Annotated in this window: 52 protein-coding genes, 3 tRNA genes and 1 other RNA gene (2 of these 56 only partly in view); 21 read left to right on the top strand and 35 right to left on the bottom strand. The window is 68.3% G+C overall.

Annotation, left to right across the window (positions count from 1 at the left end; all coding sequences use genetic code 11):
- The 6 genes from QMA07_RS01375 to pstB form a co-directional block, all read left to right on the top strand.
- Positions 1-1,568, top strand: the 3' portion of a protein-coding gene (locus QMA07_RS01375) for an RNA degradosome polyphosphate kinase (protein ID WP_290159392.1). The gene continues 598 nt to the left of window position 1, outside the view; only the last 1,568 of its 2,166 coding nucleotides appear in the window; its start codon lies off the left edge, out of view; the stop codon is at positions 1,566-1,568.
- Positions 1,565-2,542, top strand: coding sequence for an NUDIX domain-containing protein (locus QMA07_RS01370; RefSeq protein ID WP_290159391.1), 978 nt, complete (start codon positions 1,565-1,567; stop codon positions 2,540-2,542). Before QMA07_RS01375 ends, QMA07_RS01370 begins: the two co-directional genes overlap by 4 nt.
- Before the next feature lie 183 nt (positions 2,543-2,725).
- Complete coding sequence (gene pstS, locus QMA07_RS01365) at positions 2,726-3,829, top strand: phosphate ABC transporter substrate-binding protein PstS (protein WP_290159390.1); 1,104 nt, start codon at positions 2,726-2,728, stop codon at positions 3,827-3,829.
- Between the two features lie 129 nt (positions 3,830-3,958).
- Complete coding sequence (pstC, locus tag QMA07_RS01360) at positions 3,959-4,927, top strand: phosphate ABC transporter permease subunit PstC (RefSeq protein WP_290159388.1); 969 nt, start codon at positions 3,959-3,961, stop codon at positions 4,925-4,927.
- 1 nt (position 4,928) lies between these two features.
- Positions 4,929-6,038, top strand: coding sequence for a phosphate ABC transporter permease PstA (pstA, locus tag QMA07_RS01355; RefSeq protein ID WP_290159386.1), 1,110 nt, complete (start codon positions 4,929-4,931; stop codon positions 6,036-6,038).
- Positions 6,039-6,072: 34 nt separating this feature from the next.
- Positions 6,073-6,852: a phosphate ABC transporter ATP-binding protein PstB gene (gene pstB, locus QMA07_RS01350; RefSeq protein ID WP_140037722.1), complete on the top strand. Its 780-nt coding sequence runs from the start codon at positions 6,073-6,075 to the stop codon at positions 6,850-6,852.
- 109 nt (positions 6,853-6,961) lie between these two features.
- Here pstB and QMA07_RS01345 read toward each other — a convergent pair whose 3' ends face one another.
- The 4 genes from QMA07_RS01345 to sigK all read right to left on the bottom strand — a co-directional run bounded on the left by QMA07_RS01345 (position 6,962) and on the right by sigK (position 10,083).
- Positions 6,962-7,846 carry an aminodeoxychorismate lyase gene (locus QMA07_RS01345; RefSeq protein ID WP_290159385.1) on the bottom strand — a complete coding sequence of 295 codons (885 nt, stop codon included), beginning with the start codon at positions 7,844-7,846 and terminating at the stop codon, positions 6,962-6,964.
- A 173-nt stretch (positions 7,847-8,019) separates the two neighbouring features.
- Positions 8,020-8,649 carry a DNA-directed RNA polymerase subunit beta gene (locus QMA07_RS01340; RefSeq protein ID WP_290159383.1) on the bottom strand — a complete coding sequence of 210 codons (630 nt, stop codon included), beginning with the start codon at positions 8,647-8,649 and terminating at the stop codon, positions 8,020-8,022.
- Positions 8,650-8,677: 28 nt separating this feature from the next.
- Positions 8,678-9,487 (bottom strand): anti-sigma factor, encoded by an 810-nt coding sequence (locus QMA07_RS01335; RefSeq protein ID WP_290159381.1) that lies wholly within the window; start codon positions 9,485-9,487, stop codon positions 8,678-8,680.
- Positions 9,484-10,083 (bottom strand): ECF RNA polymerase sigma factor SigK, encoded by a 600-nt coding sequence (gene sigK, locus QMA07_RS01330; protein WP_290159378.1) that lies wholly within the window; start codon positions 10,081-10,083, stop codon positions 9,484-9,486. Before sigK ends, QMA07_RS01335 begins: the two co-directional genes overlap by 4 nt.
- Positions 10,084-10,307: 224 nt before the next feature.
- Between sigK and QMA07_RS01325 the strand changes: the two genes are divergently transcribed.
- The 3 genes from QMA07_RS01325 to QMA07_RS01315 all read left to right on the top strand — a co-directional run bounded on the left by QMA07_RS01325 (position 10,308) and on the right by QMA07_RS01315 (position 11,831).
- Positions 10,308-10,970: a fasciclin domain-containing protein gene (locus QMA07_RS01325; RefSeq protein WP_290159475.1), complete on the top strand. Its 663-nt coding sequence runs from the start codon at positions 10,308-10,310 to the stop codon at positions 10,968-10,970.
- 130 nt (positions 10,971-11,100) lie between these two features.
- Positions 11,101-11,173, top strand: a tRNA-Lys gene (locus tag QMA07_RS01320).
- Between the two features lie 109 nt (positions 11,174-11,282).
- Complete coding sequence (locus QMA07_RS01315; RefSeq protein ID WP_290159376.1) at positions 11,283-11,831, top strand: type 1 glutamine amidotransferase domain-containing protein; 549 nt, start codon at positions 11,283-11,285, stop codon at positions 11,829-11,831.
- A gap of 29 nt (positions 11,832-11,860) precedes the next feature.
- Here QMA07_RS01315 and QMA07_RS01310 read toward each other — a convergent pair whose 3' ends face one another.
- The gene (locus QMA07_RS01310) at positions 11,861-12,382 is read right to left on the bottom strand and encodes a CGNR zinc finger domain-containing protein (protein WP_290159375.1); all 522 of its coding nucleotides are present in this window, start codon (positions 12,380-12,382) and stop codon (positions 11,861-11,863) included.
- 25 nt (positions 12,383-12,407) lie between these two features.
- On the opposite strand from QMA07_RS01310, the gene QMA07_RS01305 reads away from it, so the two are divergent.
- On the top strand, positions 12,408-12,608 hold the full coding sequence (locus QMA07_RS01305; RefSeq protein ID WP_290159373.1) for a hypothetical protein: 201 nt from the start codon (positions 12,408-12,410) through the stop codon (positions 12,606-12,608).
- An 18-nt stretch (positions 12,609-12,626) separates the two neighbouring features.
- On the opposite strand, the gene QMA07_RS01300 is transcribed toward QMA07_RS01305, so the two are convergent.
- From QMA07_RS01300 to QMA07_RS01245, 12 genes are all read right to left on the bottom strand, one after another.
- Complete coding sequence (locus QMA07_RS01300) at positions 12,627-13,154, bottom strand: DUF1697 domain-containing protein (RefSeq protein ID WP_290159371.1); 528 nt, start codon at positions 13,152-13,154, stop codon at positions 12,627-12,629.
- Entirely contained in the window at positions 13,151-13,732 is a 582-nt protein-coding gene (locus QMA07_RS01295) for an isochorismatase family protein (protein WP_290159370.1), read from the bottom strand. The genes QMA07_RS01300 and QMA07_RS01295 overlap by 4 nt, the downstream gene beginning before the upstream one ends.
- 84 nt (positions 13,733-13,816) lie before the next feature.
- A tRNA-Thr gene (locus QMA07_RS01290) sits at positions 13,817-13,892 on the bottom strand.
- Positions 13,893-13,943: 51 nt separating this feature from the next.
- The gene (locus QMA07_RS01285) at positions 13,944-15,500 is read right to left on the bottom strand and encodes an alpha/beta hydrolase (RefSeq protein WP_290159369.1); all 1,557 of its coding nucleotides are present in this window, start codon (positions 15,498-15,500) and stop codon (positions 13,944-13,946) included.
- Positions 15,497-16,654, bottom strand: a complete 1,158-nt coding sequence (locus tag QMA07_RS01280; protein ID WP_290159367.1) for a DNA polymerase III subunit delta' — start codon at positions 16,652-16,654, stop codon at positions 15,497-15,499. The genes QMA07_RS01285 and QMA07_RS01280 overlap by 4 nt, the downstream gene beginning before the upstream one ends.
- A 92-nt stretch (positions 16,655-16,746) precedes the next feature.
- The gene (gene tmk / locus QMA07_RS01275; protein WP_290159365.1) at positions 16,747-17,376 is read right to left on the bottom strand and encodes a dTMP kinase; all 630 of its coding nucleotides are present in this window, start codon (positions 17,374-17,376) and stop codon (positions 16,747-16,749) included.
- Positions 17,373-20,231 (bottom strand): type I DNA topoisomerase, encoded by a 2,859-nt coding sequence (topA, locus tag QMA07_RS01270; protein ID WP_290159364.1) that lies wholly within the window; start codon positions 20,229-20,231, stop codon positions 17,373-17,375. The genes tmk and topA overlap by 4 nt, the downstream gene beginning before the upstream one ends.
- 97 nt (positions 20,232-20,328) lie before the next feature.
- Entirely contained in the window at positions 20,329-20,658 is a 330-nt protein-coding gene (locus QMA07_RS01265; RefSeq protein WP_290159363.1) for a helicase, read from the bottom strand.
- 28 nt (positions 20,659-20,686) lie between these two features.
- A complete protein-coding gene (locus tag QMA07_RS01260; RefSeq protein WP_290159361.1) occupies positions 20,687-21,031 on the bottom strand; it encodes a TadE family type IV pilus minor pilin in 345 nt (114 codons plus the stop codon).
- Positions 21,031-21,228, bottom strand: a complete 198-nt coding sequence (locus QMA07_RS01255; protein ID WP_290159360.1) for a DUF4244 domain-containing protein — start codon at positions 21,226-21,228, stop codon at positions 21,031-21,033. Before QMA07_RS01255 ends, QMA07_RS01260 begins: the two co-directional genes overlap by 1 nt.
- A gap of 52 nt (positions 21,229-21,280) precedes the next feature.
- Positions 21,281-22,174 carry a type II secretion system F family protein gene (locus QMA07_RS01250; RefSeq protein WP_290159359.1) on the bottom strand — a complete coding sequence of 298 codons (894 nt, stop codon included), beginning with the start codon at positions 22,172-22,174 and terminating at the stop codon, positions 21,281-21,283.
- Positions 22,171-23,184: a TadA family conjugal transfer-associated ATPase gene (locus QMA07_RS01245; protein ID WP_290159358.1), complete on the bottom strand. Its 1,014-nt coding sequence runs from the start codon at positions 23,182-23,184 to the stop codon at positions 22,171-22,173. The genes QMA07_RS01250 and QMA07_RS01245 overlap by 4 nt, the downstream gene beginning before the upstream one ends.
- Before the next feature lie 412 nt (positions 23,185-23,596).
- Here QMA07_RS01245 and acs point away from each other — a divergent pair, with 412 nt between their 5' ends.
- Complete coding sequence (gene acs, locus QMA07_RS01240; RefSeq protein WP_290159356.1) at positions 23,597-25,564, top strand: acetate--CoA ligase; 1,968 nt, start codon at positions 23,597-23,599, stop codon at positions 25,562-25,564.
- 61 nt (positions 25,565-25,625) lie between these two features.
- Here acs and QMA07_RS01235 read toward each other — a convergent pair whose 3' ends face one another.
- Together QMA07_RS01235 and QMA07_RS01230 are read right to left on the bottom strand one after the other, a co-directional pair.
- Entirely contained in the window at positions 25,626-26,084 is a 459-nt protein-coding gene (locus QMA07_RS01235; RefSeq protein ID WP_290159353.1) for a RidA family protein, read from the bottom strand.
- Positions 26,081-26,305, bottom strand: coding sequence for a hypothetical protein (locus QMA07_RS01230; RefSeq protein ID WP_290159351.1), 225 nt, complete (start codon positions 26,303-26,305; stop codon positions 26,081-26,083). Before QMA07_RS01230 ends, QMA07_RS01235 begins: the two co-directional genes overlap by 4 nt.
- Before the next feature lie 78 nt (positions 26,306-26,383).
- Here QMA07_RS01230 and QMA07_RS01225 point away from each other — a divergent pair, with 78 nt between their 5' ends.
- The 6 genes from QMA07_RS01225 to QMA07_RS01200 all read left to right on the top strand — a co-directional run bounded on the left by QMA07_RS01225 (position 26,384) and on the right by QMA07_RS01200 (position 32,229).
- Positions 26,384-28,972: a transglycosylase domain-containing protein gene (locus tag QMA07_RS01225; RefSeq protein WP_290159350.1), complete on the top strand. Its 2,589-nt coding sequence runs from the start codon at positions 26,384-26,386 to the stop codon at positions 28,970-28,972.
- Positions 28,969-29,904: a metallophosphoesterase gene (locus tag QMA07_RS01220; protein WP_290159348.1), complete on the top strand. Its 936-nt coding sequence runs from the start codon at positions 28,969-28,971 to the stop codon at positions 29,902-29,904. Before QMA07_RS01225 ends, QMA07_RS01220 begins: the two co-directional genes overlap by 4 nt.
- Positions 29,905-29,957: 53 nt before the next feature.
- Positions 29,958-30,034 (top strand) — tRNA-Pro (locus QMA07_RS01215).
- Positions 30,035-30,100: 66 nt separating this feature from the next.
- A complete protein-coding gene (locus QMA07_RS01210; RefSeq protein WP_290159347.1) occupies positions 30,101-30,577 on the top strand; it encodes a VanZ family protein in 477 nt (158 codons plus the stop codon).
- Positions 30,574-31,329, top strand: coding sequence for an HAD-IIB family hydrolase (locus QMA07_RS01205; RefSeq protein WP_290159346.1), 756 nt, complete (start codon positions 30,574-30,576; stop codon positions 31,327-31,329). The genes QMA07_RS01210 and QMA07_RS01205 overlap by 4 nt, the downstream gene beginning before the upstream one ends.
- 54 nt (positions 31,330-31,383) lie before the next feature.
- Positions 31,384-32,229, top strand: coding sequence for a DUF1295 domain-containing protein (locus QMA07_RS01200; RefSeq protein ID WP_290159344.1), 846 nt, complete (start codon positions 31,384-31,386; stop codon positions 32,227-32,229).
- A gap of 12 nt (positions 32,230-32,241) precedes the next feature.
- Here QMA07_RS01200 and QMA07_RS01195 read toward each other — a convergent pair whose 3' ends face one another.
- The 16 genes from QMA07_RS01195 to ffs all read right to left on the bottom strand — a co-directional run bounded on the left by QMA07_RS01195 (position 32,242) and on the right by ffs (position 51,753).
- On the bottom strand, positions 32,242-33,501 hold the full coding sequence (locus QMA07_RS01195; RefSeq protein ID WP_290159342.1) for an alpha-hydroxy acid oxidase: 1,260 nt from the start codon (positions 33,499-33,501) through the stop codon (positions 32,242-32,244).
- Positions 33,502-33,512: 11 nt separating this feature from the next.
- Complete coding sequence (locus QMA07_RS01190) at positions 33,513-34,235, bottom strand: FCD domain-containing protein (protein WP_290159473.1); 723 nt, start codon at positions 34,233-34,235, stop codon at positions 33,513-33,515.
- A gap of 145 nt (positions 34,236-34,380) precedes the next feature.
- Positions 34,381-35,034, bottom strand: coding sequence for a thymidine kinase (locus tag QMA07_RS01185; protein ID WP_290159341.1), 654 nt, complete (start codon positions 35,032-35,034; stop codon positions 34,381-34,383).
- Between the two features lie 7 nt (positions 35,035-35,041).
- Positions 35,042-36,514, bottom strand: a complete 1,473-nt coding sequence (locus QMA07_RS01180) for a malate:quinone oxidoreductase (RefSeq protein ID WP_290159339.1) — start codon at positions 36,512-36,514, stop codon at positions 35,042-35,044.
- A gap of 83 nt (positions 36,515-36,597) precedes the next feature.
- A complete protein-coding gene (locus QMA07_RS01175; RefSeq protein WP_290159338.1) occupies positions 36,598-37,668 on the bottom strand; it encodes an aspartate-semialdehyde dehydrogenase in 1,071 nt (356 codons plus the stop codon).
- Positions 37,669-37,933: 265 nt separating this feature from the next.
- Positions 37,934-39,217, bottom strand: a complete 1,284-nt coding sequence (locus QMA07_RS01170; RefSeq protein WP_290159337.1) for an aspartate kinase — start codon at positions 39,215-39,217, stop codon at positions 37,934-37,936.
- Positions 39,218-39,310: 93 nt separating this feature from the next.
- Positions 39,311-40,249 carry a DMT family transporter gene (locus tag QMA07_RS01165; RefSeq protein WP_290159335.1) on the bottom strand — a complete coding sequence of 313 codons (939 nt, stop codon included), beginning with the start codon at positions 40,247-40,249 and terminating at the stop codon, positions 39,311-39,313.
- Entirely contained in the window at positions 40,246-40,839 is a 594-nt protein-coding gene (gene recR / locus QMA07_RS01160) for a recombination mediator RecR (RefSeq protein ID WP_290159333.1), read from the bottom strand. The genes QMA07_RS01165 and recR overlap by 4 nt, the downstream gene beginning before the upstream one ends.
- Positions 40,839-43,229, bottom strand: a complete 2,391-nt coding sequence (locus QMA07_RS01155; RefSeq protein WP_290159332.1) for a DNA polymerase III subunit gamma and tau — start codon at positions 43,227-43,229, stop codon at positions 40,839-40,841. Before QMA07_RS01155 ends, recR begins: the two co-directional genes overlap by 1 nt.
- A 214-nt stretch (positions 43,230-43,443) precedes the next feature.
- Entirely contained in the window at positions 43,444-45,945 is a 2,502-nt protein-coding gene (locus tag QMA07_RS01150) for a glycosyl hydrolase family 65 protein (protein ID WP_290159331.1), read from the bottom strand.
- Positions 45,942-46,748 carry an HAD-IA family hydrolase gene (locus QMA07_RS01145; protein ID WP_290159330.1) on the bottom strand — a complete coding sequence of 269 codons (807 nt, stop codon included), beginning with the start codon at positions 46,746-46,748 and terminating at the stop codon, positions 45,942-45,944. The genes QMA07_RS01150 and QMA07_RS01145 overlap by 4 nt, the downstream gene beginning before the upstream one ends.
- Positions 46,749-46,854: 106 nt before the next feature.
- Complete coding sequence (locus QMA07_RS01140) at positions 46,855-48,075, bottom strand: acetate kinase (RefSeq protein ID WP_290159329.1); 1,221 nt, start codon at positions 48,073-48,075, stop codon at positions 46,855-46,857.
- On the bottom strand, positions 48,072-50,195 hold the full coding sequence (gene pta / locus QMA07_RS01135; protein ID WP_290159327.1) for a phosphate acetyltransferase: 2,124 nt from the start codon (positions 50,193-50,195) through the stop codon (positions 48,072-48,074). Before pta ends, QMA07_RS01140 begins: the two co-directional genes overlap by 4 nt.
- Before the next feature lie 60 nt (positions 50,196-50,255).
- Positions 50,256-50,999 (bottom strand): hypothetical protein, encoded by a 744-nt coding sequence (locus tag QMA07_RS01130; RefSeq protein ID WP_290159325.1) that lies wholly within the window; start codon positions 50,997-50,999, stop codon positions 50,256-50,258.
- A complete protein-coding gene (locus tag QMA07_RS01125) occupies positions 50,996-51,613 on the bottom strand; it encodes a rhomboid family intramembrane serine protease (protein ID WP_290159324.1) in 618 nt (205 codons plus the stop codon). Before QMA07_RS01125 ends, QMA07_RS01130 begins: the two co-directional genes overlap by 4 nt.
- Before the next feature lie 43 nt (positions 51,614-51,656).
- Positions 51,657-51,753: signal recognition particle sRNA small type (gene ffs, locus QMA07_RS01120), an RNA gene on the bottom strand.
- Between the two features lie 50 nt (positions 51,754-51,803).
- On the opposite strand from ffs, the gene QMA07_RS01115 reads away from it, so the two are divergent.
- From QMA07_RS01115 to QMA07_RS01100, 4 genes are all read left to right on the top strand, one after another.
- Complete coding sequence (locus QMA07_RS01115) at positions 51,804-54,707, top strand: DEAD/DEAH box helicase family protein (RefSeq protein ID WP_290159323.1); 2,904 nt, start codon at positions 51,804-51,806, stop codon at positions 54,705-54,707.
- A gap of 118 nt (positions 54,708-54,825) precedes the next feature.
- Positions 54,826-55,815, top strand: a complete 990-nt coding sequence (locus QMA07_RS01110) for a MoxR family ATPase (protein ID WP_140037799.1) — start codon at positions 54,826-54,828, stop codon at positions 55,813-55,815.
- 13 nt (positions 55,816-55,828) lie between these two features.
- Positions 55,829-57,040 (top strand): DUF58 domain-containing protein, encoded by a 1,212-nt coding sequence (locus tag QMA07_RS01105; protein ID WP_290159320.1) that lies wholly within the window; start codon positions 55,829-55,831, stop codon positions 57,038-57,040.
- On the top strand, positions 57,027-57,671 hold the 5' portion of the coding sequence (locus QMA07_RS01100) for a DUF3488 and transglutaminase-like domain-containing protein (RefSeq protein ID WP_290159319.1). 1,614 nt of this gene lie beyond the right edge of the window; only the first 645 of its 2,259 coding nucleotides appear in the window; it begins with the start codon at positions 57,027-57,029; its stop codon lies beyond the right edge, outside the window. Before QMA07_RS01105 ends, QMA07_RS01100 begins: the two co-directional genes overlap by 14 nt.

Here is a 57,671-nt window from a genome sequence, read left to right as displayed (position 1 = left end):
TCGCCCGACTGAAGGTGCCGCCCATGCTGCCCCGCTTCGTCGAGGTCCCTGGGTCCGGCGAGATCAAGCGCTTCCTCACCCTCGAAGAGCTCATCGCGAACCACCTCGGCGACCTCTTCCCCGGCATGGAGGTCCTCGACCACCACGCGTTCCGCCTCACTCGCAACGAAGACGTCGAGATCGAGGAGGACGAGAGCGAGAACCTCATCCAGGCGCTCGAGGCCGAGCTGCTGCGTCGCCGTTTCGGCCCGCCGATCCGTCTCGAGATCACCGACGACATGGACGAGGTCACGATGGACCTCCTCGTGCGCGAGCTCGAGATCACCGACCAGGAGATCTACCGGCTCCCCGGGCCGCTCGACCTCCGAGGTCTCTTCGACCTGTCGCGCATCGATCGACCCGATCTGCGCTACCCGCCGCACCTCCCGACCACGGCGGTCGCATTCCAGCCGACCGGCAGCAACACCCGAGCCGACATCTTCAAGGCGATCCGCAAGTCGGACGTGCTCGTGCACCACCCGTACGAGTCGTTCACCACCAGCGTCGTGTCGTTCCTCGAGCAGGCTGCGCGCGACCCGCACGTGCTCGCGATCAAGCAGACGCTCTACCGCACCTCGGGCGACAGCCCGATCGTCGAGGCGCTGATCAACGCCGCCGAGGCGGGCAAGCAGGTGCTGGCGCTGGTCGAGGTCAAGGCCCGCTTCGACGAGGCGAACAACATCGTCTGGGCGCGCAAGCTCGAGAAGGCAGGCGTCCACGTGGTCTACGGCCTCGTCGGGCTCAAGACCCACTGCAAGCTCGCGCTCGTAATCCGTGAGGAAGACGGAGTGCTCCGCCACTACTCGCACATCGGCACGGGCAACTACAACCCGAAGACCAGCCGCATCTACGAGGACTTCGGACTGTTCACGACCGACGCTCAGGTCGGCAAGGACCTCACCCGTCTGTTCAACGAGCTCAGCGGCTATGCGATCGAGAAGAAGTTCAAGCGCCTTCTCGTGGCTCCCCTCCACCTGCGCAAGGGCCTCGTGAGACAGATCGACCACGAACGCCGCAATGCCGAGAACGGCAAGCCGGCGAGCATCCGCATCAAGGTGAACTCGATGGTCGACGAAGAGGTCATCGACGCCCTCTACCGCGCCAGCGCCGCCGGTGTGAAGGTCGACGTGTGGGTGCGCGGCATCTGCAGCCTGCGCACCGACCTCGAGGGCATCAGCGACAACATCACGGTCCGCAGCATCCTCGGCAGGTACCTCGAGCACTCGCGCATCTTCGCGTTCCACAACGACGGCGATGCCCAGGTGTACATCGGCAGCGCCGACATGATGCATCGCAACCTCGACCGACGGGTCGAGGCGCTCGTGCGCGTCACCGACCCCGGTCACATGAAGGACCTGCTCGACTTCTTCGACCTCGCCATGGACCCGGGCACCACGTCGTGGCACCTCGGCGCCGACGGCGTCTGGACCAGACACGCCACCGATGCTGCCGGCAAGCCGCTGGTCGACCTGCAGGACAAGACCATGGGGTTGGTCCAGCGACGTCGTCGCGCACGGGCGGTTCGATGAGCGACGACTCGAGCACCAGGGCCACACGGTCGAAGTGGACGGACAAGGCCGTCTACGCGGCCGGGGCCGTCGTCTGGCGACTCATCGACGGCAAGCTGCGGATCCTTCTGATCCATCGCACCAAGTACCGCGACGTCACGCTTCCCAAAGGGAAGGTCGATCCCGGTGAGATGCTCGCCGAGACGGCGGTGCGGGAGGTGCACGAGGAGACCGGCATCCGCGTCTCCCTCGGAGTTCCCGTCGGCGTGAGCCGCTACCACCTGCCCTCCAGCAAGCAGAAGGTCGTGCACTACTGGGCGGCGGAGGCCACGTCCGACGCGATCCGCGCCTCGACGTTCGTGCCGAATCGCGAGATCGCCGCCCTCGAATGGGTCAGCCTCAAGAAGGCGCGCGCTCGCCTGAGCTACCCGGTAGACGTCGAGATCCTCGACTTCTTCGCTCAGCTCGTCGACGACGGTGTGCTGCGCACGTTCCCGATCATCGCGCTGCGCCACGCGAAAGCGCTCTCGCGCGGCGACTGGGACGGCCCGGATGCCGAACGACCTCTGACCGATCGAGGCCTGCAGCAGGCGAAGTCGATCGTCGGCCCGCTGCGGGCGTTCGGCGTGCGCAAGATCATCACGAGCGATGCCGCGCGCTGCATGCAGACCGTGACACCGCTCGCGAAGGCCCTCGATCGCAAGACCGTCACCACCCCGAAGATCAGCCAGGACGCGTGGGAGGACGGCGAAGACGATCTGCGCTCCGTCGTCGGTCGCCGCGTGCGCTCGGGAAAGCCGGCCGTGCTGTGCAGTCACGGCCCGGTGCTGCCGGGGATCCTGACCGAGATCGCCCTGGCCACCGGGACGGTCCGCGGCTCGTATGTCAGCAGCGCCGCCGACCTCGAACCGGCGGCCTTCTCGGTCGTGCACCTCTCGGCATCCAATCCGGGTTCGGGGATCATCGCGATCGAGACGCACATCCCCAAGGCCTAGCGCGTTGCCGGCAGTCGTGAAGGGCCGCATCCGGCAACGGATGCGGCCCTTCGCACGCCCCAGAGAGACGCGTTCCGTTCACCTCCCGTTCACCTGAGCGGGAGAGTCTCGTTAACCGCCGCACATAGCGTCACTGTGTGCCCTGCACCGGGCCCCACCACATCAAAGATCGAAGGATCCACAGTGAAGATCTCCCGAATCGCACGAATCGGCGCCATCGGCGCCGTGGCCGCTCTCGCCCTCGCCGGCTGTGCCGCGAACGAAGGCGGAGCCGGCGGCTCCAGCGACGCGCCCAGCACGTCCACCCTCTCCGGCACCATCGAGGCCACAGGAGCCTCCTCGCAGGAGGCCGCCCAGCAGTCCTGGGTCGCCGCATTCCAGACCGCCAACCCCGACACCACCGTGAACTACACCGCGACGGGTTCTGGCACCGGCCGCGAGAACTTCATCGCCGGCTCGTCCAACTTCATCGGCTCCGACCGCGCGTTCGACGCGGACGAGCTGGCCGCGGGCGGCTTCGGATCCTGCGCCTCCGACGACATCGTCGAGATCCCCGTGTACATCTCGCCCGTCGCCGTCGCCTTCAACCTCGAGGGCATCGATGAGCTGAACCTGGACGGCGAGACGATCGCGAAGATCTTCTCGGGCGCCATCACCAACTGGAACGACGCAGCCATCGCGTCGCAGAACGAGGGCGTCGAGCTGCCCGACCAGGCGATCGTCCCCGTGCACCGCGCAGACGCGTCGGGCACGCAGGAGACGTTCACCAAGTACCTCAGCGCCGTCGCTCCCGACGTCTGGACCTACGAGGCCGGCGACGAGTGGCCGCTTCAGACCGGTGAGGCCGGCGACGGCACCTCGGGCGTCGTCGACGCCATCACCAACGGCGTCGGCTACATCGGCTTCGCGGATGCATCGCGCACCGCAGACCTGGGCCAGGTCGCCGTCGAGGTCGAGGGCGAGTACGTCGCGTACTCCGCCGAGGCTGCCGCAGCGCTCGTCGAGGCATCGCCGCTCGAAGAGGGCCGCTCCGACCACGACCTCGCCTACGCCGTCGACCCGGCCGCAGCACCCGCCGGTTCGTACCCGATCGCACTCGTGTCCTACCTCATCGGCTGCGTCGAGTACGACGACGCCGAGGCCGCGACTCTGGTGAAGGCGTACTTCCAGTACGTCGCATCGGCCGAGGGCCAGGACGCCGCCGCAGAGGCTGCCGGCAGCGCGCCGATCTCGGACGCCCTGCGCGACCAGATCAACACGGCGATCGACGCGATCGTCACGGAGTGACGGAGGGCTCAGCACACCGCTGAGCTCCGCTCCCGACGCCCCCGTGGTGTCGGTCGTAGGACTCGACCGACACCGCGGGGGCACCCGCATGAAAACCCCGAAAGTCCCTCAGAGCCTGGAGTCGCTCCGATGACCACAACCTCAACGGGTCCCGATACCACCCGTTCCCCCGGGACGCGCACCGCCCCACGCCGACGGGGTGACCTCATCTTCTCCGGCACCGCACTGGCGGCGGGAATCATCATCCTCGTCACCCTCGCGGCGGTCGCGGTCTTCCTCATCGTGCAGGCGCTCCCCGCTCTGTCGTCCGACACCTCGAACAACCACATCCTCGAGGGACAGTCGTTCCTCTCCTGGGTGTGGCCCTTCGTCTTCGGAACGCTGTGGTCGAGCTTCATCGCTCTCGTGATCGCCGCTCCGATCGCGATCGGCATCGCGCTGTTCATCTCGCACTACGCCCCTCGTCGGCTCGCCGGCTTCCTCGGCTACATCATCGACCTGCTGGCCGCCGTGCCCTCCGTCGTCTTCGGCCTCTGGGGTGCACTCACCTTCGCGCCGATGCTCGTGCCCTTCTACAAGTGGCTCAATGAGAACCTCGGATTCATCCCGCTCTTCGGCGGAACGCCCTCCGGCACAGGAAAGACGATCCTCACCGCGTCCCTCGTGCTCGCGGTCATGATCCTGCCGATCATGACGGCCATCTGCCGCGAGGTGTTCCTGCAGACGCCGAAGCTGCACGAGGAGGCGGCACTCGCGCTCGGCGCGACCCGCTGGGAGATGGTGCGGATGGCCGTTCTCCCCTTCGCTCGCAGCGGCATGGTCTCTGGGGCGATGCTCGGCCTCGGCCGCGCTCTCGGCGAGACCATGGCCGTCACGCTGGTGCTCTCGCCACTCGGCATCGTCACGTTCAACCTGATCAACCCGGAGAACCCCACGACGATCCCTGCGATCATCGCCCTGCGGTTCCCCGAGGCCCACGACGAGGGCGTCAACACGCTCATCGCGGCGGGTCTGATCCTCTTCATCGTCACCTTCGCGGTCAACTTCGTGGCCCGCTGGATCGTCTCGCGCCGCGCCGAGTTCTCGGGAGCCAACTGACATGACCGCCACCCTCACTCCCTCGCCGTCTCCCTCGTCCGTCGTCGCTCCGGTGCACACCACGTCGGCAGGCCACCTGCCGAAGTGGGCCCCGTGGGCGCTTCTGCTAGTCGCGTTCGTGGTGTCTGCGACGATCTTCGCCTTCGTCAACGCCGGCGGCGACCCCGCAGACTTCAACATCGCGCTCACGCTCGTCGTCGGCCTCGTGTTCTACATGGCGCTGATCATGGTCATCTCCTCGGTGGTCGAGAGCCGCCGCCACGCGATCGACCGCCTCATGACCGCGCTGGTCTCCGGTGCTTTCGTGGTCGCGCTCCTCCCCCTCATCTCCCTGCTCTACACCGTGGTCATCAACGGCCTCATGCGCTTCGACGGGGAGTTCTTCAGCTTCTCGATGCGCAACATCGTGGGCGAGGGCGGTGGCGCGATCCATGCCATCTACGGCACACTGCTGATCACGCTCGGCGCGACGATCATCTCGGTGCCGATCGGCCTGATGACCTCGATCTACCTCGTCGAGTATGGCGAAGGACGCAAGCTCGCGCGTGGCATCACCTTCCTCGTCGACGTCATGACCGGCATCCCGTCGATCGTCGCCGGTCTCTTCATCTACTCCGTGTTCGCGCTCATCGTCGGACCGGGCACCCGAATGGGGATCATGGGCTCGCTCGCGCTCTCGGTGCTGATGATCCCGGTCGTCGTCCGCGGCTCGGAAGAGCTGCTGCGCATCGTCCCGAACGAGCTCCGCGAGGCCGCCTACGCGCTCGGCGTCCCCAAATGGCTGACGATCATCAAGGTCGTCCTGCCGACGGCCATCGCCGGGATCCTGACCAGCATCATGCTCGCGATCTCACGCGTGATCGGCGAGACCGCGCCACTGCTTCTCACCGTCGGCATCGTGCAGGGCATGAACCTGAACATGTTCAGCGGGCAGATGGCGACGCTACCCGTGTTCTCGTACATGCAGGCCAAGTACCCCGGCATCCCCGTCGATGCCTACCTCGACCGGGCCTGGGCCGCTGCCCTCACCCTGATCGTCATCGTGATGGTGCTGAACCTGCTGGCCAGGATCATCGCCAAGGTGTTCGCCCCCAAGATCAACGGCCGCTGAGCCGTCTTTCCCGACTGAAGAAGAAGGATCACACGTGTCCAAGAGCATCGAAGTCAACGACCTCAACGTCTACTACAGCGACTTCCTCGCCGTCGAAGGCGTCAGCATCGACATCAAGCCCAACACCGTAACGGCGTTCATCGGCCCGTCCGGCTGCGGAAAGTCCACCTTCCTGCGCACCCTCAACCGCATGCACGAGGTCATCCCCGGCGCACGCGTCGAGGGAGAGGTGCTGATCGACGGCAAGAACCTCTACGGCGCCGGCGTCGACCCCGTGCTGGTGCGTCGTCAGGTCGGCATGGTGTTCCAGCGTCCGAACCCGTTCCCCACCATGTCCATCAAGGAGAACGTGCTCGCGGGCGTCAAGCTCAACAACACGCGCATGGCGAAGAGCGACCAGGACGCGCTCGTCGAGAAGTCGCTGCGCGGCGCCAACCTCTGGAACGAGGTCAAGGACCGTCTCGACCGCCCCGGCTCCGGACTCTCGGGCGGCCAGCAGCAGCGTCTGTGCATCGCCCGCGCGATCGCCGTCTCCCCCGATGTCATCCTGATGGACGAGCCCTGCTCAGCCCTCGACCCGATCTCGACCTTCGCCATCGAGGAGCTCATCGCCGAGATCAAGTCCGAGTACACCGTCGTCATCGTGACGCACAACATGCAGCAGGCGAGCCGCGTGTCCGACCGGACCGCGTTCTTCAACATCGCCGGCACCGGCAAGCCCGGCAAGCTCATCGAGTACGACGACACCCGCACGATGTTCACCACCCCGTCCGTACAGGCCACCGAGGACTACGTCTCGGGTCGCTTCGGATAGGCATCCGTTCCTCCCCTCCTCCGTTCTCTGCTGCTCTTGGCGGGCACGGTTTCGGAGCTGAGGGTGCGAAACGCCGTGAGACCCTCTGGTCCCACGGCGTTTCGTCGTCTCAGTCGCGGGGCGAGAGGAGGTACTCGTTGAGTTCGGCCGTGAGAGTGTGGTCGACGGGCAGCTCGACGCCGTCGATGGCGGTGATCGCGGCGGCGAGGCGGACGCTCGAGACGAGCCACGCAGCATCGGCACGCGGCAGGTCGGATGCCGGCACCTGGGCGTACTCCGCGAGGAGTCCACGCGCGGTGAGGTGTTCGTAGACGCTGAGCTGGGTCGTGCCGTGCAGGATGCCGCCGTTCGGCGCCGGGGTCACGAATCGGTCGCCGAAGCGCAGGATCAGCGACGCGGTCGGCGCCTCGAGCACGAAGCCGTCGCGCGACAGGAAGATCGCGTCGTCCGCTCCGCGTCGGTGCGCCTCGCGAAGCGCCGCCATGTTGACCGCATACGAGAGGGTCTTCGCCCCGAGCAGCAGCCACGGCGCCTTCTCGGCGACGTCGAGGTCGTACCCGCGGTCTAGGGTGACGACGCGGATTCCCCGCGCACGCACCCCGGAGAAGTCCGATGCCGGCGCAGCCGTGACCCAGGCGGTCGGCGTCGGTCCGTGTTCGACACCACGACTGAGGATGAGCTTGATGACGTACTCGCCCTTCTCGCAGTGGGCGGCGGCACGATCGATGGCCTGATGCCACTGCGTCTGATTCGGGATGGGCAGGTCGCACAGCTGCGCCGAGTGCACGAGCCGCTCGAGGTGCGGTACGACCTCCTGCGCGTGCCCGTCGATCACGCCGATCGACTCGAAGACCCCGTCGCCGCGCTGAGTGCTCAGCTCCCCCACGCTCAGTGCCGGGGCCGCCGCATCGACGAGAGTGAACGAGTCTGCGAAGTCGGAGCGGTCGACGTCAGCCGCCGCAGGATCGATCATCAGAGCAAAGCGCCGTGTCATGATCCGAGCCTAGAGCCCGGGAATAGCCTCCGCGTGATCTTGTTACACTGGAGTGGCCGGGCCGCATAACCCCGGGCTCCAATTTTTGCCGCTGCGAGCGGCCTTCCGCCGAGAGGCGTTTTTGCGGCCCGGTCTTCTCATACCCGGGCGCGAACCCCGACCGCCGCGTCGAATCAGGCCAGGGCGCCGGTGCGCCAGAGCGCTGCAGAGGCCGACAGATCCTGCGCGTAGCTGCTCAGCCGGAGCGCCCGCGTCGTGAGCTCGCTCGCTCGCGACGGCTCGGTCGGCTCGTAATCGTCGGCGGTGTGCGTCGCCCCCGATGCCTGCACGCGACAGAACGCGGCCGCCCTGTCGAGCGCCACAGCGAAGTCGCCCCGGAATGCACCGCGCAGAATCGTGTCGATGAGGGCGACCAGTTCATCCGGATTCGCCGGCACAGGCGCTCCGGCGATCACGGCATCCACAGAAGAGAGCTCCACTCTGCCCCGCTCGTACAGCAGAGCGGCGGTCTGCGGATCGCCGTGGATGGACAGCTGCAGGATGTACAGGCGCCACAACGCACCCGGCAGGGTGCGAGACGGCGCCTTGGACCAGAGCTCGGCGATCTCGTCGATGCCGTGCTCGTCGGTGAAGGCGACGAGTCGATCGGCGCTCACGCCGCTCTCGTCGGCGCGCACCCGGGTCAGCAGAGCGGATGCGGTCGCATGCGCGACACGTGTCTCCTCGGCGGGATCGTGACTGCCGACGATGTTGTCGAAGGCGGTGGTGGGCCGGCGCACCGGACGGGAGAACTGCTCAGGCATCAGTCCAGGGTACGCGCGATCCGAGAGATCAGGCCGTCGGGATCACGACGACGGGATCGGAGGTCGGCAGACCCGAGGGCGAGCCTCCGTCCTGCTCGACCGTGACCGCGATCACATCGCCCGCGTGCATCTCCCCGGCGAGCACGGCTGTCGCTTCCCCGCCGTCTGCCGCGAACACACCTGCCGACACCGGAGTATCGCCGCGCACGTACCAGAGCTCGTACGTCTCGCCCTCGGCGAGGGACGGGATGCCGTCGGTCACGAGCACGGACTTGCCGAGCGACGCCGACCAGTGCGCGGTCGCAGTGCCACCGCTCTCGAGTGACACGCTGGCCTGCTGGGCGTCGTCGGCCGCCTGGATGTCCTCGAGCGCGACGACACTCGCCGGTCGGTTGATGTACGTGTTGATCGCGACTGCGCCCGCCCCCACGCCCACGAGCAGCGCGAGGCATGCGGCGAGCGTGAAGAGGAACCGGAGCCGGTGCGCCGGAGCCTTCGGAGCATCCTCTCCACCGAGTGCGGCGAGCGCTGAGTCGGTCACCGGTGCGGCATCCGTCGTCTCGTCAGGTGTGGCATCAGGCATCGAGTCCGCGAGCACGATATCGCCGTGCTGCGGCGTGACGGCGATGCGTGCGAGCAGAGCGGCGCGGATGTCAGGCGACGGAGCGGCGCGCGTCACACCCTCGGCCAGGAAGCCAGCGCTGTCGGCGTCGGCATCCACGATGCGCTGCCATTCCGGGTGTGCTGCGAGCGCAGCGTGATACCGCTGCTGATCATCGGGCGACAGCGCGTCGATCGCTGCTCCTGCTGCCAGTTCTGCGAATTCCTGCTCGTTCATGCTGTCACCCCCATAGCTGTCCTCAGTCGCGAGAGCCCATCTCGCATCCGTGTCTTGATCGTCCCCAGCGGCGCTCCCACGAGCACCGCCACTTCGTTCTGACTGTAACCGCCGTAGTAGGCCAGAACGAGAGCTTCGCGCTGCGCCTCAGGAAGACCCGAGAGCGCGTGAACGACCTTCTCGCCCTCGATGCCCAGTTCCACCGTCTCCGCGACACTGTCGTGCGCGACTCCGATATCTCTGAACCCGGCTCGCACGTCCCGGTCCGCGCTGGACTGGGACGCCCGAACCCGGTCGACCGCACGACGGTGCGCGATCGTCATCACCCAGGTTCTTCCCTGCCCCTTGTTCGGAGCGAACTTCGAAGCGGATTGCCAGATCTCCAAGAAGACCTCCTGCAGGACCTCTTCGCTCTGGGAGCGATTCACGAGAACCCTGAGGATGAGGCCGAAGACGCGGGAGGACAGAGTGTCGTAGAGCTCCGCGAACGCGCGCTGATCACCGTCGCCGATGCGAATGAGCAGGTCAGCGACAGCATCCCGAGCCGTACCGTCTTCGGGTACGTCCATTCCATCGATGACCATCTCTAACAGCATGCCGCATTCACCCCGCTTTCCCGCGCAGCGACCGCCCGAAAGTGACGGAAACGAGTCCTCTTAAGTGTTCTTCGTCGAAACCTGTTCGCTGCGGACCCCCGAACCGGATTGGATTCGGTCGCGTGGAAAATTCTTTGCGATTTCTCCCATCCGATCCCGGAGGGGCTCCGAACGACTGTCAACGCCACGGAGAGGCCGTGGCTGAGATTCTCAAGGAGCTCGAGATGTTCAGCACCAAGAAGAAGGTCACCGCAGCCATCACCCTCGGTCTTGCGAGCGCATTCGTGCTCGCCGGATGTTCCATGGGCGGCACCACTGAAGAGCCGGCCGAGTCGACGGCTCCCGAGTCGTCCGAGACGATGGCTCCCGAGACCGAGACGATGGACCCGGCCGCGAACCTGGTCGGCTCCGGCTGCGCCGCATACGCAGAGGCTGTTCCGGACGGCGCAGGATCCGTCGAGGGCATGGCTCTCGACCCGGTCGCCACCGCAGCATCCAACAACCCGCTGCTCACCACGCTGGTGGCTGCGGTCAGCGGACAGCTGAACCCGGATGTCGACCTCGTCGACACCCTGAACGGCGACGAGTTCACCGTCTTCGCTCCGGTCGACGACGCCTTCGCGAAGATCGACCCGGCCACCATCGAGGCTCTCAAGACCGACAGCGCCACGCTGAGCTCGATCCTGACGTACCACGTGGTCCCCGGCCAGATCACTCCTGACGAGATCCCCGGCATGCACGCCACGGTCCAGGGTGCCGACCTCGAGGTCACCGGCAGCGGCGACGACCTGATGGTCAACGACGCCTCCGTCATCTGCGGTGGAGTTCAGACCGCCAACGCGACCGTGTACCTCATCGACACGGTCCTGATGCCCCCGGCCGAGTAAGGCCCGGGAACGCCGAGGCTTGACACTCGGTAAGCCGTCTCACCTCTCGGGGGAGGTCGGTGGGATGGAGAAGGAGCCGCTGGCGACACGTCGTCAGCGGCTCCTTCTTTGCGCCCTAGACTGGAGGGGCGGGCCTCTAGCTCAGTTGGCAGAGCATCGGACTTTTAATCCGCGGGTCGTGGGTTCGAGCCCCACGGGGCCCACCGTTTATCACCGTCGGCCGGATCCGGCCACCCCCTTCAGCACATCAGCACCCTGCGAGAGAGTCGTGGCGTCCCCATCCGGGACACTCACCCCACGAAAGGACGCATCATGGCGACTCTCACCGACAGCCGAGTGGCATTCCTCGCGACAGACGGATTCGAGGACAGCGAGCTGACCAGCCCGTGGGAAGCGGTGCAGGGCGAGGGCGCGAGCGCCACGCTCATCGCACCGGACGGACAGCAGATCACCGGGAAGAACGGCCACGTGCAGCACGTCGACCTCACCTCCGAGACCGCGAAGGCCGACGAGTTCGACGCTCTCGTGCTTCCGGGTGGCGTCGTGAACGCCGACCACCTGCGGCTCGACAAGGCGTCGATCGACCTCGCCCGCTCGTTCTTCGAGCAGCACAAGCCGGTCGCGGTCATCTGCCACGGAGCGTGGATCCTGATCGAAGCCGGCGTGGTCGACGGACGCACGCTCACCAGCTACCCGAGCCTCGCGACCGACCTCCGCAACGCCGGAGCCACCTGGGTCGACGAGGAAGTGGTGGTCGACGAGGGCCTCGTATCCAGCCGCACTCCCGACGATCTCCCCGCTTTCAACGCGAAGCTGATCGAAGAGGTCGCCGAAGGCCGGCACGCAGGGCAGACCGCGTGATCTGAATCCGAACACCCGGCGGTCCGGTGTCAGGCGCCGGTGCGCGCCCTGTGACGCCGGACCGCCGCTCTGTTCGCACAGCGCACCGAACAGAACCGCTGCCGCCCGTTGCGGGTCACGTCGACGACCACGTTCATGCAGGGCGAGGCAGCGCAGCGGCCCAGTCGATCCATGCCACGGGTGACGAGGTGCAGCGACGTGCCCACGGCGAAGACGGCGCGCAGCACGTACGGCAGAGATCTCACGTCGTCGCGGTAGTGCAGGTGCCAGCCTTCGCCGTCGTGGTTCGTCAGGCGCGGGTATGCCGCAGCGTCGACCATCTGCGCATTGAGGATCTCGGCGCGAGCATCCGGATCCGTCGCGTCGACGACCCGCAGCCAGTCGTCGACGACTTCGCGCACCCGTTCGTGGTCGTCGGGGGCGGGCGGGAACGTCATCGTCATGCCCATCTCGAGGGTGCGCTCCTCGATGCCCGCACGATCGACGGGGAAGTCATCGGCGAGGGATGCGGCCAGGAGAACCGCATACTCACCGTAAGGGTTGAGATGCATAAGGCCATTACATCACGCTGGATGCATGACCACGTTGCACACCCTGCCGATCCCCCGCCAGATCACTCCCGCACATGAACATGCCTGGGTCGCGGACTCGCGGCATCCGACCAGTGAGGGCGTCGTCGTGTATGTCCGGTGCGCCGGCTGCGGTACGCATCGCGTCGACCTGCAGGAGCACCCGCTGACACCTCCCGCCGCGATCAGCCGCGAGACTTCGGGCTGAGTCCGAGCCTGGAGGGGTTCATGCGGTCAGCTCAGCGAGCTTCCGGACGGTGCGGAGGTTTCGCGCCGTGCCGGCGACACCGAGCGCGCGGTCGAGAACAGCCTTGGTGAGCTTCGTGCTGTGCACCCCGCCGTCGGCGTAGTCGATCCAGAGATCGTCGCCGACCAGGGCGATCCGCTCCCCCGGCACGAGCCGCTCCTGGAGCGCCTCGACGGCGCCTGGCGCTGCCGGCCCCTCGAGGAACATCGCGTGGAGGAGCTTCTCCGACGCGCCGCCGAACGGGTGTGCGTCCAGAGCGTGGGCGAGGGCGTCGTGCGTCCGCAGGATCACCGGTGTGTCGACGTCGAACTCGCCCGCGATCAGCGCGCGGACCCGCGCACATGCCGACGGCGGATCCTCCGGGTGCTCGCACACGATGTTGCCGCTCGCGATGTAGGTCGACACTTCGCCCAGCACGGGAGCGAGCACCTCGCGCAGCTGAGCCATCGGCACCCGGTTACGACCCGAGACGTTGACCGCTCGCAGCAGCAGGACGCTGCGGGTCATGCAGTGTCGCTCTCGATGAGCTCGGCGCCCGTGTGAGCGAGTTCTGCGAGAGCCGCCGCACTCGGCTCAGATGCGACACCCGCGATGAGATCGGTGAAGACCCGCACCCGAACCCCGTGCGCCACCGCGTCGAGCGCAGAGGCCCGCACGCAGTGGTCTGTGGCGATGCCGACGACATCGGCGGTCAGGACACCCGCAGCTGTGAGGATCGCGCCGACGGTCTCGCCCGATTCGGTCGCGCCCTCGAACATCGAATATGCGGGGCGCCCCTGCCCTTTGTACACGTGATGCGTGACCGCATCGGTCACCAGCAGCGGATCGTATTCGGCGCCGGGCGTGCCCGCGACGCAGTGGACGGGCCACGTGTCGACGAAGTCCGGCGCCTCTCCGAAGTGGCCGCCGTTGTCGCCCTCGGCGTCATGCCAGTCGCGCGACGCGACGATGACGTCGTACTCCGCCGCGTGCGCGGCCAGGAAGGCGGAGACAGCGGATGCCACGGCATCACCGCCGTCGACGGGCAATGCACCGCCCTCAGTGAAGTCGTTCTGCACGTCGACGATCAGAAGTGCTCTGCTCATGATCTGAGAGTACGCCGCCCCGCCGGCGACCCCAAGGCAGGAAACCAAAAGGCCCCGGGATGTTGTTCACATCACGGGGCCTGCTGGAGCCGCTTGTCAGAATCGAACTGACGACCTTTTCATTACGAGTGAAATGCTCTGCCGACTGAGCTAAAGCGGCGCGATCATCGATATTACCCGTTCCGGAGCCGCACCGCGAATCGAGCCAGGATCACTCGCAGCGCACGTCGCTCTCGGGCACGACATCATCGAGGAGGAACGCCTCGACAGCGCCGTCGACGCACGCGTTGCCCTTGTTGTATCCGGTGTGACCTTCGCCCACTCGGGTGATCAGAACACCCTCCTCCAGCTGCCCGGCGAGCGACTCCGACCACTCGTACGGCGTCGCCGGGTCATTGGTCGTGCCGACCACGAGGATCGGGCCCGCCCCCTCGGCGTTGATCTCGCCACGCGTGCCGGTGGGCGGGTAGGGCCACACCGAGCAGGAATCCGGGCCGCTCCAGTACGGAGCGATGGTCGGCGCTCCGTCGGCGATCTTCTTCTCGGTCGCCGCCTCCGCCGCGGGGTCGTCTTCGACCGGATAGTCCATGCAGTTGTAGGCGCGGAACGCTTCGCTCGAGTTGTCGAGATAGGTGCCGTTCTCGCGTCCGTTGTAGAAATCGGCGAGGAAGAATGCCGTCGTCGGGTCACCCTGCAGGGCCTCGTCGAGCGCCTGCGTCAGGTACTGCCAGCTGTCTGCCGAGTACAGGGCCGCGATGATGCCGGTCATCAGCGCATCCGCGCCCAGCATGCGTCCGTCACCGTTCTCGAGCGGCGCCGCGTCGACGCTCGCGAGGAGCGCCCCGAGGTCGGCCATGGCCTCATCGACCGTGCCGTTGAAGGGGCACTCGCCCGAGTCGAGGCAGTTCTGCATGTACGCGCGGAGGGCCGATTCGAATCCGAGCGCCTGCGTCGCTCCGACATCGAGCCCCGAGACGGCCGGGTCGATCGCTCCGTCGAGCACGAGCCGCCCCGCTTTGTCGGGGTAGAGGTCGGCGTAGGTCGCGCCGAGGAACGTGCCGTACGAGTAGCCGATGTAGTTCAGCTGCTTGTCGCCGAGGACAGCGCGGATCAGATCCATGTCCCGTGCCGCGTTGATCGTGGTGACATAGGGCAGGATGCCGCCGCTGTTGGCCTCGCACGCTTCCGCGAACTCCTTGTGTGCCTCGAGCAGCTCGGCCTCCCATTCCGCGCTCCCCCGCTTGCCTGCGGGGATCGTGTAGAGATAGTCGTCCATGCCTGCAGCATCGAAGCAGGTCACGGCGGTCGATTCTCCGACGCCGCGGGGATCGAACCCGATCACGTCGTAGTTGTCGATGAGATCGGCGCCGACGGCGAAGTCGAGGCTGTCGCGGATGAGCTCGACACCGCTGGCGCCGGGGCCACCGGGGTTCGTGAGCAATGAGCCCTGGGAAGTCCCCGTCGCCTGATGGCGCACGACGGAGAGGGTGATCTCGCCGTCGCTCGGGTTCTCCCAATCGAGCGGAGCGGTCACGTCTGTGCAGTCGAATCCGGGACCGCACTCGCTCCAGGTGAGCGTCTGCCCGTAGAACGGCAGCAGGTCTTCTGCCACGCCTTCGGTGTCTGGAGCGTTCGTGGTGGAGGGCTTCGGTGCGGCCTGCTCGGGGATCATCGAATACAGGCATCCGGAGAGCACGACCGAGGCTGCGGCGAGGCCTGCGATCACGGCGACGGTACGTCGGAAGCGGGAAGTCGGTCGGTTGTTCACGGTGTCCTCCCGCTCGTGACAGTCACGAGCAAGCTCTCGAGGGCGAGCAGCGGTGCGACGTTGCGCTCCAGCGACTGGCGCGTGTCGGCAAGGTGGTCGAGTACGACAAGAGTACGGGTCTCGGGCCAGGCCGCTGCCAGCGCGGCCAGATCTTCGCGAAGCTCGCGATTGATCAGCTCGTCATCTCTGCCGAACTGCAGCATGACGACGTCACGGAACAGCGACTGCAGATCGGTGAGCACTCTGTCGATGCCGTCACGCAGACTTCGGGTCGCACGCTTCTTCTGGTCGTCCTCCAGCGCGGAGATCTGCGTCCGCAGAGCGGGGGGAACGGCCTGCCCCTCGGCGATGCCGACCATCCGGAGCAGAGATGCGCGCTCGGCTGCGTCGCGCTCGGCGGTGAGCGCCTTGGCGTCGTCGGTGGCGGCCTGGATGATGCGACCGGCGACCTCGACGGCGTCATTGACGCCGCGAACCCCCAGCACCGACCGCAGGGTCTCGTCGCGGCGGCGACGGGCAGCCTCATCGGTGGCGAGACGCTGGGCCATGCCGATGTGCCGTTGCGCATGACGAGCGGCCTGCTCGGCGATGTCCTCGTCGACCCCCGTGCGAAGGGTGATCAGGCGTGCGACGTCTGCGACATCGGGCTCGCGCAGTCGCAGCGAGCGCACGCGTGAGCGGATCGTCGGCAGCAGGTCGGCTTCGCTCGGGGCGCAGAGGATCCAGACCGTCTGCTCGGGGGGCTCTTCGAGAGCTTTCAGCAGCACGTTGGAGGTGCGCTCGACCATGCGGTCGGCATCTTCGACCACGATCACGCGATAGCGGCCGGCCGACGGCGCGAAGTACGAGCGCTCGACGAGCGCACGCGCCTCCGCGATCGTGATGATGACCTTGTCGGTGCGCAAGGCGGTGACATCGGGATGCGTTCCCGCGAGCACCTGACGCATCGCCGCCTCGTCATCGGGGTGATCCGCTACGAGTGCGGCGGCGAAGGCGTGCGCGAGCGTGGATCGGCCTGACCCGGGAGGGCCGGTGATGAGCCACGCGTGCGACAGCGCGGAGGGATCGGATGCGGCGTTGCGCAGAGTGTCGACAGCAGCATCCTGCCCCCACACATCGGCCCACGGGAAAGGGGCGGCGACAGTCTGGGGCATGTCCTCAGCCTAATCGGGAGCACCGACGTGCGCGGCAACCGCCGTCGAGAGCGCGGGCTCGTCGGCTGCACGCGCAGTACCGCGCGTCCGGCTCAGCCGATCAGCGTCGCGACCCGCTCGCGGATCTGCGCAGCGATGACCTCGGGTGCCGCTGCGGCGTCGATGACCAGGAACCGCTCCGGTTCGGCTCGCGCCAGAGCGAGGTACGCGTCGCGGACCCGCGCGTGGAACTCGGTCTTCTCTGCCTCGAGCCGGTCGAAGGGCTTGTCGGCCGAATCGAGTCGCAGGCGCGCAGACTCGGGCGCGAGGTCGAGCAGCACGGTGAGATCGGGCAGCGCGCCCTCTGCGGCCCACAGCGACAGGTTGCGGATCTCGTCGCCGTCGAGCACACGCCCTGCGCCCTGGTAGGCGACGGATGAGTCGAGATAGCGATCCTGCAGCACGACCTCGCCGCGGGCGAGAGCGGGCCGGACGACCGTCGCCACATGGTGCGCGCGGTCGGCGGCGTAGAGAAGAGCCTCGGCGCGCGGCGCGATGTCGCCTCGGTGGTGCAGCACGATGTCGCGGATCAGCTGACCGACCTCGGACCCACCCGGCTCGCGGGTGCGCACGACTGTCAGCCCTTCATCCGTCATCCACTGGGAGAGGAGGTTCGACTGCGTGGTCTTGCCCGATCCGTCTCCGCCCTCGAGGGTGATCCAGATTCCCGGGCCTGACGTCACGAACCGGCCTTCTTCGCGGCGTTCGCGGCGCGAGTCGCCGCCGCCTTCTTGGCTGCCGCGGACCGTGCGGCTGCTTTCTCGGCATCCGTCGCCGTCGTCTTGGCCGGGGCCTTCTTCGCCGCAGGCTTCTTGGCCGGCGCCTTCTTGGCTGCAGGCTTCTTGGCTGCGGGCTTCTTGGCCGGCGCCTTCTTCGCGGCTGCGCCGCGCTTGGGAGCCGGACCCTTCGCGCGCTTGTCGGCGAGCATCTGCACGGCGATCTCGAAGGTGATGTCCTCGACCTTCTGCCCGCGGGGGATCGTCACATTCGTCTCGCTGTCGGTGACATAGGCGCCGAAGCGCCCGTCGCGGATGCGGATCGGCTTGTTGCTGACCGGGTCAGCTTCGAACTCGGCCAGCGCACTCGACGCACGGCGGGATCCGGCGCCGTATTTCGGCTGCGCGTAGATCTCGAGTGCCTTCTCGAGCGTCACGTCGAAGATCTCCGACTCGCTCTCGAGCGAGCGGGAGTCCGTGCCCTTCTTCAGGTACGGACCGAATCGACCGTTCTGAGCGGTGATCTCCTCACCGCTCTCGGGGTCGGCTCCGACGATGCGCGGCAGGCTGAGCAGCTGCAGAGCGGTGTCGAGGTCGATCGTGTCGACGGACATCGAGCGGAACAGCGAGGCGGTGCGCTGCTTGGGCGCCGTGGCCTTCTTCGCCCCCCGCTTGGGCTTAGGAGCATCGACGACCTCGCCGGTCGCCTCGTCGACCGCGGCGTCCTCGGACACCGGGTCGTTCTCCTGCACGTAGGGTCCGAAGCGTCCGTCCTTGACGACGACGATCTTGCCATTGTCCGGGTTGGTGCCCAGCACGCGGTCGCCGGCGACCGGCGCATCGATGAGCTCCTGCGCCTTGGCCGCCGTCAGCTCATCGGGCGCCAGATCTTCGGGCACGTTCACGATGCGCGGCTTCTCATCGGGAGCCTCGGGGTTCGCGACCTCGAGGTAGGGGCCGTACTTGCCGAAACGCAGCGTGGCTGTGTCGGTGATGGGCGTGGAGTTGAGCGCCCGCGCATCGATCTCGCCGAGGTTGTCGACGGTCTGGCGGAGGCCGACGTGCGAATCAGAGCCGTAGTAGAAGGAACGCAGCCACTCGACCCGCTTCTGCTCGCCCCGGGCGATCGCGTCGAGATCGTCTTCGAGCGCCGCGGTGAAGTCGTAGTCGATCAGGTCGGCGAAATGCTCTTCGAGCAACCTGACCACGCTGAATGCGAGCCAGGTCGGAACCAGCGCCTGTCCGCGCTTGGTCGCGTACCCTCGGTCGATCACGGTGCCGATGATGCTGGCGAAGGTCGAGGGGCGGCCGATGCCGTGCTCTTCGAGCGCCTTGACCAGCGATGCCTCCGTGAAGCGCGGCTTGGGGGTGGTGCGGTGGCCCTTGGCCTCGGCATCCGACATGCGCAGCTCGTCGCCCACGGCGACCACGGGAAGCGACTGGTTCTCGTCGGCATCCTTGTCGTTGCGCTTCTCGTCGCGTCCCTCTTCATAGGCCTCGAGGAAGCCCTTGAACGTGTACACGGTGCCGGACGCGGTGAACTCGGCGTTCTGCCCGGCTGCATCGACCGCGATCGTGACCGTCGTGGTCTCGTACTTCGCGTCGGCCATCTGGCTGGCGACGGTGCGCTTCCAGATCAGGTCGTACAGACGGTGCTCCTCGCGGTCCAGCTCCGAGGAGACGGACTTCGGCGTGCGGAAGTTCTCGCCCGAGGGACGGATCGCCTCATGCGCCTCCTGCGCGTTCTTGCTCTTCGACTTGTAGGCGCGAGGCTTGAGCGGGACCGCGGTGTCGCCGTAGAGCGCGACGGCCTGACTGCGAGCCGCCTGCACCGCCTGGGTGCTCAGCGCCACCGAGTCGGTACGCATATAGGTGATGTATCCCTTTTCGTACAGCCGCTGGGCAACGCTCATCGCCTGCTTCGCGCTCATCGAGAGCTTTCGACCGGCCTCCTGCTGCATGGTGGAGGTCGTGAACGGTGCGTACGGGCTGCGGGTTCCGGGCTTCGCTTCGACCTTGGTCACCGCACCGGTGCCCGCGGCGTCGACCGCGTGCGCCAGCGCCGCGGCCTTCTTCTCATCGAGGACGACGACGGCCTTCTTGAGCTTTCCGTCGTCGTCGAAGTCGGTGCCTCGGGCGAGCTGTCCGCCGTCGACGCGGACCAGGCGGACCTTGAAGCCCGAAGAGGACGAGGCGAGCGCTTCGACATCCCAGTACTCTGCCGACACGAACGCCATGCGCTCGCGCTCTCTCTCGACGATCATGCGGGTGGCGGCGGACTGCACGCGTCCGGCCGACAGGCCCGTCTTGACCTTGTACCAGAGCACGGGCGAGACATCCCAGCCGTACAGCCGGTCGAGGATGCGGCGGGTCTCCTGAGCGTCGACGAGGTCTGTGTCGAGTTCACGGGTGTTGCCGATGGCCGCCTGGATCGCGTCCTTCGTGATCTCGTGGAAGACCATGCGCTTGACGGGGACCTTCGGCTTCAGAGTCTCGAGCAGGTGCCAGGCGATGGCCTCGCCTTCGCGGTCCTCATCAGTGGCGAGCAGGAGCTCGTCGGCGGTCTTGAGCGCACGCTTGAGCTCGGCGACGGTCTTCGTCTTGCGATCGGACACGACGTAGTAGGGGTCGAAGTCGTTGTCGACGTCGATCGAGTACTTCCCGTACGCCTGCTTGTCGGCGGCGGGGATGTCCTTCTTGTCGGCGAGGTCGCGGATGTGGCCGACGGAGCTGAGCACCTCATAGCCGTCGCCGAGGTATCCCTGAATCGACCGCATCTTCGTCGGGGACTCGACAATGACGAGCTTCTTGCCTTCAGCCAAGGGAGCGTCCTTTCTTCGAAGCACACCATACACACCGCCGTGATGGGTTGGTCACAGTGGTCGCCTGCATTTTCGCCGGAAAGTGCTCGTGCCGCCGTCAGGATCCCTCGGGTGGCCCAGCACGGGCTCGGGAGACGGCAGCGAGTCCAGCGTACGCCGCGTTCACCTGCACAGTCGCCACGAAGCCCTCGACGGCGCACTCGGTGAGGGTCGTGCCCGACGCCGCCGCGACCCGCGCGGCGAGGACGCACGGGTCGTCGGCCGCGACGATCGCACCGCTGGCCGCATCGGCTGCGGCGAGGGCCGCGGCGTCTGCCGCGCCGGCGGCCCTCTGCGCCGTGACGGCTGCTCCCCCGACTCCGGCGAGCCCCAGCGAGAGCGCCGCAGCGACCGCGAGAACACCGGCCGCGAGAGCCGAGCCCGCCATCAGCCGCCCTCCCCTGCGATGGTCGTCATCAGAGCCCTCCGGCGAGTGCGCAGCTGGACGCCTGCAGCGGGATCCGGATGAAGCCGCCGATCACGACGTCGGCGTGCGCCTCGACGCAGACGAGGTCTCCGGATGAGCTGCTCGACATTCCGGCGCCGTGAACCGCGGTCGACACCGCCCGCGATGCCCTGCCCGGGTCTTCCCCTCGGCCGAGGAGGCGCGCGGCATCGGCCGACGCATCCTGGAGCGCGACCTGCCGAGACGCCGCACCCAGCGCGCCGGCCCCGAGCAGAAGCGTGAGGACCACCGCGGGCAGTGCGAGTGCGAGCTCGGCGGTCGCAGACCCCCTCTCGCCGTCACGATCGGCGCTCATCACGAGACCGTGAGAGCCCGACGCACCAGGTCGGTGAGGATGCCGCGCACCTCGTCCGATCTCATGATGACGACGAGCAGCCCCGCGAAAGCCACGGCGGCCATCGTCGTGATCGCGTATTCGGCGGTGGCGGCGCCGCTGTCGTCTCCGAACAGCGTCGCGGAGCGGCGCTGGGTGAGCGGAGGGAGAGTGTTCATCGGTTCCTTCTTTCTATGTGCGGATGCGCGAGCATCCTGTGGTCGGCAGCCGTCATAGCGGCAGCGGAGTCGAGAGGAGCACGCTCAGCAGCAGCGGAGCGACTCCCAGCAGGAGAAAAGCCGGCAGGGTGCAGACGCCGAGCGGGATCAGCAGTTTCGTCGAGAGCTTCGCCGCGCGCATGCGTCCGTCCACGCGGGACGCGTGACGCTCCTGGCCTGCGGAGGCACGAAGAAGTTCGCCGGCGGGCACTCCCGCAGCGTGCGAGAGCTCGAGCACCGCACGGATTCGAGCGTCGTCCCCGCGCCGAGACGCCGGGCTGTCCGCGACAAGGCGCAGAGCACGATCGATCGAGGCGCCCCCGGAGAGAGCGACAGCCATGAGTTCCGCCTGCATGCCCGGTGTTCCCGGCTCCGGTCGCGCGCGCCGAAGCAGTCGGTTCGTCCAGCCTCGGGCCGCGAGGACGAGCAGGAGCCCGGCCACGACGCAGCCCGCGCCTGCAGGTGTCCCGAAGATGACGCCGAGGGTGTCGAAGCCGAGGGCGAAACCGAGCAGCAGACCGGCGAAGGGCATCCACAGGAGCAGACGCGCGGTGCCCGCAGGCTCCGCCAGAGCTATCCGCACATCGTCAGCCGCAGAAGCGGCGTCACGAAGCGTCTCGGCGATCATCCGCAGCACCTCGGCCAGCGGCGCCCCGACCGTTGTCGCCACTTCCCACGCGGCGGCCAGGTCTCGCCAGGGGCCTCCCTCAGCTTCGATCGCAGCGATGAGCGGGGCGCCGTCGTCCACTCGATCCACGACGGACGCCGCGTGCACATCGCCGATCGAGGCGAGGTGGCGCCACGCGACCAACGGCACCGCTCCGGCCTGCAACAGCACGGCCAGCGTCTGCACCGAGGTAGCCGCGTCGGTTCCCGCATCGTCGGTGCCGCGCCGCCGAGCGCTCACCACGGCCGCACCTCCTCGATGCTCAGCCGGTCGCCGGTCAGCGCCAGCTCCCCTGCCTGCGCGATGCGGCGCTGACCGCCGGGCGTCCGGTCGAGATGCAGAACGATCGTGAATGCGCTCACGGCTTGGCGTGCGAGCGCCGTGGCGTCCATCGATGCCAGCGCGCCGAGCGCTTCGAGCCGGGCAGGCACATCGCTCAGACCACTCGCATGGAGGGTCCCCGCGCCCCCGTCATGCCCGGTGTTCAGAGCCGTCAGCAGTTCTCTCACCTCTTCGCCCCGGCATTCCCCGACCACGAGACGATCGGGGCGCATGCGCAGCGACTCGCGGACCAGCCGTGCGAGGCTGATGCCGCCGGCACCCTCGAGGTTCGACTGCCGTGCCTCGAGAGCGACGTGGTGCGGATGCTGCGGCCGCAGCTCGGCGACATCCTCTATGGTGACGATGCGCTCGGAGGTCGGCGCAGCCGACAGCAGGGCCGACAGCAGGGTCGTCTTGCCTGTGCCGGTGCCGCCGGTGATGAGGATGTTCGCACGTTCAGCCACCAGGCCGAGCAGCCAGCTGTGCTGCCTGGCGTCGAAGGCGCCGAGCGCCGCCAGAGCATCGAGATCCGCGGCGCGCACCCTGGGCACACGGATCGACAGCGCCGTGCCCGACGTCGAGACCGGCGAGAGGATGGCATGCACTCTGATGCCGGAGTCGAGCCTCACGTCGACGCAGGGCGCCTGGTCGTCGAGATGGCGACCGCCGAGGCCGACGAGCGCGACCGCGAGATCGCGAACCTCCCGTTCGGACGCGCTCCACCCCTGCACGGCCTCGGTGCCGCGACCCCGGTCGACGAACAGCCCCGAGGCGCCGTTGACGAAGATGTCGGTGACCTCCTCGTCAGCGCAGTGCTCCGCGAGCGGGCCGAACACGGGATCGACCCGCAGCGGTGTCCCCCCGCGTCGCGTGGTGCGGTCGGCGAGCGACGACGTGCCGCGCGGCTGGATGACGAAGGGATCGGGCATCCCCCGAAGCTAGGCCCAGCACCGAGCTCACCGCCCACCCGGGACGATGCTCTGGCGGCACCTGTGGGCAACCCCGGCCGGGCGTTCGGCGTGCAGAGAGGGTCGCGATAGCGGACACGAGGAGCGAGCCTCCGATGGGAGCGCTCCCGAAGGAGAGAGGGCGGCACCTCACGGGGGGAATGAGATGCCGCCCACGGCGTCCCTCATGGGGGAATCGGGCACGCCAAAGCCAGAATGAGAATTCGGCTGACGTCGAGTGTACGCAAGGCTACCGTCCTGACAAAACCGACCGGACTACCTACTTTCGGCAGTATGCGATGTCCGTGCCCGGAGCTAGATTCACCCTGACCTGATCGTGCCGAGACGCGTTCACGCCTGCACGACCTGCTACGCCGCAAAGGAGCGCCTGCCGATGAGCAGCCAGATCGATCATCTTCTCGATGAGACCCGCCAGTTCCCGCCCTCCGAGGAGTTCGTCGCGCAGTCGGTGTCCTCTCCCGCGCTGTACGAGAGCGCGGCGGCCGACCGTGAGGCCTTCTGGGCTGCTCAGTCCGCCGAGCTTCTCGAATGGCACAAGCCGTTCACCCGGGTGCTCGACTGGTCGACTCCTCCGTTCGCGAAGTGGTTCGATGACGGCGAGCTGAATGTGGCCTACAACTGCCTCGATCGTCATGTCGAGGCAGGCAACGGCGATCGCGTCGCCCTGCACTGGGAGGGCGAACCGGGCGACTCGCGCACCCTCACGTACGCCGAGCTCACCGACGAGGTCAAGCGCGTCGCCAATGTGCTCGAGGGCCTCGGCGTCGGTCACGGAGACCGCGTCGCGATCTACCTGCCGATGATCCCCGAGGCGGTCGCATCGATGCTCGCGGTCGCCAGGGTGGGCGCGATCCACTCGGTCGTGTTCGGCGGTTTCAGCGCCGACAGCCTGCGGTCGCGCATCGACGATGCGGGCGCCAAGCTCGTCATCACCGCAGACGGCGGATACCGCAAGGGCCGTGTCTCGGCGCTGAAGCCGGCTGTCGACCAGGCCCTCGCAGATCGCGGTGACGGCGAGCAGCAGACCGTCGAGCACGTGCTCGTCGTCAGGCGCGGCGAGAACGAGGTCGACTGGCAGGACGACCGCGACCTCTGGTGGCACGACGTGGTTCCCGCCGCCTCGCCCGAGCACACGGCCGAGGCATTCCCCGCCGAGAACCCGCTTTTCATCCTCTACACCTCGGGCACGACGGGAAAGCCCAAGGGCATCCTGCACACCTCCGGCGGATACCTGACCCAGGCCGCGTACTCGCACAAGTACGTGTTCGACCTGCACCCCGAGACCGACGTGTACTGGTGCACGGCCGACATCGGATGGATCACCGGACACAGCTACGTCACCTACGGCCCGCTCGCGAACGGCGCGACCCAGGTGATCTACGAGGGCACCCCCGACACCCCGCACCCCGGCCGCTGGTGGGAGATCATCGAGAAGTACAAGGTCTCGATCTTCTACACGGCGCCGACAGCGATCCGCTCATTCATGAAGATCGGCCGCAGCGTCCCGGCGAAGTTCGACCTGTCGTCGCTGCGCCTGCTCGGCTCGGTGGGCGAACCCATCAACCCCGAAGCCTGGATCTGGTACCGCGATGTGATCGGTGCAGGCAAGACCCCCATCGTCGACACGTGGTGGCAGACCGAGACCGGCGCGATCATGGTGTCGGCACTCCCCGGCGTCACCGCCACCAAGCCCGGCTCCGCGCAGGTGCCGCTTCCCGGGATCTCGATCGACGTGGTCGATGAGACCGGCGCAGAGGTCGGCAATGGCAACGGCGGGCTTCTCGTGGTCACAGACCCCTGGCCGAGCATGCTGCGCGGCATCTGGGGCGACCCCGAGCGCTTCAAGGAGACCTACTGGGAGAAGTTCGAGAAGCAGGGCTATTACTTCGCGGGCGACGGCGCTCGTCTCGACGGCGACGGCGACCTCTGGCTGCTCGGACGGGTGGATGACGTCATGAACGTCTCGGGTCACCGGCTCTCGACCGCCGAGATCGAGTCGTCGCTCGTGGCGCACGAAGCCACCGCCGAGGCCGCTGTGGTCGGAGCCGCCGATGAGACCACAGGCCAGGCGGTCGTCGCGTTCGTGATCATCAAGGAGAGCTACCTCTCGGCGCACGACCCTGCCGGTCTCGCTCAGCAGCTGCGCCTCTGGGTCGGCGAGCAGATCGGCGCGATCGCACGACCCCGCGACGTCTACATCGTCGGGGAGCTGCCGAAGACCCGCTCGGGCAAGATCATGCGGCGCCTGCTGCGCGACGTCGCCGAGGGCCGCGAGGTCGGCGACACCACGACCCTGGCGGACACCGCGGTGATGAGCATCATCTCGGCGCAGGTCAGGTAGGGCGGATGCAGAACGCCCCCTCCCGATCGATCGTCGGGAGGGGGCGTTCTTCACGTATCGGTCAGGCGAGGATGAACGTGACCTCGACCTCGACAGGGCTGTCGAGCGGCAGCACCGGCACTCCGACGGCCGCGCGTGCATGGCGCCCGGCGTCGCCGAAGATCTCGCCGAGCACGAGGCTCGCACCGTTGATGACGCCGGGCTGGCCGGTGAAGTGGGGCGTGGATGCCACGAAGCCGCCGACTCGCAGCACTCCGCCGATCCTGTCCACTCCGCCGACCGCATCAGCCGCTGCCGCGAGGGCGTTCAGCGCGCAGGTGCGGGCGTAGCGGTTCGCGTCTTCGGCGCTGACCTCGGCGCCGACCTTGCCCGTGGCCGGCAGCTCGCCGGCGGTGAACGGGAGCTGGCCGGAGGTGTAGACGAGTCCGTCATGCACGACGGCCGGGACGTAGGCGGCGACGGGCGCTGCCACCGCCGGAAGCTCGATGCCGAGCTCGGTCAGACGCTGGGAGAGGCTCACGCCGCGCCCCCCTCGAACTGGCGCGACGCTTCGGCAGCGGCCGCGAGACCGGCGTTGCCTGCGGCATCCGCCGACACCGGACGCTTGAGGTAGGCCACGAGCCCGCCCTCGGGCCCCTGAATGACCTGCACGAGCTCCCACCCCTGCTTGCCCCAGTTGTTGAGGATCGCGGCGGTGTTGTGGATCAGCAGCGGGGTGGTGAGGTACTCCCACGTGGTCATGGCTCTCCTGTCTGGCGGCATCCGCGATGGCGGCTGCGTCAAAGGCGGTATTCAGGGAACTCCCCTACGATCTAGCGTATGCCTCAAAAGAATCGCACGGTGAAAGGTGCGCTCGGCGGAGTCCTCGGACTCGTCGGGCTGAGCGCCGTCGCCGGTCTCCTCGTCGCGGCCAGCGTCACCCCTGTGCTGGCGATGACCGGTATCGCCGGGTCGCAGGCCCTCACCATCTTCGAAGACCTCCCGGAGAACCTCCAGGTCGGCGCACCGATGCAGCAGTCGACGATCTACGCGACCGGTCTCGACGGCAACCCCGTCGCACTTGCGTCGTTCTATGAGCAGAAGCGCATCCCAGTCGCCTACGACCAGGTCGCACCGGTGATGTACGACGCGATGCTCTCGAGCGAGGACAAGAACTTCTACACCCACGGCGGAATCAACCTCGGCGCGACGATCAAGGCCGCAGTCGGGAACGTCGCAGGCACCACCGACAGAGGCGCCTCCACGATCACGCAGCAGTACGTGAAGAACGTCCAGGTGCAGGAGTGCGAGCAGGACGTCGACCCCGCGGCCGAGGACTACTCCACTCAGATCGAGCAGTGCTTCCTCGATGCGGCAGTCGCCGAGGGCGGCGAGGGCATCGAACGCAAGCTGCAGGAGATGCGCTACGCGTTGAAGATCGAGAAGGAGTACTCGAAGAACGAGATCCTTCTCGGCTACCTCAACATCGCCAACTTCGGTGGCACCATCTACGGCATCGAGGCTGCAGCGAACCGCTACTTCTCGACCACCGCGGCGAACCTCAGCCTCGCTCAGGCGGCCACGATCGCCGGAATGGTCCAGGAGCCCAACAGGTTCCGCATCGACCGCCCGGGCGGGATCTGGACTGATGACGCCGGAGTGGCTCACAACGGAGACGCCGACGGCTACAAGGACACGAAGGACCGCAGAGACTACGTCCTCGAGCGGATGCTGCTCGACGGCAAGATCACGCAGGCCGCGCATGACGAGGCCGTGGCCACGCCGGTCACCCCGGTGCTGAGCGAGCCTCAGCAGGGTTGCGGGGCCGCAGGCGACAACGCCTACTTCTGCCAGTACGTGAAAGCCGTCATCGAGAACGACGAGGCCTTCGGCGCCACCGCGGAGGAGCGTCGCTCGAACCTGCGCCGCGGCGGCATGGAGATCTACACCTCGCTCGACCTGCGGGTGCAGCAGACCGCGATCGACGCCGTGAGGTCGCAGGTCCCGCAGGCGATGCCCGGGATCCTGGTGGGCGGCGCCGGAGTGTCGGTCGAAGCGTCCACGGGGCGCATCCTCGCCATGGCCCAGAACACGGTCTTCAACGAGACGACCGAGGCGAACCTCGCCGCCGGAGAGACCTCGCAGGTCTTCGCCGCCGACAAGGCCCACGGCGGCTCGACTTACGGGTTCGAGACCGGATCGACCTACAAGCTCTTCACTCTGCTGAGCTGGCTGGAGTCGGGCCACTCGGTCAATCAGGTGCTCGACGGACGTCTCAAGACCTTCAGTCCCTTCACGAAGTGCGGCGACCGGGTGACGAACAGCGCCAAGATCAACAACTTCGGGAACTCCGGCGGTTCGGTGGGCAGCGTGAGGCAGTTCACCGCGCAGTCGCTGAACACCGGCTTCCTCGCGATGGCGCAGCAGCTCGACCTCTGCGACATCAACGAGGTCGCCAAGAGACTCGGCGTCCACTACGGCAACGGCGATGACATCACGGTCGGCGGAACCACCTCCAACACCGCGCCGAACGACCCGTTCCCGACCGTCCTCGGCTCGAAGAGCGTGGCCCCGCTGCAGATGGCCGGCGCCTACGCGACTGTCGCGAACAACGGCGTCTACTGCGAGCCACGCGTGATCGACCGCGTCATCGGCGAGAACGGAGCGGAGATCACGCCTCCTGCGCAGAACTGCTCCCAGCAGCTCACTCCCGAGGTGGCGGCCACCGCGGCGTTCGCACTGCGCGGCGTCATGGAGGGCAACGGCACCGGAACGAGGGCGAACCCGTTCGACGGCACTCAGCTGATCGGCAAGACCGGTACCGCCGAGAAGGAGCACACGATGCTCGTCGAATCGAGCACCAAGGTCACGACCGCGGTGTGGGTGGGCAACATCGACGGCCGCGTGCCGCTGAACGACTTCCGCAACGGAGATGGAACCCGGCTGGGCGACATCCGCTACGGTCTCGCCAAAGCGATCCAGGGAGCCGCGAACGCCGTCTACCCCGCTGACGCATTCCCCGGGCCCGATGACAAGCTGGTCCGCCAGGTGCTGACGGACGTTCCCGATGTCGTGGGCAAGTCTGTCGGCGAGGCGAGCTCGCTCATCGAGGCAGCCGGCTTCACCGCAGCCGTCGGCCCGGCCGTCGACGGCCCCGCAGGCGATGTGGTCATGGCTCAGGATCCCTCCGGCCAGGCCCCGAGCGGTGCGACCATCACGATCTCACCGAGCAACGGCCAGGGTGCGACCGTGCCGGACATCACCGGTCAGTCGAAGTCCGAAGCGCAGAGCGCGCTGTTCGGCGCAGGGTTCTCGTCGATCGACTTCGACGGATCGTGCAACGGACAGAATGCCGCAGTGACGTCGACCGACCCGGCAGCGAACACGGCGACCACAAAGAGCACATCCATCAAGGTCAGCTGCAAGTGACCCCGCGTCGTGCGGCGCACCCGGCCCTCATCGCGCTCGGCGCGGTGGGGGCCGCTGGTGCTGCGGCCGCCGTCTGGGGCATCGGCATCGAGCGTTACCTGTTCACCGTGCGTGAGGCGACGGCATCCGCTCTCGCCCCCGGCTCCGCACCGGTGCGCGTGCTGCACATCTCGGACGCGCACATGGCTCCGTGGCAACATCGCAAACAGGACTGGCTGGCCTCGCTCGCGCAGCTCAAGCCCGATCTCATCATCAACACGGGCGACAACCTCGGGCATCGGGACGGTCTCGCGGGTATTCGGCGAGCCTTCGATCCTCTCGCAGGCATCCCCGGTGTCTTCGTGCACGGCTCGAATGACGTGATCGGCCCGTCGCCGCGAAATCCGATCCGGTACTTCGCAGGCCCGTCGGAGCGACCGCGCGAGCTGAACTTCCTCGACACCGACGCGATGGATGCCTACTTCACCGACGAGCTCGGATGGACGAGTCTCAACAACGCCGCAGCGCGGCTCTCGGTTGCCGGCAACCCGCTCGACCTCTTCGGTGTGAGCGACGCGCACTGCGACTGGGATCGACTCGAAGATCTGCCAGGGGCGATCGACGCCCTCGGACCGCGGGATGCCGACGCGACCGTGCTCGGTGTCACCCACGCGCCGTATCAGCGAGTACTGGACGGCTTCGTCGATCTCGGAGCCGACGCGATCTTCGGGGGCCACACGCACGGCGGCCAGGTCTGCCTGCCGGGCTTCGGTGCTCTCGTCGCGAATTGCGACATCCCGCTGAAGCAGGCGAAGGGCCTCAGCACGTGGACGCAGGGAGACCGCACGGTTCCGCTCAACGTCAGCGCCGGCTGTGGCCACTCGATCTACGCACCGGTGCGCTTCGCATGCCGCCCCGAGGCGACACTGCTCACGCTGACGGCGCGCGCGTGACGCCTCGATTCGGCGCTGAGAGCATTTCGCTGTAGACTCGGAGGGTTGCAAAACGGGGTGTGGCGCAGCTTGGTAGCGCGCTTCGTTCGGGACGAAGAGGTCGCAGGTTCAAATCCTGTCACCCCGACCAGTAACACCGGAAGGCCGTCCTCACGGGCGGCCTTCTCTGTATCCGCCCCGAGGTGAAAGGCACCGCGTGAGTCGTCTGCTCCCTCGCCCGCGCCGCCTCACCCGCGGTATCGCGCTCGGTCTCGGCATCCCGTTCCTCCTGGGTCTGGCGCTGCTCACGCTCACGCCCGAGCGCGTCGAGAGGTCGATGCCGAACCTGCTCGATCTCGTGCTGTCGGCGGCGCACCGCATGGGGTGGGAGTCTCTCGACTTCACCGGCCTCGAGGTCATCGCCAACGTGCTGGTGTTCGTACCCATCGGCATCCTCGCATTCATCCTCGTGCCGCGCCGCCTCTGGCCCCTGGCGATCGTGTTCGGACCGGCTCTGTCGCTCTCGATCGAGGTCTTTCAGCGCCTCGTGCTGCCCCATCGCGCGGCCACTCTCACCGACGTGGTAGCGAACTCCGGCGGAGCACTGATCGGGGTCGCCCTCGCAATCGCGGGCACCCTGCTCTTCGCACCGCGTTTCTCTCAGCATCGCCCGTCTACCCTGGAGGCAACATGACCTCGCCCGCACTCGTCGCCTTCGATCTCGACGACACCCTCGCCCCGTCGAAAGAGCCCATCGATCCGCGCATGGCCGCACTGCTGCTCGCCCTGCTGCAGAAGGTCGATGTGGCGATCATCTCGGGCGGCAACGAGACCCAGTTCCGCGCGCAGGTGATCGCTCGACTCGGAGCCATCGACGGCGAGTCCGCCGCCCGACTGCATCTGCTCCCGACCTGCGGCACCCGGTACCTGCGACACGACGGCACGGACTTCTCACCGCTCTACGCGCACGACCTCACCGCCCAGCAGAAGTCCGACGCGCTCACCGCGCTGCGCGAGGAGGCAGAGCGCCTCGGTCTCTGGGAGGCTCAGCCCTGGGGTGAGATCCTCGAGGACCGCGGATCGCAGATCACCTTCTCCGCGCTCGGGCAGAAGGCTCCCCGCGACGCGAAGCATGACTGGGACCCGTCTGGCGCGAAGCGGGAGTCTCTGCGAGACGCCGTGGCCGCGCGACTCCCCGACCTCGAGGTGCGGTCAGGCGGGTCGACCTCGATCGACATCACCCTGGCAGGCATCGACAAGGCGTTCGGTATGACGCAGCTCGCCGCGCACACGAGCATCCCGCTCACCTCGATGCTCTTCTACGGTGACCGACTCGATGAGGGCGGCAACGACTACCCGGTCCTCGCGATCGGCGTGCCCTCCGTGGCAGTGGAGGGCTGGGAAGACACCGCCGACAAGCTCGACGATCTTCTCCCGACTCTCTGACGCTCGGCGCCCCACCTCCCCCACGATCGGCGCGCAGAGTCCTAGCATGTCGATATGGAACCGCTGCTGATCGTCATCCTGACCGCAGCTGTCGCGAGCGCGGCGTGCTGGATCCTGTCTCTCATCACCCGGGACACCTCTTGGGTCGACCGGGCATGGTCGATCCTCCCTGTCATCTACGTGTGGATCTTCGCGGGAGCGGGTATCGCGAGCGGTGACGATGCGGGCCGCCTGACCCTGATGGCGGCCCTCGTGACCGCCTGGGGAATCCGCCTGACCTTCAACTTCGCCCGCAAGGGCGGGTACACCGGCATGGAGGACTACCGCTGGGCGATTCTGCGTGGGCGGATGAAGCCCTGGCAGTTCCAGATCTTCAATCTGCTGTTCATCATCGGCTACCAGATGACACTGCTCGTGCTGATCACTCTCCCCGCCGAGATCGCGCTGCAGAACCCCGCGCCACTGAACGCCTGGGACCTGCTCTTCGGCGCGCTCTTCCTCCTGCTGCTGGTCGGCGAGACCGTCGCCGACCGCGAGCAGTGGGAGTTCCACCGACGGAAGAAGCAGGCCGGCGGCACGCTGGCTCCGGGCTTCGTCACCCAGGGGCTGTTCCGCTACAGTCGCCACCCCAACTTCTTCTTCGAGCAGAGCCAGTGGTGGGTCCTCTACGCGATCGGGGCGAGCGCCGCTGTGGCATCGGGCGCGGGGTTCCTCGGCGGCGTGATCAACGGGACGATCATCGGCCCAGTCCTGCTCAGCGTCCTGTTCGTCGGCTCGACGATCTTCACCGAATCCATCACCGCCGGAAAGTACCCGTCCTACGCCGCGTATCGCCGCAGGACGTCGATGCTCATCCCCTGGCCGCCGCGGGCACGGCCGGTCGCCGAGCCCGCGGCCTGACCGCAGGCCGCGTCAGCGCACGACCGCGTCGGAGGCCGTGCGCGTGACCGGCACGAGGCGGGTGAGCTGCGTGACGTGCGACGGCTCAAGCTCGGCGAGCGAGGCGACGCCCAGCAGGCGCATGGTGCGCTCGATCTCGCTGCGCAGGATCTCGATCGTGCGGTCGACCCCGGCACGCCCGCCCGCCATCAGCCCGTAGAGGTATGCACGGCCGATCAGCGTGAAGTCGGCGCCGAGGGCCACGGCGGCGACGATGTCGGCGCCGTTCATGATGCCCGTGTCGATCATGACCGTGAAGTCGTCACCCACAGCCTTGCGCACCTCGGGCAGCAGGTGGAACGGGATCGGCGCGCGGTCGAGCTGGCGGCCTCCGTGGTTGGAGAGCACGATGCCGTCGACGCCGGCATCGCGCAGTCGCAGCGAGTCCTCGACGTTCTGCACTCCCTTGATCACGATCTTCCCTGGCCAGATGTCGCGGATCACGGCGAGGTCGTCATAGCTGATCGTCGGATCCATGGCGGCGTCGAGCAGTTCGCCGACGGTGCCGCCGGTGGTGCTCAGCGAGGCGAACTCGAGCTTGGGCGTCGTCAGGAAGTCGTACCACCACCACGGGCGAGGAATCGCGTTGATGATCGTGCCGAGGGTGAGCTGCGGCGGGATGCTGAAGCCGTTGCGCTTGTCACGCAGTCGCGCGCCGGCAACCGGTGTGTCCACCGTGAACTGCAGCGTGTCGAACCCGGCGGCGGCCGCGCGGCGCGTGAGCTCGTAGGAGATCTCACGATCGCGCATCACGTAGAGCTGGAACCAGTTGCGACCGTTCGGGTTCGCGGCCTTCACGCCCTCGATCGACGTCGTGCCGAGCGTCGACAGCGTGAACGGGATACCGGCTGCAGCCGCGGCACCCGCACCCGCGACCTCGCCTTCGGTCTGCATGAGACGGGTGAACCCGGTCGGCGCGATGCCGAACGGCAGGGCCGACGGACCGCCCAGGATGTCGACCGAGGTATCGACCGCAGGGGCCGGACGAAGGATGCCGGGGTGGAACTCCACGTCCTGGAACGCCTGGCGCGCGCGCGTCAGCGACAGCTCGCCCTCTGCCGCGCCGTCGGTGTAGTCGAACGCGGCCTTCGGCGTGCGACGCTTCGCGATCGTGCGCAGGTCGTCGATCGTGAGCGCAGCATCGAGACGGCGCTTCTTGCCGTTGAACTCGGGCTTCTTGAACTTCATCAGGTCGAGAAGCTCTGCGGGGTTGGGAACCTGGCGCTGGACCATGTCGTGTCCTCTCAGTCGGTGGGTCGGGCGCTGCGGGTCAATCCCGCGGCGGTGTAGTAGCCGGTGATGTGCGCACGGACGAGAGCCCTCGCCGTCGTGGTGTCGCCTGCTGCGATGGCTCGGACGATGGCTCGGTGCTCGGAGCGCAGGACCGAGGCCATCGCGTCCCAATCATCGATCGCGGCCGCGCCCTCCTGCACGTACGACTCGATCGCCGTGCGCAGTCCTGCCATGATCGCCGCGACGACGGTGTTGCCGCTGGACTCGGCGAGTGCGAGGTGCAGCTGCGCGTCGAGGGCGAGGAACTCGGCGGACGTGAGCGCGTCTGCTTCCATCGCCGCCAGCACTCGGTGCGCGGCGGAGAGATCGGGCGCGTCCTGGGCGGCCAGCGCCTCGACCACGGCGTCTTCGAGCAGCAGACGGGTCTGCACGACATCGCTGAGTGGAAAGCCCTGCGCCGCGACCTGCAGGCGCAGCAGCGTCGACAGACCGCCGGTCGGCGTGGCGATCACGATCGCGCCCGACTGGGGCCCTGAGCCCGTCGCGGTGCGGATCAGGCCCATGACCTCGAGCACACGCAGAGCCTCGCGGACACTCGAGCGCCCCACTCCGAGGTCGGCCGCGAGATCGCGTTCGGAGGCGAGGCGATCACCGGGTCCGAGACGGCCGTCGAGGAGATCTCTCTCGACGTGCTCGAGGACGAGGCGCCAGGCTCGCGCAGGCTGCTCCGGCATCCGCTCTCCTCGTCGTCGGCGTTCGGCTGCGTCCGTCGTGGCCGCGCTCATGTGGTCTGACCACACTAGCGCGTGTGGTCAGACCACGCAATCCGTGCATGCCGAGACACCGCCCGAAGGCGGAAGTGCGATGCGCGGCGGGTTCTCAGCCCAGGCGCCCGCCGGACTCCTCGAGGTAGCACGCACCGCACAGCGATTCGTACGTCGTGATCTCCGGTGCCAGCGATCCGTCGGCGCCCTCGTCGATGGCGACCTGATCGCCGTCGAAGACGAAGCGACCGCCGACGACGCGGCCGTTGAAGACGGCTTTGCGCCCGCAGCGGCAGATGGTCTTGAGCTCTTCGAGAGAGTGCGCGATGGCGAGAAGCCGTGCCGAACCGGGGAATGCGTGCGTCAGGAAGTCGTTGCGGATCCCGTAGGCGATCACGGGGATGCCGTCTTCGATCGCGATGCGGAAGAGGTCGTCGACCTGCTCGGAGGTGAGGAACTGCGCCTCATCGATGAGGAGGCACGCGACGTCGAGCGCTCCGCCCGCGAGGTGCTCTCCCCCGGCCGCACTGCGCACCGCCTCTCGCTCTGCGGCGAACAGATCCCGAGCGTCGGCATCGGAGCCGATGAGGAAATCGACCTCTCGAGTCACTCCGAGACGGCTCGCGATCTCAGACGCACCTTTGGTGTCGATCGCGGGCTTCGCGAGCAGCACATGCTGACCACGTTCCTCGTAGTTGTACGCGGCCTGGAGCAGCGAGGTGGACTTGCCCGAGTTCATCGCCCCGTAGCGGAAGTAGAGCTTCGCCACCGGCGCGCTACTCGTTGATGCCGAGAGCGGCCGCCGTCGCTGCGGTGGACTTCGCGGCCAGCTCCGGATGCTTGTTCAGCTGCTCGCCGAAGGTGGGGATCAGCGCGCGCAACTCCGACTCCCAGCCGGGATACTCCTCGGGGAAGCACTTCTTGAGCAGATCGAGCATGATCGGCACGGCGGTGGAGGCACCGGGCGAGGCGCCGAGCAGACCGGCGATCGAGCCATCGGCTGCCGCGACCACCTCAGTGCCGAACTGCAGGATGCCGCCCTTCTTGGCATCCTTCTTCATCACCTGTGCACGCTGACCGGCGTCGATGAGCGTCCAGTCCTCGTCTTTCGCCGTCGGCATGAACGTGCGGAGGCTGTCGACCTTCTTGGCGTGGTTCTTCATCAGCTCGCCGACCAGGTACGTGATGAGGTCGGGATTCGCGAAGGCGACGCGCAGCATCGGCCACAGGTTGTGCGTGCGCACCTGGGACACGATGTCGAGCATCGAGCCGTTCTTGAGGAACTTGGGGCTGAACGTCGCGAACGGACCGAACATGAGCGAGGCCTCGCCGTCGACCACTCGGGTGTCGAGGTGAGGCACCGACATGGGCGGCGCTCCGACGGATGCCTGCGAGTAGACCTTGGCCTGGTGCTGGGCGACGATCTTCGGGTTCGAGGTCTTGAGGAACTGTCCACCGATCGGGAAGACGCCGTAGCCCTTGATCTCGGGGATCCCCGAGCGCTGCAGCAGCTTGAGCGCCCAGCCGCCGGCGCCGACGAACACGAAGCGCGCCTTGATCTGATTGGGCGTGCGACCGATCGTCGTGCGGTAGTTGATCAGCCAGGTGCCGTCTTTCTGCTTCTTCAGGCTCTTGACCTCGTGGTTGGTGCGCAGCGTGACGCCCGAATCGGTGAGGTGGTCGAAGAGCTGGTGCGTGAGCGCACCGAAGTCGACGTCGGTACCCGCGGGCACGCGGGTCGCCGCGAACGGCTCGCCCTTGCGGCGCTGCTGCATGAGCAACGGCGCCCACTTGTTGATGACGCGCGAGTCCTCGCTGTACTCGATGCCGTCGAACAGGGGCTGCTTCTTGAGAACCTCGTAGCGGTCCTTGAGGTACTTGACGTCCTTCTCACCGCGGACGAACGTCATGTGCGGGGTCGCGTTGATGAAGGTCGACGGAGCGTCGAGGACTCCCCTGTCGACCAGCGACGACCAGAACTGACGACTCTGCTGGAACTGCTCGTTGATCGAGACGGCCTTGGCCGGGTCGAGTGGAGCACCCTTCTGCTGCGGCATGTAGTTCAGCTCGCAGAGCGCCGCGTGGCCGGTGCCCGCATTGTTCCAGGGGTTGGAGGATTCCTGCGCCACATCGGAGAGTCGCTCGAAGGCGACGATCTTCCAATCCGGCTGCAATTCGTGCAGCAGGGTACCCAGGGTGGCGCTCATGATGCCACCACCGATCAAGACGACATCGACGGTTTCGGTCACCGCAACAGTCTAGTTCGAGGTCACGACGCTGCCGACCACGCGGGCAGGCCTGATCAGACCGGTTCCGCATCGCGGGGATGCGGTCAGGCTATGGCGACCAGACGATCGGCGAGGATCTCGGCGATCTGCACGGCATTCAGCGCCGCACCCTTGCGCAGGTTGTCGTTGCTGATGAACAGCACGAGGCCCCTGTTCTCGGGGGCGGACTGATCGGCGCGGATGCGACCGACGAAGCTCGGGTCCTTGCCCGCCGCCTGCAGCGGGGTGGGCACCTCGTCGAGAACGACACCCGGAGCCGCGGAGAGCACCTCGGTCGCACGCTCGGGAGTGATGTCTCTGGCGAACTCGACGTTGATCGAGAGCGAGTGACCCGTGAAGACCGGCACACGCACGCAGGTGCCCGCGACACGGAGGTCGGGCAGCTCGAGGATCTTGCGGCTCTCGTTGCGGAGCTTCTTCTCCTCATCGGTCTCGTTCTCGCCGTCGTCGACGAGGTTGCCCGCGAACGGGATGACGTCGAATGCGATCGGCGCGACATACTTCTCGGGCTCGGGGAAGTCGAGCGACGACCCGTCGTGCACGAGACGCAGTGTGTCACCCTGGGCGAGCACGCCCTCGATCTGACCGAGGAGCTCCTGCGCACCGGCGAGGCCGGAGCCGGAGACGGCCTGGTAGGTCGAGACGATGAGCCGCTCGAGGCCCGCTTCGGCATCCAGAGCCTTCAGCGCCGGCATCGCGGCCATCGTGGTGCAGTTCGGGTTGGCGATGATGCCGCGAGGGCGGTCATCGATCGCATGCGGGTTGACCTCGCTGACCACGAGCGGAACCTCGGGGTCGTTGCGCCAGGCGCTGGAGTTGTCGACGACGACGGCTCCGGCCTCGGCGAAACGAGGAGCGTATGCGCGGCTGGCGGTCGCACCGGCCGAGAAGAGGGCGATGTCGATGCCCCCGGCATCCGCGGTCTCGACGTCTTCGACGATGACGGTCGCTCCGCCGAACTCGACGGCGGTGCCCGCAGAGCGTGACGACGAGAAGAGGCGCAGCTCACGGATCGGGAAGGATCGCTCGATGAGGATCTCTCGCATGACGGCGCCTACCTGGCCGGTGGCGCCGACGATGGCGACGGAGAGTCCTGAGTCGGAGATGCGGGTCATGATGTTCCTTGGCGTCGTGCAGTGCTGCATGCGAGGCTTCGGGCGCGACGTCGGGATGCGGATGCCGCGCCTGGCGCCGATGTCAGGGTTTCGGTGAGTCTATCGTGCTGTGCGGAGGTCGAGGAGCCGGGCGGCACTCGGCCTGCGACGGGGTGGACGATCTGTGGGGGTGACGAATCGCGGACGGGAAGACGAATCGCGGATTGGATCGCCGAATGTGTCCGCGAATCGTCCTGTCGTCCGCCGATCGTCGCCGACCGCGGGGTCAGCGACCGGTGCCGGCGTGCACCGTGGCCTCGGCGTCGCCGTCGAGGCCGTAGGCGGTGTGCACGGTGCGTGCGGCCTCGGCGAGGTCGGTGTCGCGGAGCACGACCGAGATGCGGATCTCGGAGGTCGAGATCATCTCGATGTTGATGCCGCCGGCCGAGAGCGCCTCGAACAGCACGGCCGAGACGCCGGAGTGCGTGCGCATGCCCGCACCGACGACCGACAGCTTGCCGATCTGGTCGTCGTGCACGAGGTTCTGGAAGCCGACCTCTGTCTGCTCACCGGCCAGTGCCTTCAGCGCGCCCGCGGAGTCAGCCTTGGGAACCGTGAACGAGATGTCGGTGCGACCGGTCGCAGACACGTTCTGCACGATCATGTCGACGTTCGCGCCGGACTTGGCGACGATCTTGAAGATCTCCGCGGCCTTTCCGGGAACATCGGGAACGCCCGCGACCGTGATCTTGGCCTGGCCGAAATCGGTGGCGACACCGGCGACGATCGGTTCTTCCATGGCTGCTGCTCCCTCGGCTTCGCGAGGGTTCTTCATACCCTCGCCCAGAACGTATGTGCCCTCGGACGACGAGAACGTCGAACGGGCATGGATCAGGACGCCATGACGGCGTGCGTACTCGACGGCGCGGATGTAGAGCACCTTGGCGCCGTTGGCGGCGAGCTCGAGCATCTCCTCGCTGCCGATGTGGTCGAGCTTCTGCGCCTTCGGGATGACGCGGGGGTCAGCCGTGAAGATGCCGTCGACGTCGCTGTAGATCTCGCAGACATCCGCAGCGAGGGCCGCGGCCAGGGCGACGGCCGTCGTGTCGGAGCCGCCACGACCGAGCGTGGTGATGTCGCGTGTGTCGCGGTTGAACCCCTGGAAGCCGGCGACGATGACGATCGCCCCCTCATCGAGGGCCTCCCGCAGACGTATGGGCGTGACGTCGACGATGCGCGCCGCGCCGTGCTGCGAGTCGGTGATCATTCCGGCCTGGCTGCCGGTGAACGAACGCGCCTCGAACCCCATCGAGTGGATGGCCATGGCGAGGAGCGCCATCGAGATGCGCTCTCCGCTCGAGAGGAGCATGTCGAGCTCGCGCGGAGCGGGGATCGGAGCCACCTCGTTCGCGAGGTCGAGCAGCTCGTCCGTCGTGTCGCCCATCGCGCTCACGGCGACGACCACATCGTGCCCCGCACGACGTGTGTCGACGATGCGCTTGGCGACGCGCTTGATGCTCTCTGCGTCGGCGACTGAGGAGCCGCCGTACTTCTGCACGATGAGGGCCACGTTCACTCCCTGGGATGTCGGGCGGATCCGCCCACCCTCATTCTACGATCGGCGCATATGCGCTTGTTCGCATGTGACGCGGTCGCGGCGGGGTCAGAGGGTCGGCGGCAGGGGCGCGACGGTCAGGTCGGGACCGGTGTGGGCCTGCGGTCGGAGGCGTCCGCCGGTGGCGGCGAACCAGCAGCCCGCGATGATGAGCGGGAATCCGATGAGCAGTCCCGGAGTCAGGGGCTCGGCGAGCACGATCGCGCCGAGGATGATCGCCACGACCGGGTTGACGTAGGTGAACAGCGGGGCGCGAACTGGTCCGACCTCGCGGATGAGCGCGAAGAACGCCAGGAAGGCGACGGCGGTGCAGATGACGGCCAACGCCAGAAGCGCGAAGATCGAAGGAAGCGTCGGCACCTCGTGCTGCGTGAGCAGGCCGATGGGCAGGTAGATCACACCGATCATGAGCAGCGACAGCGTGATCGTGCCGAGCGACGGGACCTCGTTGAGCTTGCGCGCGACGATGAAGGGCGCGATCGCATAGAGCACGGCGACCAGCAGCACCTCACCGGCCGCGAGCAGACTGACCTCGCCGCCGAAGAGCCCGGGGCCCGCGACCACGATCGCGACGCCGATGAAGCCGACGAGAAGGCCGATTCCGCGCGTCGGCCGCAGGACGCCCCGGTCTCCGCCACCCAGGGCGATGAGGGCGGCGAACAGCGGCACCGTCGCGACGAGCAGACCGGTCATGCCCGAGGGCAGGGTCAGTTCGGCGTGGCCGAGCAGCAGGAACGGGCCGGCCATCTCGACGAGCCCGAAGGCGAGCACCCAGGGCCAGTGTGTCCATGCAGCCCTCAGCGCGCCGCCTCGGAGCGCGAACGGCAGGAGCAGCAGTGCCGCGATGAGGGTGCGCCCAGCGACGATGGCGGGTGGCGAGAACGACTCGACCGCGATGCTGATGAACAGATAGGGCACGCCCCACAGCAGCGCCATGGCCCCGAAGAGCAGCCAGCCGCGTCGGGTGAAGCCTGCCTGGGGGTTCACAGCACGCGACGGCCCTCGAAGGCGCGCCCGAGGGTGACCTCGTCGGCGTATTCGAGGTCGCCGCCGACGGGAAGGCCGGAGGCCAGGCGAGACACGGTGATCTGCATGCTGGTGAGCAGACGACTGAGATAGCTCGCGGTCGCCTCTCCCTCGAGGTTCGGGTTCGTGGCGAGGATGACCTCTTGCACCGTCGCATCGGCGAGACGACCCATCAGCTGCGCGATGCGCAGGTCGTCGGGTCCGATGCCGGCGATCGGACTGATCGCACCGCCGAGCACATGGTAAAGGCCACGGAACTCACGGGTGCGTTCGATCGCGGCGACATCCTTCGCGTCTTCGACCACGCAGATGAGGGCAGGATTACGCCGGGGATCGCGGCAGATCGCGCAGCGATCCTGCTCCGACACGTTGCCGCAGATCTCGCAGAAGCGCACTCTCACCCGCACCTCGACGAGCAGCTCGGCGAGCCGAGCGACGTCGAACGTCGGCGTCTGCAGAATGTGGAATGCGATGCGCTGCGCGGACTTGGGGCCGATTCCGGGGAGCCGACCGAACTCGTCGATCAGCTCCTGAACGATTCCGTCGTACATCAGGAGAACCTCGTCGGGGGCTCGTAGGGCTCTTCGCGAACGAACGTCGCGCCGAGCACCTGGCGGATCACGGCCTCGCCGTAGCGCTGGACTCCCCCGGCGGGGGTGCGCTCGGTGATCACCGGGGCTGCTGCGGCCGAAGCCACTCGGCGCACCGGGGCGGCCTGCACAGGCGTCGACCGCGCGGATGCGGAGGGAGACGCCGGCTGCGCGTCGGCGGCCGCGGGTGCGGCCTGCGAGGTCGGCGCAGGTTCGTAGGACGGGTCGTACGGCGGCTCGTCGTCGAAATAGGGAGGTTCATCGTCGATGGGGGGCGGCGGTTCTTCTCCCCCACGGGGCCGATCATCGCTCGGAGCCGAAGGCTTCTGCATCGGCACGGTGTCAGGGGCTGCCGGCGGGGGCGTCCCCGCGGCCTGCGCCGGGGCGGGCGCCGGGACCGGAACTGCGACCTCGGATGCAGGAATCGACGCGACCGCCCACTCGGTCACCGGAGCCGCCGACGCACGATCACCCTGAGGCGGCGATGTCCGAGCGGCGGGTGTCTCGGCTCGCGGCGTCTGAGCAGGCGGTGTCTGAGCGCTGGGCGAACTCGCTGACGCAGGCTCCGATGCGGGAGCGTCGGCGGTCGGGCGCGCTGCCGACGGCGACGAGGGCTGGCGAGGCGCACCGCCTGCGGGCATCGGCGCGGGCAGGTACTTGACCCGCACACCGAGTTCCTGCTCGATGGCTCCGCGCAGATGATCGGACGGGCCGGAACCCGGCGTCGTCCCCTTGAACTTCGCCACGTCGTGCTGGCTGGCGAATCCGAGCGTCAGCACCTCTGTCTCGGCGACGAAGGCGAGCGGCTGCACGGCGGTGGCCAGCAGCCATGACGTGCGACTGACGCTCTCGAGTCGCTTGAGCACGGCCGGCCAGACGGCGATGATCTGCTCGAACGAGACCGGGCCCGAGGGCGTGGCGGTGTCGGCGGCCGGCGCGGTCGGCAGCGTGCTCGACGTCGCATCTTCCGATGTCTCGGGCTCGGCAACCGCGTTCTCGGCCACAGCAGCCTCGACCACGGCGGCAGTCGGCCGCGCTTGCGTCGGCTCGGCGTCGACGGGATCGGTCGTAGCAGCCGCACCGGGCTGCGTCGCAGCGGGCTGAGCAGCACCGGGCTGAGCAGCACCGGGCTGAGCAGCAGCGGCATCAGGCTGCGGCGCAGCAGCCGCAGCTGTCGCGCGTGCCGGCGCTGCTGAGGCGCTCTGCACGGACGGCACGGCCGCGACGGCTCCCCCGCCCGAGGCGAGCACACGAGCGACCATCAGCTCGAGGTGCAGTCGGGGCGATGTCGCGCCCGACATGTCGTCGAGAGCAGCGCTGACGATGTCGGCCGTGCGCGACAGCCGCGCCGAGCCGAAGGACTCTGCCTGGGTGCGCATGCGAGCGAGCTCGTCGTCGGTGATGCCGCGCAGCACGGACGATGCTCCGGCTCCGACGGCCGCGATCACGATGAGGTCACGCAGGCGTTCGAGCAGGTCGTCGACGAAACGACGGGGGTCCTGGCCGGTCTGCACCACGCGATCGATGGCGGGGAATGCCGCGGCCGCGTCGGCGGCGGCGAGAGCATCGACGATCTCGTCGAGCAGGGCCGCGTGCGTGTAGCCGAGGAGAGCGACCGCGCGCTCATAGGCGACGGTGACCGTCTCGGAGCCGGCGGGCGAATCGGACCCGGCGATCAGCTGGTCGAGCAGCGAGAGCGTGTCTCGCGGCGAGCCGCCACCCGCCCGGACCACCAGGGGCAGCACACCGCGCTCGGCGACCACACCCTCTTCGCCGCACAGCTTCTCGACGTACTCGAGCATCGCTGCCGGCGGCACCAGACGGAACGGATAGTGGTGCGTGCGCGATCGGATCGTGCCGAGCACCTTCTCGGGCTCGGTCGTCGCGAAGATGAACTTCACGTGCTCCGGCGGCTCTTCGACAAGCTTGAGGAGGGCGTTGAACCCCTGCGGCGTCACCATGTGCGCCTCGTCGAGGATGAAGATCTTGTAGCGGTCGCGGCTGGGAGCGAACGTCGCCCGCTCGCGCAGGTCGCGGGCGTCGTCGACGCCGTTGTGGCTGGCGGCGTCGATCTCGACGACGTCGAGCGATCCGCCGCCGGCGCGCGACAGCTCGACGCAGCTCGGGCATGTGCCGCAGGGCACATCGGTCGGACCCTCCGCGCAGTTGAGGCAGCGGGCGAGGATGCGCGCGGACGTCGTCTTTCCGCATCCACGGGGTCCGGAGAACAGGTATGCGTGGCCGACTCGGTCGCCGCGGAGGGCGGTCATCAGGGGTTCGGTCACCTGGGACTGCCCGATCATCTCGCCGAACGACTCGGGGCGGTAGCGGCGGTAGAGGGCTGTGGTCACCAGAACAGCCTACGGCGTGCCACGGACGTTCCGGCAGCCGGGCGCCGAGGATCATGCGGGTGATCCCCGACGCGCCGCTCAGGCCGCCGAAGCGCGGCGACGAATCACGACGGCCCGGCCTCGAAGGCGCCGCCGATGACCTCGACGCCCCCACCCGGCAGGAGCAGCGCGGGCGCGGGCGCCAGCCCGAACAGAGCCGCGACGATCAGCAGCTTCAGTCGACCGACTCGATGACGGGGATCGCGGTCGTGATCACCGGGACGGATGCCGACAGGCGCGTGCCGTCCTCGCGAAGGGCATCCGCGAACTGCCGCAGCGACGGGCGTCCGGGGATCATCGGGCCCTGATCCGCGAGCGGCACGACGACCTCCTGCTCGGTCGTGGCGATGTATGCGTCATCGCGCACCGTGAACGGCACCGGATCTCCGCTGACCACGCGGACGCGCAGCTCGCCCGTCGTGAGAGTGATCTGCAACGCGGACCCCTGCCACTGCAGCGGGTACGACAGAGACGGCCAGTCGGCGGGCAGACGCGGGTCGAAGCTGAGCTCGCCGGCGTAGTCGCGCATGCCGCCGAAGCCGCACACGAGAGCCGTCCACACGCCACCGGCGGAGGCGACGTGCACGCCGTCGGCCGCGTTGTGGTGCAGGTCGTGGAGGTCGACGAACAGCGACTGCCGGAAGTACTGCAGAGCGAGGTCCTGGTAGCCGACCTCGGCGGCGAGGATCGACTGCACGACCGCCGACAGCGTCGAGTCGCCGGTGGTCAGCGGGTCGTAGTAGTCGAAGTCCGCCTTCTTCTCCTCCGGCGTGAAGTGGTTGCCCTGCAGGAACAGCGCGAGCACGACATCCGCCTGCTTGAGCACCTGGAACCGGTAGATGACGAGCGGGTGGAAGTGCAGCAGCAGCGGCCGCTGCTCCTTCGGCGTGTGGGCGAGATCCCAGACCTCGCGCTCGAGGAACAGCGAATCCTGCGGGTGGATGCCGAGGCTCTCGCTGAACGGAATGAACATCGCATCGGCGGCGCGCTCCCATCCTTCCGCCTCGCCCTCGGCGAGGCCGGTGCGCTCGACGACCCTGGCGAACTCCTCGCCGTTGGCCTCCTGCGCCTCGCGCACGACCCTCGCCGCGTAGCGCAGGTTGTAGCGCGCCATGACGTTCGTGTACAGGTTGTCGTTGACCACTGTCGTGTACTCGTCGGGCCCTGTCACACCGTGGATGTGGAAGGTCTCGACGCCGTCGTCGTTCGTGTCGGCGACGAGCCGCGACGTGCGCCAGAAGCCGAGTGTGGCCCACAGGCGCGCCGTCTCGATGGCGATGTCGATGCCCTCGCGTCGCAGGAAGTCCTCGTCGCCGGTCGCGCGCACGTACTTGCCGAGCGCGAAGCTCACGTCGGCGTTGATGTGGTACTGCGCGGTGCCGGCAGCGTAGTAGGCCGACGCCTCTTCGCCGTTGATCGTGCGCCACGGGAACAGCGCGCCCGCTTCGTTGAGCTGCGCGGCTCTGCGGCGGGCCGCCGGGAGCATGAGCACTCGCGCCCGCAGCGCGTTGCGCGCCCACTGCGGCGACGTGTACGTGAGGAACGGGAGCACGTAGATCTCGGTGTCCCAGAAGTAGTGGCCGCTGTACCCGGAGCCCGAGACCCCCTTCGCTGGCACGCCGGTTCCGTCGGCTCGGGCCGAGGCCTGAGCGAGCTGCAGGAGACACCAGCGCGTCGCCTGCTGGATGTCATCATGCCCGCCGATCTGCACGTCGCTGCGATCCCAGAAGGCGGCGAGCCACTCGGCCTGCCGGTCGAACTGCGCCTGGACGCCCTCGAACGCGACGCGGTCGAGGGAGCGGCGGCAGCGGTCGACGAGCTCGCGGGCCGGCACGCCGCGAGAGGTGTGGTAGCTGACGAGCTTGGTGACCGAGATGGGCACCCCGGCCTTCGCCTGCACGCGGAACACGTTCTTCGAGATGTCGGCCTCGATCAGCGTGCGCGACGTGTAGTCGTTCTCGGTCTCGATGATGTGGTCGGCGACGACGGCGACCGTCATGCCCGAGTCGGCGACGCTGTAGGACAGCGCCGAGCGCAATCCGTCCTGCCAGTACTCCCCCGGTTCGAGCACGCGCTCGGCGATCTTCTCGGCCTTGCGCGGATCGAAGCCGCCCTTCGCCTGGTTGGGGGTGCCCGCGTACACGCCGGCACCGTCCTGGCGGTTGATCATCTGGCAGCTGACGGTGACGGGGGCATCGGCGTTCTCGACGACGACCTCGAGACGGAGCACTGCGAGGTGACGCTCCTCGAAGCTGACGATCCGCTCGTCGCGCATGCGCACGCGCTTGCCCGACGGCGTCTCCCACACCACGACGCGCTCGAGCACACCGGTGCGCATGTCGAGAGTGCGGCGGTACTCGCGCACGTCGGCCTCGTCGAACGAGATCGGCTCGTCGTCGACGTACACCCGCATGACCTTGGCGTCGGGTGCGTTGACGATCGTCTGCCCGACCTCGGCGAAGCCGTACGCCTGCTCGGCGTGCCGGATCGGCCACGTCTCGTGCAGACCGTTGATGAAGGTGCCGTGCTCATGGGCACCTCGGCCCTCGATGTGATTGCCCCGGAGTCCGAGGTAGCCGTTGCCGACGGCGAACAGCGTCTCGGCCACGCCGTCTTCGGAGTAGCGCGTCTCGATGAGTCGCCAGGGGTCTACGGGGAAGCGGTCGCGGTCGATCATGCGGTGTCCTCGTCGTGTGAGCGGGTGGCCTGAGCGGCGGGTTCTGAATCGGGGTCGGCGACCTGGTCGGCCACGGCGTCGACGAACACGTCGAGATCGCTGACGACGACGGTCGCCCCGGCGGCGCGCAGCGCATCGGCTCCGGTGCCGCGATCGACGCCGACGACGATCGCGAACCCCGCGGCAGCCGCGGAGGCCGCACCCGAGGTCGCATCCTCGACGGCGATGCTGCGGGCGGGATCGACGCCCAGCGCGACGGCGCCGGCGCTGAACATGTCGGCGGCGGGCTTCGAGGCGAGGTTGTCGCGCTCGGCGACGACACCGTCGACCACGACACGGAAGAACGAGCGGATGCCGGCGGCGGCGAGCACCTCTTCGGCGTTCTTGGAGCTCGAGACGACGCCGATCGGTATGCCGGCGGCCGACAGCTTCTCGACGAGCGCGAGCGAGCCCGGGAACGGGGCGATGCCCTCGCCCCGCAGCGACTCGGCGAATGCGGCGTTCTTGCGATTGCCGATGCCGCAGATGGTCTCGGCCTCGGGCGGGTCGTCGACCGCTCCCCACGGGATCTCGACGTTGCGGCTGCGCAGCAGGCTCGCCACGCCGTCATAGCGCTTCTTGCCGTCGACGAAGTCGAAGTAGTCGGAGTCCGAGTACGGAGGCGCGATGCCCCAGCGTTCGAACACGTCGTCGAACACGACCTTCCAGGCGCGCATGTGCACCTCGGCGGTCGGCGTCAGCACCCCGTCGAGGTCGAACAGGACGCCTTCGGCGCGGAGCGGATCGGGCAGGGCTTCGGGCACAGGAGCCTCCAGGAGAAGGACGAGGGGTATTGCCGGCACCTCTCCGTGCCACTGTGCAAGCGTAGTGCGGCCCGGCGCCAGGCGGTAACCCCCGGAGGCGTGTCGATCAGAGCATGCGGGACGTCTGCCTGGCGATCTCGAGCTCTTCATCGGTGGGCACGACCAGCACGGCGACGCGCGAGTCGTCGGTGGAGATCCGTCGGATGCCGCGCTGCCGCGCCGCGTTGCGCCCCTGATCGATCTCGACGCCGGCGAATCCGAGCGTGGCCATCGCCTCGGCGCGCACGGCGGCCGCGTTCTCGCCGACCCCCGCGGTGAAGGAGATCACATCGACACCGCCGAGCTGGGCGATGTACGACCCCGCATAGGCGCGCAGTCGGTGGATGTAGACGTCGAAGGCGAGCGTCGCCGCCGCGTCTCCGGCTTCCCTGCCCGCGAGGATGTCGCGCATGTCGCTGTGCCCGGCGAGCCCCTTCAGGCCGCTGCGCGAATTCAGGAGCGCGTCGAGATCGTCGATCGAGTACCCGGCTCGCCGCGACAGATGAACCAGCGCCGCGGGGTCGAGGTCTCCCGAACGGGTTCCCATGACGAGCCCCTCGAGCGGCGTCAGCCCCATCGACGTCTCGACGGATCGGCCGCCGTCGATCGCGGTCGCCGATGCGCCGTTGCCGAGGTGGAAGACGATCTGCCGCAGGCTCTCGAGGTCGCGTCCGAGGAACGCGGCGGCCGACTCGCTCACGAACTGGTGGCTCGTGCCGTGGAATCCGTATCGGCGCACCCTGTGCTCGGAGGCGAGCTCAGCATCGATCGCGTAGGTGTAGGCGGCCGGCGGCAGGGTCTGATGGAAGGCCGTGTCGAACACCGCGACGTGCGGGACGTCGGAGAACACCGCCTTCGCCGCGACGATGCCGGCGAGGTTCGCAGGGTTGTGCAGCGGGGCGAGCACCGAGAGCTCCTCGATCTGCTCCTCGACGTTCTGCGTGACGAGGGTCGGCGCATAGAACCTCGCCCCGCCGTGCACCACGCGGTGACCGACGGCGACCGGAGGATGCTCGTCGAGCAGCGGACCGTGCTCGGCGAACTGCTCGAGCATCACCGTGAACGCCGCTCCGTGATCGGCGACCGGGCGCTCGGAGTCGTACGAGGCGTCGAGCATCGTCACCACGGCATCCGCGGTGGTGTCCGGACGGACGGTGTGCCGGATCGCGCTGAGCTCCTGCCCGATCCTCTCGATGAGGCCCGCGGCCAGCTCGTTCTCGTTCTCGATGTCGATCAGGCTGTACTTGAGCGACGAGGACCCGCTGTTGATGACGAGGATGGCGCTCATGCGGTCGTTCCTTCGGACTGCGCCTGGATGGCCGTGATCGCCACGGTGTTGACGATGTCGTCGACCAGCGCGCCGCGCGACAGGTCGTTGATCGGCTTGTTGAGGCCCTGCAGCACCGGACCGATCGCCACGGCGCCCGCCGAGCGCTGCACGGCCTTGTAGGTGTTGTTGCCGGTGTTGAGATCGGGGAAGACGAAGACTGTCGCGCGCCCCGCCACCGCGGAGTCGGGGAGCTTCGCCTTCGCCACCGCGGCGTCGGCGGCGGCGTCGTACTGGATCGGGCCCTCGACGAGCAGCTCCGGTGCGCGCTCGTGCACGAGGGCGGTGGCTGCGCGGACCTTGTCGACATCGGCCCCCGACCCGGATTCACCGGTCGAATACGAGAGCATCGCGATTCGGGGCTCGATGCCGAACTGCTGCGCGGTGGCCGCCGACGAGATCGCGATGTCGGCCAGCTGCTCGCTGGTCGGATCGGGGATGACGGCACAGTCGCCGTACACGAGCACACGATCGGCGAGTGCCATCAGGAAGACGCTCGAGACGACATTGACCCCCGGCTTCGTCTTGATGATCTCGAACGACGGGCGGATGGTGTGCGCCGTCGTGTGGGCGGCGCCAGAGACCATGCCGTCCGCGAGCCCGAGGTGAACCATCATCGTGCCGAAGTACGAGACGTCTGTGACGGTGTCGGCTGCCTGGGTCAGCGTGATGCCCTTGTGCGCACGCAGTCGCGCATACTCCGTCGCGAAGCGCTGCACCATCTCAGGATCGGTCGGGCTGATCACCTGAGCTGCCGAGATGTCGACCCCCAGTTCGACCGCGCGGGCCCGGATCACCGACTCGTCACCGAGGATCGTGAGGTCGGCGACCTCGCGCGCCAGCAGGGTGGACGCTGCGCGAAGGATGCGATCGTCATCGCCCTCGGGCAGCACGATGCGGCGACGGTCGGAGCGTGCGCGCTCGATGAGCCCGTACTCGAACATCAGCGGAGTCACGACGCGCGACTCCGCGAGACCCAGCTGAGTGGTGAGCTCGGCGATGTCGACGTGGGTCTGGAAGAGTCCCAGAGCGCGGTCATAGCGGCCTCGGGACTCGGGAGAGATCCGGCCCCGTGCTCCCATCACGCGCACCGCGGTGTCGTAGGTGCCCAGGTCTGTCGTGATGATCGGCACGGTCGAGGTGAAGCCGTCGAGCAGCTGCACGATCGGCTCCGGCAGCGGGAAGGGGCCGTTGAGGATGATGCCGGCGACCCGCGGAAAGGTGCCGGAGGCATCGGCGAGCAGCGTCGCCAGCAGCACCTCGGTGCGGTCGGCGGGGATCACCACGACCGACTCCTCCGTGAGCCGAGGGAGCACGTTCACCATCGACATGCCCGCGACGACGATCGTCAGGGCCTCGCGGCCGAGACGATCAGGGTCGCCCTTGATGAGACGGCCGTCAACTGCGGCGAGGATGCCGTCGATCGACGGCGCCACCAGGGTGCGGTCCTCCGGGATCGCCCATACGGGCGTGGTCTTCTGCGGACGCACCGCGGAGACGGCCGCCTCGATGTCGGCGAGTGCGTCGGGGTCGGCGCGATTGACCACGACGGCGAACAGCTCTGCACGCTCGACCTCGAGTTCGGAGAGCGCGAGCGCGCCGATCTGCCCGACCGCGGCGGGCGTGCGCGCGGTGGTCGTGCCGAGCTGCTCGGCCTGACGCTGCTGATCACGACCGCTCAGCACCAGCAGCACGGGTGCGGCGAGGTTCGCCGCGATCCGGGCGTTGTATCCGAGCTCCGCGGGGCTGGCGACGTCGGTGTAGTCGCTGCCGATGACGACCACGGCGTCGCACTGCGCCTCGACGGCCTTGAACCGGGCGACGATCGTCGAGAGCGCCCGGTCCGGGTCGTCGCGCACATCGTCGTAGGTCACGCCGATGCAGTCGTCGTAGTCGAGGTGCACGCCGTCGTGCGCGAGCAGCAGCTCGAGCACGTCGTCGCGCTCGGTGACCGAGCGCGCTATCGGGCGGAAGACGCCGACCCGGGGCGTGACGCGCATGAGCGCATCGAGCACGCCGAGGGCGATGGTCGACTTACCGGTATGGCCTTCGGCCGAGGTGATGTAGATGCTCTGCGCCACAGCTCCACCCTAGGTGCACGACCTCATGATCTCGCTGGGTTGACAGCCGTGCGAATTCGTTCAGCAGGGCCCGGAGAGAGCGTCGACCACAGCCGTGGCATCCGCCGCGTAGCGCGTGTAGTAGGTGGGGTCGACGTTGATCTGCACCCGGTGGATCGCGAGGGACGGGTCCATCGACTGCCAGTCGGGCACCCTCGCGAGACGTTCGTAGAACAGCGTCGCGGCGGTGGCCGGGTCCATGCGCTGCTCGGCCGACCCCCACCAGTGCTGCTGCTGGAAGAGCCCGATGCTCGTCGTCCGGCTGCCGTCGGGGTTGGCGAACCCGATCGTCTCCCAGTCTCCGTAGTCGATGTTGTTCAGGCTGCTCTCGCCCATCGCCGTCATCACCCCGAGGATCTGACCGTCGCGACCGAAGCCGAGTGCGGTCGCCGTCTGCATGATGGTCGCGGCGTTCTCGAGCTGCTCGCCCTGCCACCCCGCGACGCCCGACTCGGGGAACGTGGTCGGATCGGTGATGCAGATCGCCAGCGGTCTCTCGTGCGCGAGGCCCAGCGGGATCAGCACCGCGGCGAGCGCGACGACGATCACAGCCGCGGCGGACAACGCGATGCGACGCAGCAGCTTCGTTCGGCGCATCCGCTGCTGCGCTTGACGACGCGGCGACGCACGACGCGTGCGCGACCTCTGACGGCCCGCCGGCTTCTTGCCTGCCGGCTTCCTGCCTGCCGGCTTCCTGGCTGCCGGCTTCCTGGCTGCCGGCTTCCTGCTGGTCTTGGCGCCTCGGCTGCTCCTGGTCGTGCTCATGGGCGCCGGGTCTGGACGCTGCCTCTGCCGACGAATGCGGCGAGCCCGCCGCCGATCGCGCCGAACAGATGCGCCTGCCACGAGATGCCCTCGCGCGCGCCGACGACGCCGGCGAGCATGGACCCGCCGTAGAGGCCGATGACGATGAGCGCGACGATCGCGTAGAGCACTCGGTGTGCGACCCTCCCCGGCGCGAATACCCGCATCACGGTGTACCCGAAGTATCCGAAGACGAGCCCGGACGCGCCGACAGTCAACGCCCCGGGCGCGTTCACGAGCCATGTGCCGAGACCGCCGATCACAGCCGCGAAGGCGGTGACGATCCAGAACCTGCGAGCGCCCTCGACGGCCACGAGGAAGCCGAGCACGAGCAGCGGCACGGTGTTGCCGATCAGGTGCGCCCAGTCCGCATGCAGGAGTGGGCCGACGATGATGCCGCCGAGCCCCGAGAGATCCCACGAGCGGAGCCCGAATCCCGTGAAGGATCCGGGGAGGATCGCATCGACGAGCTGCACGGCCCACATCAGGGCGACCAGAAGAAGAGGCGCTGCGAAACGACCGAGAGCACTGGAACGCGGGGAATCGGCGGTGCTGATCACATCTGGCCTTGTCACGTCACGATCCTGTCAGGACTCCCCCGGAGGACGCTGACAAAAAGAAAGTGACTCTCCGCGCACCCAGCAGAGCCCGGTTACCCTTGCTGCGTTTCCGCCCTGGGGGAATTGGCCTGGATGCCGCCACGCGGAGAGCCGTCGACAAGTCTAGCCGATGTCCGGACCCGCTCTTTGACAGACTGGGCAGGCCATGGATCCCGTCACCGCCCTTCCCCTGTCGACGTGGCGTTTTCCGGGCACACTGCGCACCTACCAGGCCGAGGTGCTCGAGCGTCTCGCGCCGGGAGCAGCGGGTCCGCTGCACATCGTCGCCCCTCCCGGTTCCGGCAAGACCCTGCTCGGCCTGCTGCTCGCCGCGCGTGAGGGTCACCGAACCCTCGTGCTCTCGCCGACGGTGACGATCCGTCAGCAGTGGGTGCGCACCGCGGAGTCGCTGACCCCCGAGGCTGCGGCCGTCTCGGACGACCCCTCGCAGATCGGCGATCTCACGGCGCTGACCTATCAGCTGCTCAGCGTGACCGGAGACGGCTCGCCCTTCGACGATCTCGCGCGCGCCGTGTGGGTGGAGGAGCTCACAGCACGCGGGCGCGCGGAGGCGGACGCGTCGACGTGGCTCGCCGAACTCGCGGTCGACAATCCGGGGAGGTACCGCACCGGCATCCGCACCCGCTCCCGGCGCCTGCGCTCGCGCTTCGCGAGGCGGCGGCCCGCCGAACTCGCCCGTGTACTGCATCCGAACGCCGTCGCCCTGATCGATCGACTCGTGGCCGCGGGTGTGCGCACGGTCGTGCTCGATGAATGCCATCATCTTCTCGATCACTGGGCCATCGTGGTCGCGTACCTCGCCGGTCGCATCCGCGAGAGCGGCGTCGAGCCCCTGCTGATCGGCCTGACCGCGACCCTTCCGTCTCCCGACGACGAGACCGAGTTCGAGAACTACAGCCAGCTGCTCGGCGAGGTCGACTACGAGGTTCCGACCCCCGCCGTGGTGAAGGAGGGGCATCTGGCTCCCTACCGCGACCACGTGCTGTTCACCGAGCCGACCCCCGCAGAGGCGGGGTTCATCCGACGACACGAGGCACTGCTCCACGACATGATCACCCGGGTGCTGTCGACGCCCGACGCGGTGTCGTACCTCGAGCAGCAGCTGCAACCCGCAGACGGCTCCTACGACGCGGCGGCATCGGTCACCCGCCTCGACCGCGCGTTCTCGGCGGACTTCACTCTCGCGCGATCCTGCGCTGTCGTGCTGCGCGAGGTCGCACCGCGCCATCCGCTCATCCCCGCGATCCCGCCTGTGCTGCTCGATCGCTGCACCACGGATGACCTGCTCACGGTGCTCTCGCGTTTCGCTCAGGCACGGCTGCTGGCCGACCCCGCGGCCGCGCGACAGTGGGAGCACGTCCGACGCTCTCTCGCAGACTTCGGCTACGCGCTCACCGACCGCGGCATCCGTCGAGGCCGCAACCCGGTCGAGAGCACCCTGGCGCTCTCGGCGGCGAAAGACCACGCCGCCGTCGAGATCCTCCGCCGAGAGCTCGACGGCCCCGACGGCGACCGCATCCGCGCCGTCGTCGTCACCGACTTCGTCGAGCACGGCAACAACCGCGGCCTGGCCGGTGACGCACCGGCAGGGGCACTGCGCACCTTCGACCTGCTCTCGGTCGACGACGTCACCGCCGGCCTGCGGCCCGTGCTTCTCACTGCCCAGCACCTGCGCGTCCGCGTGGAGGACGCCGTCGTCCTCGCCGACGCGCTGGTCGAGCTGCTCGGAGCGCCCGTCGACGTCACCGACGGCACCGGGCCCGTGCGTGATCTCGAGGTGCGGGGTGTCGGAAGCGGGCGCGTCGTCGCCGCGGTGTCGGAGTTGATCCGCCGCGGTGACGTGCGGCTGCTCGTCGGCACCCGCGGGCTGCTGGGCGAAGGCTGGGACTGCCCGGCGGTCAACACCCTCATCGACCTCACGACCGTGGCGACCTCGTCGGGCACACAGCAGCTAAGGGGCCGCACCCTGCGCCTGGATCCCGCCTGGCCCGGGAAGGTCGCGCACAACTGGTCGGTCGTGTGCTCGATCCCCTCGCATGTCGACCTCGACGACTCGTCCGAACCTGCTCGACTGCGCCGACGGCATTCGCATCTGTGGGGCCTGAGCGCCGACGGCGACGGTCGGATCGTGAGCGGACTGGGCCACGCGCTCCCCACCGCGGCTTTCGACATGTGGGAACGTGTGCTCGACAAGGACACGTCGGCCTCCATCGACGATCTCGACGCACTGCTGCGTGAACGATGGCCGACCCGTAGCAGCACCAGAACCGAGTGGCGGATCGGCGACCGCTACGAGCCGCGCGAACGCCAGGTCGTGGCCATTCGCCGCACACCGCGCGCGCCTCTGCTGCGCACTGCGCAGGCAGCACGCGCCGGCGCCCTGGGAGCGTTCGTGGCCGGAACAGCCGGAGTGGGCGGGCTCATCGGCATGCTGATCGCCTCGGGGGCCGATGTCGCCCCGCTGCTCTGGATCGCGCTCGCGCTCGCCGGTGGCACCGTCGCTGCCACGGTCTCCTCGCTGCGGATGCTGGCCCGGCTGCTGCGCGACCGTCGGCGACCGGCCGAGATCTACCGGGCGGCGGCCATCGCCGTCGCCCGCACCCTGCACGACGCGGAGCGGATCGGGCGCGTCGACGAGGCCGTGATCGTGGCTCGGCCGGACACCGCGGATCCGACCCGCATCCACATCGAGCTGGGAGGCTCGGCCGACGACGCGCGCGTGATCGCGGATGCCGTAGAAGAGCTGTTCGCGCCGGTGCGCACTCCGCGGTTCCTGCTGCGCATCGACTCGGCCGGACTGCCACGACTGCGCCCGCTCGAACGACTCGCCGATCGTCTCTCACCCGGACGCACCCTGCTCGCGGTACCTCGACTGATCGCCCGCCGCCGGGGCGACGCCGAGCGCTTCCGCGAGCACTGGCAGGCGCTGATCGGCACCTGCACGCTGCACGAGCTCACCGGGACACAGGGACTCGCACTGCTGCGGGTCGCCCGCAGCGCCGACGACCGGCTCGACAGCGCAGAACCCCGAGCCCGCGTGTGGGGCTGAATGCCGCGGCCAGGACGGCACCGTGCCGCAGAGACGGATGCTGCTTCCCACCCCATCCGTAGACAGCCGGGTTACGATCGGATCACGCGCACCGCAGCGCCCACGTGAGAGGGAACGCATGCCAGAGAACCCGCCCCTGACCCCGGCCGTCGTCAATGCCGAGCAGTTCGCCGCGCAGACGTCGGCCATCGTCGAGTCTGTCGGACGGGTGATCGACGGAAAGCCGGATGCCGTGCGGAGCGCGCTGGTGTGTCTGCTCGCCGAAGGACACCTGCTGATCGAGGACGTACCGGGAGTGGGGAAGACCGTGCTGGCGCGTGCGCTGGCCGCGAGTGTGGACGCCACCGTCCGCCGCATCCAGTTCACCCCCGATCTCCTTCCCGGCGATGTCACGGGTGTGAGCGTCTACAACCCCGTCGATCGGGAGTTCGAGTTCAAGCGCGGCGCGGTGTTCGCGCACATCGTGATCGCCGACGAGATCAACCGCTCGTCGCCCAAGACGCAGTCGGCACTGCTCGAAGCCATGGAAGAGGGGCAGGTGACCGTCGACGGATCGACGCACATGCTCCCCGACCCGTTCCTGGTCGTGGCGACCCAGAACCCTCTCGAGATGGAGGGCACATACGCGCTGCCCGAAGCACAGCGCGACCGTTTCATGATGCGCATCTCGATGGGCTACCCCGACGCGGCGGCTGAAGCCCTGATGCTCCGTCAGCGCGACACCGTGAACCCGCTCGCCGCGGTGAGAGCCGTCGCGAACGCGGCGTCGATCTCGGGGTTGATCGCGTGGGCCCGTTCCGTGCACGTCGCTCCGGCGCTCGAGGAGTACACGGTCGCCCTCGCCCAGGCCACCCGCGCAGACCCCAACCTGCACCTGGGTGCGAGTCCGAGGGCGACCCTGCAGCTGATCCGGGCTGCGAAGGTGTGGGCCGCGCTCGACGGGCGCGACTTCGTGATCCCCGACGACGTGACGGCCCTGATCATCCCCGTGCTCGCGCACCGTCTCCTTCCCGCCCGCGGAGCGCACCGTGCCGGAGCACAGCCCGTCGAGGCGGCCCTGCGACAGATCGTCGAGCGCGTGCGGGTGCCCGTGACCGCTCGCTCCTGACCCTTCGCTCGCCATGCCCCGCCGTCGAACCCTCACCCTTCGGGGCACGGGTGCGCTCCTCTCCGGTCTCGGCTGCCTGATCGCGGCGAACATGGTCGGCGCGCCGATCCTCCTCTACATCGGCATCCTCCTTCTCGCTCTCACCGTCTTCTCGGTGCTGGTCGTGCTCCTGCCGCGTCGTGCCGGTTCGGTCACACGTCAGGTCTCGACCGACCTGCTGACGGTGTCGGAGACGTCTCGCGTCACCCTGCGCTTCACTCTGCGTGCTCTGCGAGTGCCCCGAGGGCTCTGGCGCGACGTGCTCCCGCCTGCCGTCACCGGCGACTCGGCCGGCGAGTACCCCTCGGAGAGCGGCCAGCTGAGCTACCTGATCACCGGTGTGCGACGCGGTGTCTGGCCGATCGGTCCGCTGGTGCTGCGCACGGTCGACCCGTTCGGTCTCGCCCAGCGCGAGCAGGCCTTCGGCGAGACCCGCTCCGTGACGGTCGTGCCCGAGGTGTTCACGCTCGCGCCGCTGACCGTGAAGGTCGGCGCCGCCGGCGGCACCGCCCACACCTCGTCGAGCCGACTCGGACAGGGCAGCGACAACCTGTCGCCGCGCCGCTACATCTCCGGCGACTCGATGCGTCGCATCCACTGGCGGGCGACCGCGCACCGCGGGCAGCTGATGGTGCGCCAGGAAGAAGAGGAGTCGAGTCCCGACGCTCTCGTGATCCTGGACCGCAGCGCCGCACGCTGGGCACGCCCCGGAGACGACGAGGATCCGGCCTTCGAGACCGCCGTGTCGATGTGCGCCTCGGTCGCCGTGCACCTCGTGCAGGAGGGATACGGCGTCGACGTGATCGACAGCAGCGGGACCCTGCTGGGCACCCTGCGCGGTCACGAAGACGACCGCGACGGTCTGCTCGTCGCCCTCGCGCTGGTCGGCCCCCGCGGCGACGCCCGCGACATCACGACCCTGGTCGGCGGTACCCCTCCCGGCCCGCTCGTCTACATCACCGGCGAGATCGACGAAGAGGACGCCGCTCTGCTGCGTCCCTCGGGCGCCGCAGCCCCGATGCTGTTCGCGACCGCGCCGCACCGTGGGGCGGCCGCGGCAGCCGAGCGGCACGGGTGGCGCGTCGCGCGACTGGGCGACGATGTCGCGGAGGCATGGGAAGACGTGCTGCCCGACCGCATCGGCGGCACCGCCGAGCAGCGGGGAGCGACCGATGTCACCAGCTGAGCACAAGGCCGAGCGCGGATCCCGCCTGTCCTGGCATCGCGAGCACGAGCTGCCGGTCGGCACGGTCGTGCCTTCGGTGCTGGCCGCCGCCGCAGGGCTCGTCGCGATGTGGCCGTTCACGTCGGTCATCGAACCGGGCAGCTGGTCGTTCGCCGTCCTGGCGGTGATCGTCGTCACCGCGCTCGCAGGCATGGCGTCGCGCACCCTGATGCGCGGTCGTCCGGCCTGGGCGCGCGACCTCGTCACCATCGCCGTCCAGATCCTGGCGGTGATGGGCACAGTGATCCTGCTCGTGGCCGGCGACACAGCGGTGTTCGGACTCATCCCCACCGAGGCGACCTTCTTCGCGTTCCAGGCGCTCGGAGCCTCGGCATGGGAGGAGATCGCCTTCGGCTCCGCGCCGCTCGCCGCGTCCCCCGGACTCGAAGCCGTGATGGGTGCCGGCTTCGGCGTCGTCGCGATCCTGCTCGACCAGCTGGTCGCGCAGCGCGGTGCGATCCTCGCCAGCCTGCTCACGGCGGTCGTGGGATCCATGCCGATGATCATCACCCTCGGCGGGGTCAACGTCGTCTGGTTCGTGATGCTCGGCATCCTGATCCTCGTCCTGCTGCGGTACACGGCAGCGCAGAAT

The organism is Microbacterium sp. APC 3901 (assembly GCF_030407765.1).
Taxonomy (GTDB): domain Bacteria; phylum Actinomycetota; class Actinomycetes; order Actinomycetales; family Microbacteriaceae; genus Microbacterium.
Note: the sequence above shows the minus strand (reverse complement) of the source record. Positions and strands in the feature narration are given on the sequence as shown.

Coding starts and splice junctions, on each gene's coding strand:
- QMA07_RS01370 (WP_290159391.1), top strand. CDS start 1,565: ATGAGCGACGACTCGAGCACCAGGGCCACACGGTCGAAGTGGACGGAC.
- pstC (WP_290159388.1), top strand. CDS start 3,959: ATGACCACAACCTCAACGGGTCCCGATACCACCCGTTCCCCCGGGACG.
- pstA (WP_290159386.1), top strand. CDS start 4,929: ATGACCGCCACCCTCACTCCCTCGCCGTCTCCCTCGTCCGTCGTCGCT.
- QMA07_RS01345 (WP_290159385.1), bottom strand. CDS start 7,846: ATGACACGGCGCTTTGCTCTGATGATCGATCCTGCGGCGGCTGACGTC.
- QMA07_RS01340 (WP_290159383.1), bottom strand. CDS start 8,649: ATGCCTGAGCAGTTCTCCCGTCCGGTGCGCCGGCCCACCACCGCCTTC.
- QMA07_RS01335 (WP_290159381.1), bottom strand. CDS start 9,487: ATGAACGAGCAGGAATTCGCAGAACTGGCAGCAGGAGCAGCGATCGAC.
- sigK (WP_290159378.1), bottom strand. CDS start 10,083: ATGCTGTTAGAGATGGTCATCGATGGAATGGACGTACCCGAAGACGGT.
- QMA07_RS01325 (WP_290159475.1), top strand. CDS start 10,308: ATGTTCAGCACCAAGAAGAAGGTCACCGCAGCCATCACCCTCGGTCTT.
- QMA07_RS01315 (WP_290159376.1), top strand. CDS start 11,283: ATGGCGACTCTCACCGACAGCCGAGTGGCATTCCTCGCGACAGACGGA.
- QMA07_RS01310 (WP_290159375.1), bottom strand. CDS start 12,382: ATGCATCTCAACCCTTACGGTGAGTATGCGGTTCTCCTGGCCGCATCC.
- QMA07_RS01305 (WP_290159373.1), top strand. CDS start 12,408: ATGACCACGTTGCACACCCTGCCGATCCCCCGCCAGATCACTCCCGCA.
- QMA07_RS01300 (WP_290159371.1), bottom strand. CDS start 13,154: ATGACCCGCAGCGTCCTGCTGCTGCGAGCGGTCAACGTCTCGGGTCGT.
- QMA07_RS01295 (WP_290159370.1), bottom strand. CDS start 13,732: ATGAGCAGAGCACTTCTGATCGTCGACGTGCAGAACGACTTCACTGAG.
- QMA07_RS01280 (WP_290159367.1), bottom strand. CDS start 16,654: ATGCCCCAGACTGTCGCCGCCCCTTTCCCGTGGGCCGATGTGTGGGGG.
- QMA07_RS01265 (WP_290159363.1), bottom strand. CDS start 20,658: ATGGCGGGCTCGGCTCTCGCGGCCGGTGTTCTCGCGGTCGCTGCGGCG.
- QMA07_RS01260 (WP_290159361.1), bottom strand. CDS start 21,031: ATGAGCGCCGATCGTGACGGCGAGAGGGGGTCTGCGACCGCCGAGCTC.
- QMA07_RS01255 (WP_290159360.1), bottom strand. CDS start 21,228: ATGAACACTCTCCCTCCGCTCACCCAGCGCCGCTCCGCGACGCTGTTC.
- QMA07_RS01245 (WP_290159358.1), bottom strand. CDS start 23,184: ATGCCCGATCCCTTCGTCATCCAGCCGCGCGGCACGTCGTCGCTCGCC.
- acs (WP_290159356.1), top strand. CDS start 23,597: ATGAGCAGCCAGATCGATCATCTTCTCGATGAGACCCGCCAGTTCCCG.
- QMA07_RS01230 (WP_290159351.1), bottom strand. CDS start 26,305: ATGACCACGTGGGAGTACCTCACCACCCCGCTGCTGATCCACAACACC.
- QMA07_RS01225 (WP_290159350.1), top strand. CDS start 26,384: ATGCCTCAAAAGAATCGCACGGTGAAAGGTGCGCTCGGCGGAGTCCTC.
- QMA07_RS01205 (WP_290159346.1), top strand. CDS start 30,574: ATGACCTCGCCCGCACTCGTCGCCTTCGATCTCGACGACACCCTCGCC.
- QMA07_RS01200 (WP_290159344.1), top strand. CDS start 31,384: ATGGAACCGCTGCTGATCGTCATCCTGACCGCAGCTGTCGCGAGCGCG.
- QMA07_RS01195 (WP_290159342.1), bottom strand. CDS start 33,501: ATGGTCCAGCGCCAGGTTCCCAACCCCGCAGAGCTTCTCGACCTGATG.
- QMA07_RS01190 (WP_290159473.1), bottom strand. CDS start 34,235: ATGCCGGAGCAGCCTGCGCGAGCCTGGCGCCTCGTCCTCGAGCACGTC.
- QMA07_RS01175 (WP_290159338.1), bottom strand. CDS start 37,668: ATGACCCGCATCTCCGACTCAGGACTCTCCGTCGCCATCGTCGGCGCC.
- recR (WP_290159333.1), bottom strand. CDS start 40,839: ATGTACGACGGAATCGTTCAGGAGCTGATCGACGAGTTCGGTCGGCTC.
- QMA07_RS01150 (WP_290159331.1), bottom strand. CDS start 45,945: ATGATCGACCGCGACCGCTTCCCCGTAGACCCCTGGCGACTCATCGAG.
- QMA07_RS01140 (WP_290159329.1), bottom strand. CDS start 48,075: ATGAGCGCCATCCTCGTCATCAACAGCGGGTCCTCGTCGCTCAAGTAC.
- QMA07_RS01130 (WP_290159325.1), bottom strand. CDS start 50,999: ATGAGCACGACCAGGAGCAGCCGAGGCGCCAAGACCAGCAGGAAGCCG.
- QMA07_RS01115 (WP_290159323.1), top strand. CDS start 51,804: ATGGATCCCGTCACCGCCCTTCCCCTGTCGACGTGGCGTTTTCCGGGC.
- QMA07_RS01110 (WP_140037799.1), top strand. CDS start 54,826: ATGCCAGAGAACCCGCCCCTGACCCCGGCCGTCGTCAATGCCGAGCAG.
- QMA07_RS01105 (WP_290159320.1), top strand. CDS start 55,829: ATGCCCCGCCGTCGAACCCTCACCCTTCGGGGCACGGGTGCGCTCCTC.